The organism is uncultured Pseudoteredinibacter sp., assembly GCF_947502065.1.
GTDB lineage: Bacteria > Pseudomonadota > Gammaproteobacteria > Pseudomonadales > Cellvibrionaceae > Pseudoteredinibacter.
In genome coordinates, this window is record NZ_CANMYE010000007.1 from 115,343 (window position 1) to 163,131 (window position 47,789).

Sequence of the window (47,789 nt, forward strand, 5' to 3'; positions counted from 1 at the left end):
GGAAATGGTGAGGCGTTGGGGCGCAGATTACATTCAAGGTTACTTAATCGATAGGCCAAACCCAATAGATTACTACTATCAGAAATGATAACGACGAGCCATTGCGCATCAGAGTGTAGTTTTTTGAAGATCTAGGTGACAAATTTAGGGTGTGAGTAAGAAATAGCTTACAATGTTAATGATAATCATTATTATTAACTCTAGCTGATAGGTGACTGTCAGCTGGAAGCGGCTTATGCCACTTCTCCTTATCAGGCTAATCACGGTTGTCGGCCATCTTCGGGTGGCCGTTTTTTTGCTCTTCGGCAATTATCTGCTGCTTTAAAATTCAAAGCGCAAATTTTAGGCTGACACGTTTGTCGGTTCTTATGTGCGCTACGTTATAGCGTAGCTGCGAGGGCGAGTGTATCCCAAGCCCTTACCCTTTGTTAATAAAATTCATCGATACCCAGTATTTGTTCTATACATTCGATAGATGATCGAACCTAATGGCGGAAATTTGTACAGAGTGAGCCGCAATCCTATTTAAATAAAAATAATTATCATTAATGCTTGCAATACAAATGAGAATCGTTATTATTGTAACCGTTGTCGCTAAGGCGGCAACTTGAAGCGGCTTTTCGAGTCACTTCTCCTTATCAGGCTAATCACGGTTGTCGGCTACCCTCGGGTAGCCGTTTTTTTTGGGGGTCAGACCCCATTCTTAATTAGAAAGTCTAAACTGAGTAGCTCAGCTTTTTATTTGAAACGGGGTCTGACCCCAATGGCGAGCCCCCCTATTAGGTGCAAGGACTAGTATCTAGGCTATAGCTTACTTGTACTCTAACCCCTTGAGCTGGATTGCTTGTTTCTTTTGTTATTGTCAGAAGCTCACTTGAGCCCCAGCTATCCATATCATTAAAGATATTACAGTATGATTCCCTAATGGCATTTAGCTCTTGATTGCTGAGGCGCTGTTTATTTAAGTGTTCCTTATTGATCTCAAGATGCTCCTGACACGTTTTTGCGTGAGTAAAGGTCATCTCTCCATATGAATTGTTCTCGTAATAAAGCAAAGAGATTTTAGCTTCAGCGTCACCAAATGCTAAACAGAAATTGCTCATCGATTGGACTGGGAGGAGTATTTTTTCCCATGCATTGCCATTTAGCTCACTACTATTGGTTTGATAGCTCAAAAGTAGCGATAAAGATATGAGGATGGTTCTAAGCATTGAGGTGCCAGCTTCGTTTCACTATTGGGGGCTAGTATGGGGTCAGACCCCTTACTAAATAAGAAAGCCTATGTTGATCAAATCGTTTGTTTTTTAAACTGGGATCTGACCCCGTGGTTTGCCCAGGGGTCTCAGCAAGGGTTTTTATCAAATCGAAATGTTATCTTGGTAGCACTGCCATCTTCAGTTTCATGGGAGCTCAGTGTTGAGTAAAAACCATTGTCAGCACCTAAGCCACTGAGTGCGTTGTATAGGTGGCAATAAGCCGCACGCATATCGGCTAGGTTGATCTCTTGTTTCAGCTCATCTTTGGTTTGAGTGGGCTGCATTTTTAGATAGGCTGAGCAGCTGCTCGTGGATTTAGTGCTTTCCCCGTTGTTATTGGTGCGGGCGACTTCGAGTTTAATATCATCGGCAACATCGTCAAAAGCAAGGCAATACCCAAGAATGGATTTTTTAACTTCTTTATCTAGAGCTAATGTGCCTGCGTGGATATTATTTATGCTAACGAAAACGAGCAAGAAAGCGGCTAAATGAGCTAATGATTTTTTCATTTCTTCCCTTAAGTGAAAATAATTTGGGAAGATCATAATGAAAAAGGTCAGAATATAATATGGCTCAAAGGTAGGAATCTTTAGCTTCAGAGTGGTACGGGGTCAGACCCCATCTTAAAAGAGAATCCCTAAACCGAATGAATTGTTTTGCTTATTTGAGGCGGGGTCTGACCCCTTGTCAGCGGTTGAAGCGGGCATTTAAAGCCGCACTTCAACGCCTTGGTCTCGCATAAATTGCTTGGCTTCGGGCACGCTGTATTCACCGAAGTGGAAAATACTGGCGGCGAGTACGGCATCGGCTTTGCCGAGTTTTACGCCGTCTACTAAATGTTGCAAATTACCTACGCCGCCTGATGCGATTACCGGTACGTGAACCGCTTCGCTGATGGCAGAGGTGACGTCAAGATCGAAACCATTTTTCATGCCATCTTGATCCATACTGGTTAATAGAATTTCACCAGCACCAAAGGCAGTCATCTTTCTAGCCCATTCAACCGCATCAATGCCGGTAGGCTTGCGGCCGCCGTGAGTGAAAATTTCCCAGCGCTTGGGCTCGCCTTCAGCGCTGACACATTTTGCATCAATGGCTACAACAATACATTGAGAGCCAAAACGGTCGGCGGCTTCTTTTACAAAGTCGGGATTAAAAATGGCTGCCGAGTTAATGCTGACCTTATCGGCACCGGCGTTAAGCATAGTGCGGATATCATCGACAGTACGAATACCACCACCTACCGTAAGCGGAATGAATACTTCGCTGGCAATCTTCTCTACCGTATGTACAGTAGTGTCACGGCCCTCATGGGTGGCCGTGATGTCTAGAAAAGTGATCTCATCCGCGCCCTGCTCGTTATAGCGCTTGGAAACTTCTACCGGATCGCCAGCATCACGAATGTCCACAAACTGCACGCCTTTTACCACGCGGCCGTTTTCTACATCCAGGCAGGGAATAATGCGTTTTGCTAAAGCCATGGGAAACCTTTTAAATAAATAGCAGCTTATTGATCGCAGTAGTTTTGTGCTTCGGCCATATCCAAAGTGCCTTCATAAATGGCACGCCCGGTAATAGCACCGCAAATACCTTTATCGGCAACTTCTTTTAACGCGCGGATATCATCCATGTTTGTTACACCGCCAGAGGCAATGACTGGAATGCTAGATGCTTGCGCCATGGCTACAGTCGCTTCCACATTAACACCTTGCATCATGCCGTCACGAGCGATGTCGGTATAAACGATTGAGCTTACGCCATCTTGCTCAAAACGCTTAGCCAGCTCGGTGGCTTTAACTTCAGAAACTTCGGCCCAGCCATCGGTGGCCACTAAGCCATCTTTCGCATCTAAGCCAACAATAATATGGCCAGCAAATTGTTTGCACATTTCGCTAACAAACTCTGGCTCTTTCACCGCCTTAGTTCCGATGATGACGTAATTCACCCCGGCATTTAAATAATACTCAATGGTCTCGGCGCTGCGAATGCCACCACCAATTTGAATCGGTAGCTCTGGGTGCGCTTTGGCAATTGCGGTGACTACATCACCATTAATTGGCTTGCCTTCAAAGGCACCGTTTAAATCGACCAAATGCAAACGACGACAGCCCTGCTCTACCCACTGGGTGGCCATGGCTGCTGGATCGTCAGAAAAAACGGTCGAGTCTTCCATCAAGCCCTGGCGTAAACGCACACAGGCGCCATCTTTTAAATCAATTGCTGGAATAATTAACATGCTATGGTTCTCGTATATTTGTTATGCGCCAGTATTCCACTGACTAAAATTCTTTAATAACTGTAAGCCATTGCTGTGGCTTTTTTCTGGGTGAAATTGCACCGCGACTAAATTATCTTTGGCCAATACGACATCAAATTCCAAGCCATATTGGCAGCGGCCAATCACAAGGTCTTTATCTTCACTCTTGGCGTAGTAGCTGTGCACAAAATAAAAATGGGCATTATCTTCAATGCCATGCCAAATAGGGTGGTCAGCTGTCTGGCTGACGGTATTCCAGCCCATATGAGGCACCTTCAAACGTTCACCGTTTTCAGTTAAATCTTCGCCGAAAAATTTTACTTCGCCAGGTAGTTGATTAATGGCTTCTACCCCACCATTCTCTTCACTGTGCGTCATCAAGGCTTGCATGCCAACACAAATGCCCAGTACCGGTTTGCCACTGGCAATTAGCTCAGGCACTAAACGGTGAAAGTTCAAGCGCTTAATTTCTGCCATGCAGTCGCGCATCGCGCCAACGCCCGGAAAAATAATTCGCTCAGCGTTAGCGATCACCTCGGCCTCGCTGCTGATCACAATGTCGTGATTAGGGGCGACATGTTCTAAGGCGCTGGCGACGGAGTGAAGATTACCCATGCCGTAATCAATAACGGCGATTGTTGCTTTGCTCATGGTTTAGATTTCAATACTTTTTGTTCGGCGCAGTGCCGGGGTTTCGGAGTCAGAGCTTATCGCTACGACCCTAATTAGTTCTCTTTACAGGTTGCACGATGTAGAAGGTGTGAGCAGGGCACAGTGGCTAGAGGCGTCTTTCGCAGGGATGCGAAAGGTCGAGCCTACAGGGATGTATTCACGGCGACCTCTAGCCACTGTGTCCTGCTCACGCCCCTGCACTATCTATACCTACGAACCCTAACTATCCAGCTTCAAAGTCTATAAACTACCCTTAGTAGAAGGCATCATTCCCGCCATCCGCGGATCTGTCTCTAAAGCCATGCGCAAGGCACGACCAAAAGCCTTATACACCGTCTCAATCTGGTGATGCGCATTTGCACCGCGCAAACAATCAATATGCAAAGTCACCTGAGCGTGATTCACAAAACCATGGAAGAACTCACTAAACAGCTCAGTATCAAAAGCCCCAACACGCTTTTGCGTAAATGGCACATTCATCACCAAACCTGGGCGACCAGAGAAATCGATAACCACCCGGCTCAAAGCTTCATCCAAAGGCACATAAGCATGGCCATAGCGGCGAATGCCCTTTTTATCGCCCACAGCCTGAGCAATAGCCTGGCCCAAAGTAATACCGATATCCTCAACCGTATGGTGGTCATCAATATGGGTATCACCATCACAAGTGATATCAAGATCGATCAGACCATGGCGGGCAATCTGATCCATCATATGTTCTAAGAAAGGAACCCCAGTATCGAACTGACCCTTGCCAGTCCCGTCGAGGTTGAGGCTTACACTAATCTTGGTTTCTAAGGTGTCGCGCTTAACGCTGGCACAACGATCGGACATCTCGCGATCCTCTTTATCTAAATTGTTCTGTGCTGCTACTTCATTTTGCTATGGCTTTCACCGACTCAAACCCGCCCGAGCCCGCGAAAAGAGGGCGGATTATAGCCTTTCAGCCCCCGTGTACCAAGGAAGATATCTGCGAGCTTATGCTGTGAAATGGTCAAAATACGGGTTTATTGGTGGTTTACCAAACTAATTGAGTTGTTATAACATAACAGAATGAATATCCCTGTGCGTAAAACAATTCCCCAATCGATCTGGCTGCTAGTGCTTGCCAGCGTATTGCTGTGGGGCCAGATTGTTAATGCTCAGCATATTCACCTAGATCATCACGCTCCCCATGAGTGCATGAGCTGCCAACAGCTCAGTGCTTCCGACGCCCTTGCTTCCACAGCCTACTGTCCTCCATTAAGGCCGCTAAGCGACAAGCCACTTGCGACCGAGCTAACGACTGCCAAGCAAGAGCAAGCTCAAAATTTTGCTATTCGCGCCCCGCCAAGAAACTAAAGCTCATCGAGCTCCTATGGCTTAAATAACCATGGCCAAGCCCTGTGCTTGCGGCCATCTAACTACCGTGCGCTCCGCACCTGAACGATATTTGGAAGACCCATGAAAAAGCGTCCACTATGCTCAGCCATCGCCATGGCGAGCACTTTAATGATTGCAAGTGCTAACTTACATGCAGATGCAGCAAAATCAGGCAAACAACATGAGGAGCACAAGAGCACCATTGAAGAAGTGATCGTCAGTGCTTCACCACTTGATAAAAGCCATTCTGACAATACTCGTCCAGCGGCTATTCTCAGTGGTGACGAATTGCGTCGGCAGGCGGCATCAACCTTGGGTGATACCTTAAAAGGGCAGCTAGGTGTGGCAAGCGCATCATTTGGCCCAGGTGTCGGTACGCCAGTTATCCGTGGCCAGCAAGGTAATCGCGTAAAAGTAATGCAGGACAATCTAGATACACTAGATGCTGCAAATTCCTCTTCAGATCACGCCAATGCCGTTGAAGCACTCTTAGCAGAGCGTATTGAAGTGCTGCGCGGCCCGCAAACTTTGCGCTATGGCAGCGGCGCGATTGGTGGTGTGATTAATATCATCGATAACCGAATTCCGTCGACTGTGCCCAATGAAATCAATGGCACCATCGAAACCCGTTACAGCAGCGTTAACGAAGAGAGTGCCACAGTATTTAAACTGGAAGGTGGCTCTGGCAACCTGGCTTGGCACCTCGATGGCTTGTACCGCAGTAGCGATGATGTGGAAATTCCAGGTTTTGCAGATATCCATGGCGATGAGCACCCAGAAGATACAACTAATGGCTTTATCGAAAACAGCGACAGCGAAAGTAAAAACCTTACCGCTGGCCTAAGTTGGGTTGGTGATGATGGCAGCTTTATCGGCTTTAGCGTAAGCCGCTTAGACAACGAATACGGCATACCTGCCGGTGCTCATGCCCATGAAGAAGAGGAAGATCATCATGATGAAGATGAGCATGATCACGAAGAGGATCATGAAAACGAGCATGAGGACGAACACGAAGAAGACGAGCATGGTCACGGTGAAGCTCCAGTACGTATCGACATGGAGCAAACTCGTTACGATATCAAGGGGCAATTTTTAGCGCCAATTACAGGCATAGAAAAAATGACCCTGCGTATGGGCTATGTGGACTATCAGCATAAGGAGTTAGAAGGCGTTGAGGTGGGCACAGTGTTCGATAGCGAGGCCTTTGAAGGTCGAATCGAATTGGTGCATGACCGCTACATGGATGGTAAGGCGCGTGGTGCTTTCGGCTTGCAGTTCTTAGATAAAGACTTTCAGGCGGTGGGCGCCGAAGCTTTTATCCCTGGCAGTGACACGCAAAGTGTCGGTGTCTTCTTAGTTGAAGAGTGGGATTTAGATAGCTGGTTGATCGAAGCGGGTGCCCGCCTAGAGCGCACCGAAGTAGATGCCCAAGGTCACAACAGCGTCGATTTCAATACCCACAGCTTAAGCTTGGCTGGTCAGTACCGTTTTAGTGATCAGCAACAGTTGAACATTGTACTGAGCCGCGCCCAGCGAGCTCCTTCTGTCGAAGAACTTTTTTCAGATGGCGTGCACGTAGCGACTCAAAGCTACGAGCTTGGTGATGCCAATCTTGATGAAGAGACCAGCCAGAATATTGAATTAGGCTACAAATATCATGTGCCTATGGGGAGCGACTATGTAGAAATTGATCTCGGTGTTTTCTACAACGACATTAGCGATTTTATCTACCGTGATAACACAGGTGGTATTCGTGAAGAACAGCCTTTGTTCCAATACCGCCAGCAAGGCGCAGAGTTCTCAGGTGTAGAGGCCAAGGTAACCTTGCCGGTATACCGTAACAACGGGAATAGCTGGGATATTCAATTATTCGCCGATAGTGTTCGCGCAGATCTTGATTCTGGTGAAGACGTGCCGCGCATCACTCCACGCCGTCTAGGTTTGCAATTTGATTACCATGGCGCTATTGCCGGTAACGCTTTTGATGCCAAGTTGCGTTACACCCATGTGGCAGAGCAGGATAAGCCGGGTCGTAATGAAGAGGCGACTGACAGCTACAAGCGTTTGGATGCCAGCATGAATTACCGCGTAGAAAGCGGTATGGGTGAATGGACGGTATTCCTACGTGGCGATAACTTGCTTGACGAAGAAATTCGTAATGCCAGTTCCTTCCTGCGTGAAATCGCACCGGAGCCAGGCCGTGGTGTAACCATTGGCGCGCGCTACGCATTCTAATTTATTCCGATGTGCCTGTCAGAGCCCGCCCTTAGTTAGGTGCGGGCTTTTTTTCCTCAAGTTTATCTTTTCGCTATCCAGCGGCATCTTTAGTAAATCACGTTTCTAATTGTGAATTCTTTGTGAATTTTCGACACTCAAAAAGCAAGCTGAGATTCTGAAACTTGCCTATGGCTTATGGAATTAATGCTAAATGCCCTGTTTAACGGGCTAAACTGCAGCAAAATGGCGTTGAAAAATTCATCTTGTCGAAGTTTTGTAAAGTTAGCCATATCAGCCGATGTCGACTCGCTTTTTTGTGTCGAGCTATTCCTCTAAACTCGCTGCCTATTCCAATACTCAAAACAACAGTGAGCAGCTTAGATGCGCAAAAGAGTTCTTTCTATCGCCATTGTGGCGGTTTTTGCCGTAGCCATTATTCTTGTCAGCATTAATCCGCCTTCCGCTAAACGTCGTGGTGGTAAACCGCCTGCGGATATAGCGGTTGATACGCAGTTGATTCAAGCTGCTCCATATACCATCAAATTAGACAGTTATGGATTGATTCGTCCGCGAACCCAGAGCCAACTGCTGCCGCAAGTTTCGGCTCGGGTAAGCTGGGTTAGCCCGCAATTCCGTGCTGGTGGCTTTTTTGAACAAGGTGAAGAGTTATTGCGCCTGGACGATAGAGACTATCAGGTCGCCTTGATACAGGCTCAAGCAAATTTAGCGTCAGCTCAGCAATTGCTAAATGAAGAGCAGGCCAGAGTAAAACAAGCAAAAGCAGACTGGCGTCGTTCCGGTAAAAATGGCGCTGCTCCTGACATTGTAATTCGCAAGCCCCAGCTGATGGCAGCGCAGGCCAACTTAAAATCTGCACAGGCCAGCCTAGATCAGGCCAGGCTTAATGTGGAGCGCACCCATATTAGAGCACCGTTCGCCGGGCGAGTATTATCCAAGTCAGTAGATTTAGGCCAGTTTGTAAATAGTGGCACCACCCTCGCAACGATATATGGTGTTGATACTATCGAGGTGAGGTTGCCAATAAAAAGTCGTGATCTAGCTTTTGTGGACCTACCCGAACGTTACCGATTTAATCAGAGCCCCCAGGAAAAACCCGCGGTTGAGTTTATCTCAACGTTAATTCGCCCCGAGCACTGGTTCGGGCAGGTGATTGAAACCGAGGGCGCGATTGATTCTGGTAGCCGCCAGTTGTATGTCATTGCCGAGATTAAAGACCCTTATGGGGCAGCTGCTCTCAGTGATGGCGATCGAGCAAAAGCACCGTTAAAAATTGGGCAATATGTACAGGCAAAAATAACCGGACGAACACTTACTGATGCGATAGTGATTCCTAATCGAGTCATTTACCAAGGCAGTTATGTTTATGTAGAACTCGATGGAAAACTGCAGCGCCGAGATATACACATTGCTTGGCAGAATGAAACAGAAGCGCTTATTAGTGAGGGCTTACAGTCTGGCGACAAACTTATCATGACCAGCTTAGGGCAATTGCCATCTGGAACCGCGCTAAGATCGGTGAAGGATAAAGCTGGGCCGAAAAAACAAAATGCAACACGTCGAGTGCCCAATGGCGCTGCTAAGGCAGAGCGAAAAGCCAAAAGCCGAGGTGAATCATGATTGCTTGGTTTACCAAAAACCACGTTGCTGCCAACCTTTTAATGGTCATTATTGTTATTGCTGGCGTGGTTTCCTTAAAGACGCAAATACCCTTGGAGATCTTTCCGAGTGTAGAACCCAATATGATCAATGTGTCGGTCAGTTTGCGAGGTTCAAGCCCAGAAGATGCTGAACAAGGTTTAGCGATGCGGATTGAAAACGCAGTGGCCGATCTAGAGGGTATTAAAGAGCTGAGCAGCCGATCGGTAGAAGGTGGTAGCACCGTTAGCATTGAAGTTGAGGACGATTACGATCCGCGTGAATTGCTGGCAGATGTGAAAGCACGAGTCGATGAAATCAATACCTTTCCAGTTGAAGCGGAGCAGCCGATAGTTGCACTGGCGATTCGTAAGCGAGAAGTTATCACCGTCGCCGTTTCAGGTAAGTTAAGCGAGCAAGAACTGCGTCGTTACGCTGAGAAGGTTCGCGATGATTTATTGCAGATCCCTGGCATTACTCAACTAGAGTTAGTGGGTGTTCGTAATTATGAAATGACCTTAGAGGTCAGCAAAAATACGCTAAGAGAGTTTGATCTTACCTTAAATGATATTGCCGGAAAGGTTGGCGATGACTCATTAGATCTATCGGCAGGCAATGTAAAAACAGATGCAGGCGAGATCTTAGTGCGATCAAAAGGGCAAGCTTATGTGCGTGACGAGTTTGAAGGCATTCCAGTAAAAACCAACAGTGATGGCAGTGTTATTCCATTAGGCAGTGTGGCCAATGTTCGTGATGGCTTCGAAGAGACGCCATTACGCAGCCGTTTTAACGGCGAGCTGGCGGTTATGATTGAAGTCTATCGTGTTGGTGATCAAAGCGCTATTGAAGTCGCCGAGAAAGTACGTGAGTACATAGCAGCCCAGCAAGATCGCTTGCCACATGGTTTAGCACTAAGTTACTGGGATGACGATTCAGAAATCGTAAAAGGCCGCTTAAGTACTTTGCTAAGTAATGCCATGCAAGGTGGCATACTGGTATTGGCATTACTGAGTTTATTCTTGCGCCCTTCAATTGCGTTTTGGGTGTTCCTTGGGATTCCCGTGAGCTTTATGGGCGCATTTATATTAATGCCGTTCTTTGGTGTCACGCTAAATGTAATGTCTTTATTCGGTTTTATTTTGGTGCTGGGTATTGTTGTCGACGATGCGATCGTAACCGGGGAAAATGTGTATAGCCACCTTGAGCGAAGCGACAGTGGCTTAGAGGCTGCTATTCAAGGTACACGTGAAGTGGCCGTGCCGGTGACCTTTGGCATTTTAACTACCGTTGCTGCATTTATGCCGATTGCCTTTATGGAAGGTCGCCGAGGCGCTTTCTTTGCACAGATTCCATTTATTGTGGTTCCGGTTCTTATATTTTCATTAATCGAATCAAAATTTGTATTGCCAGCCCACTTGAAAAATGTTCGTTTTAAAAAAGAGCCGGGTCGTATCTCCCGCTGGCAGCAGAACTTTGCCAAGGGTTTTGAACGCTTTATATTGACTTCCTATAAGCCAATGTTGGCTGTTGCTTTGCGCAACCGTCTAAATACTTTACTGCTGTTCTGTGGAGTATTTGGGCTAATTATGGCCCTGATTATGACAGGCTGGACACGCTTTGTATTTTTCCCAAGAATTCAAAGCGATACCGCCAGAGCGTCGGTGGCAATGCCTGCCGGCACAGCATTCGAAGTTACCGATCAGGTTGTTCTGAAAATGGTGAATGCTGCGATCAGTATTCAAGACCGCTATCGTGATGAGGCTAGCGGTGAAAGTGTGGTGAAGAATATTTACTCCAGCACTGGTCATAGGGGCAGTGCTGAAAATGGCAATGTGCGTTTTGAGTTGGTGCCATCGCAGGAGAGGGGCCCTGATTTAAGTACGGCACGTTTAGTAAGAGAGTGGCGAGCTTTGATTGGAGAAATACCAGGAGCTGAATCACTAACGTTTCGTGCAGAAATCGGGCGCAGTAGTGACCCAGTTGATGTGCGCTTGAGCTCCAACAATGTCGCTGATCTAGAGCAAATGGCTGAGCAGTTAAAGCAACGCCTCGCAACATACCCCACGGTTTTTGATATTTCGGATAACTTATCCGATGGTAAGGAAGAGTTGCGCCTAGAGCTAACTCAACAGGCGAAAACGCTCGGTATCAGCCGCAGCCAAATTATCCGCCAAGTAAGGCAGGGTTTTTTCGGAATCGAAGTGCAGCGTATTCAACGTGGGCGTGACGAGGTTCGTGTTATGGTTCGCCTACCCGCTGATGAGCGGCGCGCAATTAGCGATTTGCGTAATATCGATATTCAAACCCCCGCCGGTTTAGTGCCTTTAGATGAGCTTGCCCGCCTTGTGCCAGATAGAGGGGCATCGGCGATCTATCGTATTAATCAGCATCGCACAGCAAGCGTGATAGCGGATTTCGATAAAAATAATACCAATGCCACGGTGTTATACCGAGATCTAGGCGAGTTTTTAGACGAGCTAAGTGCGCAATACCCTGGGGCCAGTTATAGCTTGGTGGGTGAAGCCCAAGAACAACGCGACTCTTTTTCGTCTCTTGCTATGGGCTTGGCCTTAGTTTTATTTGCTATCTATGCTTTGTTGGCGATTCCCTTTGGTTCCTACTCGCAACCATTTATTGTAATGTCGATTATTCCCTTTGGTGCGATTGGTGCGATTGTTGGCCACTGGATCATGGGCATGGATTTAACCATTATGAGCCTGTTGGGCTTGTTGGCTTTGATCGGTGTTGTGGTGAACGATAGCCTTGTATTGGTGGAGTTTTGCAATCGTCGTAGGCAGGAACTGGCGGCAACTATGCCATCAGCTGAAGCACTTATGGAGTCGGTATTGCAAGCGGGTGCGGCACGCTTTCGCCCAGTGATGTTAACCTCTCTAACCACTTTCTTAGGGCTAATGCCATTGTTGTTTGAAAAGGCGGTGCAAGCTCAGTTCCTAATACCAATGGCGGTTTCTCTGGGCTTTGGAATTTTATTCGCCACCCTGGTGACATTAGTTTTAGTGCCGGTGAATATTCTATTACTTGAAAGTGCCAAGCTGTGGTTTCGTAGTGAACAAAAGGCTCCGGAGGGAGCCTTATAGATCGAGCTGATGTAGGCAATGAGCCGCCGCGATTAGCTTTGCGAGCGGCCACCGTCAACCACTAGGGTGTGGCCAACCACATAACTGGATTGATCTGAGCACAACCAACAGATCGCATTGGCAACTTCGTTACTGCGCGCCATGCGCTTCAAAGGGATTCGAGATTCAATTTCTTTTAAGCGGTTCTCAGGGCTGGGTGCGCCGTCGATCTGTTGTTGAACTCTTGGCGTTAAGGTTGCGCCAGGAGCTACTGAATTGATACGAATACCCTGTTGGATATATTCCAAGGCCAGCGATTTGGTAACACCTTCTAAACCAAATTTTGCCGCGCTAAATGCTGCTGCACCAGGGGTTGCTGATAGCCCATTTACGGAAGAAACATTGACGATCTTGCCGCCACTAGCCATCAAGCCAATCTCTTTTTGCAGGCAAAACATTTGCGACCATAAATCGGCATCAAGAGTTTCCTTAAGCTTGGCAGTTGGCACATTACCAAACAGGCCATGGGAAGCCACAGTGGGTGAGGCGTTATTCACTGCCAAATCCAGACGGCCGTAATTTTGTTCGATTCGCTTAAATAAAATACCGGTTGCGTGTTCGTTATTGAGATCTGTAGCGATAAACTCGACTTTTTCTTTGAGTTCGGGGTTGTCGGCGACCGCCTTGTCCCAGTTCTTCTGGCTGCGGCTACAGCATATGACGGTTGCGCCTTGCCTCGCTAATTGGGTTACCGTTGCTAAACCAATACCTTGGCTGCCACCGGTTACTAGGGCGATCTTGTCTTGAAATTGCATCTCACTTGCATTATTCATAAATGGGTCCGGTTCAAATGGTGGGCCGATCTAGGGGGTTAATACAAATATAGCTCAAGCCTGTGAATTTGCTTGAGCAAGCAAGCCGCTAAAGCCAAGGCTTGGACTTTAGCGGGCTATGCCGCTGTAGATAGTGTTGATAGCTTAGGATTGAAGAAGAGTGCTTAATCGTTTTGCCACTTGATTTGAAACTCGATTTCTTCTTCATTGCCTTCGCGCTCATGCTCAATGTTGTATATTGCGCGAACCGGCACATAGATGCGCTCGCCGGCGATTTGAATCTCGAATTTGTCTCCGCTCTCTAGGGCGTCGGCTAGACGACGTAATTTGGATACAAATTCGGCGGTTGAATAGGCTTTTTCAATATCGCGATCACTTTTGTTACTCATAGTGTTACTCACTGTCTGATGAAGTTGCTTCTTCATTAGACGAGCCTTTTGAGCAAAGGGGAAGTTTTTCTAATACCGGGCGCAATATACTCAATTCTTCTAGGGCTTTGCCGTTTTGCATGATTTCACGGGTAACGATATGCCATTCGCTAGCGGACAGTTGCTCATGGAATGTCGTCATAACACATTGGCAATGCTGCCATGCTTGCAGGAGCGACTGACTATCACGATATTCGGCCTCCATGCAGCCAGCTCGAATGCCCACTTTAAAGGTGAATAGCTGCCAGCTACTTACCGGCTTGGCACTAATATGGTGGCTAAAAAGAGTGCTCATCAGAATGATGAGGCTAAGACATAGCTTCATTGCTCTGCTCAAGGTTGAGTGATTTGAAGGGCATTAAAGCATAGATGTGAGTGGCAAACTACGCATTCATAGAATGGGGGCATAAGCCCCCAGTAAAGCGTTAAGGTTTATTAATTCTCTGCTCTTTTTATTCTCTGTTCTTTGCTGAGATAAATAGCCTCACCATCTACCTCTAAGTGAGCAGAGCTGTGTACAGTGATCTCACCTTGGAAATCTGGATTTAGCTCAAAAGCTTGCCGAAAGCTTTTGGTTTCGTAAGGGGCGATACTAACTTCTTGCGACTTGACGCTATCTAAAACAGCGTGGCTTGGCATAACTTCAATGCGCAATTTACCATGGGTTTTTCCAGAGTAAGGACCGGTGAGTTTGATCAAGTTTTGCAGCTGACCATCGCGCAAATTATTTCGATCGACCAAGCAAACGCCGTCAAAGCCTGGCTTGTCAAAATCTCGTGATAGAGAAAAGGTTTTACCACGCCAATTGATATTTTGCTTTAACTGCAGTTTATCAGCTTTGACGTTATGTAACTCTGATACCGATTGATTGTTGAGCTCTATAGCGAGCTGCTGATCTAAGCTTTTTCCTTGTTGTATCCAGCTTAGTTGGTTCTGTACCTTGGCTTTACCGGAAATGGTACTAAGTAATTGTGGTTTGCCATGGTTGTAACGTAAATGATTTTGAATGCCGGAAAGTTGTTGGAGCGTGCTGTCGCTAGCGCTGTTTAATAAGTTATTCTCGATTGCTAAGAGTTGCTCGGAAGCCTTGCTGTGTTGAGTATCGTCGGCGACTAAAGGATAAACTGCTATCAGGTCTTTGTCGCAAGTTGTTTTGGCGCCTGATTCTTGTTCGGCTAAACAAGCTCTAAACACTCTTTGCAAAAGTGCGATATCAGAAAACTGCCAAGGATTGCTGAGTTGCATCTCAGCCTTGGGGTTTGCCTGCACGTCATTTTTCGGGAACTGTAAATAAGGGGTTAAACGGTGGCTTACATCATTTGCCAACAAGCTAATTCCTTGCTGCTTAATGGATTGATATTCCTGTTCGGTAAGTTGAATTTGTTCTTTTTGGCTAATGACATTGCCGCCCTTTAAACTTCGAAGCTCAATATCAATGGATTTATCGTTAACCGTTACATTGAGCCCAAGCTGTGACCCTTGCCCATTTTGTTGCTGCAAAGCGAATAATAATTCTGAGCTAAAGGCAAAAGCTTGATGGCTTTCGCCTTCAAAAATCAAGTAGCGCCCCTCTTTTATCCATAGTGGCTGATAGCTATCTTTGCTGTAGTCAGGGCGTTTAACTTTGTCGTCTTTTTTGCTGGCTTGATAGTCTTTGCGATAGGCGAGATTTGTTTCGCTCAGCTTTAAACCAAGGGCTAAGCCAACTTGGCCTCGATGCAGTTGGCCTTCTTGGTAATCAACAAGTAGGCCAAATTGAGAACCATTTGGAGGGTCAATTAAGGGGCTCGCCTGCGGGCCGGGAAAGTCCGCGGCATTACTCATTTCACTCAGTAGCTTACCCTGGGGGTTGATACCAATATCTAGACGCGGTTGCTGCTTTTCTTCTTGCACGCGAATCCAATAAGCACTGCCGTCTTGCTCCCAAGGGCCCGAGGCAATATGGAAGCTGCTGTGTTGGCTTTTGACATAGGCTGCAAATTCTTTTTCAAGTGCAGGCCAATCCGGAAAAACTTCTTTCAGTAAACGGTTTGCAGTGGGCAAGGTAGCTTCTGAGTGAGGGTTGGCTGCCATCAATCTATCGCGGAACCAAGCAAAATACTGGGCCCGCTCTGGGTCGCTGAGCAAGAAATGAATGATGAAGAAATTCAACCCTCGCTTAAGTGCTGGGTTGTCATTAATTTCGGCAATGCTGGGTTCGCCGCCTGCATAATATTGTTTTAAACCGCTAATCAAATAGCTCATTGGGGCGCGGTCACGCACCATCACGGCGAGCTGCTGGCGCTCAGGGTAATAGACATGGCTGGCGATGGAATCGGCTAAGCCTTCGGTAATCCAGTTTGGCGCCCAGGTCGAGTGGCCAGTTAAGGCCATATGGAAGGCATGCATGGTTTCATGGATGACGATATAGCGTTGGTGTTGCTCTCGGCTAGACGGGAAACTATATCCGGCGCGGTTGTAAAACATGGTTTCGCCACCCGCGTTCTTGTGCACGCCTCGTCTAAAGCCATCATCCAACATGGTGTTGCGGGTGCTAACACGGCTTTTACCGTAGACAACAGCAATGCGCTGATTTTCGATATTTGCCGGTTCAGCGCCAAACAACTCTACATAATGAGGGTAGGACATCTCCAATAGCTCGAGATAGAGTTTAACTTTTTCCTCGGGCAAATCGCTTTTGATGGCAAAGTGTTTGCTGACCCACCATTCGTAGCCCGGGCTATTGGCTATCTTGCCGGCGCTATAGGTATAGGGGATCTGGCGGCCGACTTTGCGGATGTCCATCTCCAATAAGGTCGATAGACGCCCTTCTACCTTTACCTTGGCGTTCAATTGATCCGGCCTAGGTATGATGGCGCTTACTGAAGGTTGGGCAATCTCTGGGCTTTGACTGCGCTCTTTGGTACTTGATTGCTGAGGGCTGCAGGAGCTTAGGCCAAATGCTGTCAGCAGGCAGGCTGCAGTTAGGCTAAGCCCCTTAAAATAATGACTGGGCTGCAGGTCTATAAGTCGAGGAGTCAACTGCGACTTGGGCTGCACATCAGCTTTCGAAATAGGGGCGTTATTGTCTAGCGGTTTAGGGTTAGAGCTGATCTTATTGTTCTGAGTCGCCATAGCGAAACCTTGCTTGTTGACTGGATTGTATATTTTATACAATATGCCTGTTTGTAGAACAAGGGCTGAAGCTTGGATTTGTGGTCTAGCCGCTGTGTTAGTAAGACATATGTTAGAAAGCCATATATTAGTAAGTGATGTTTAGTAGGAGCTAGCGTAGAAGGGACTCACAGCTTGAGCTTGTTCAGCCTGCAAGCTATGGTCTTCGGGCGAAATCAACAATAACAACAGATGATGGCGGCAATACATGTCAACAACAGTAGCTTCAGTGGCTAAAGCAGGTTTCCCTCGCTCGTTCTATGTCGCAAATGGCATGGAGATTTTCGAGCGATTAGCCTGGTATGGCTTTTTTACAGTGTCTTCCGTATATATGACGACCCCGGTTGATCAGGGCGGTGTGGGATTTACAGAGTCACAGCGTGGGGCCTTACAGGGAATTATTCCTTTCTTTTTATATATCCTCCCTGTGATCACTGGAGCCTTAGCTGATCGCTACGGTTTCAAAAGAATGTTTCTTTTGTCATTCGGGATAATGGCTCCGAGTTACTACCTACTAGGGCAAGCCAGTAGCTTTGGTGGCTTCTTTGTGGCGTTCTTTGCAGTTGCTTTGGGTGCGGCATGTTTTAAGCCGGTGGTGCAAGGCACTATTTCCCTAACTACCAATGCCAGCAATCGGAGTTTGGGCTTTGGTATTTTTTACACCATGGTCAATATTGGTGGATTTGCGGGCCCTTTTATTGCTGGGCATGTACGGGCGATAAGCTGGGATGCCGTGTTTTTAATGTCAACTCTTTGGATTTGTATTAATTTCTTTCCTGCTGCGTTTTTGTATCGTGATCCAAGAGACCAGGTCCACAAAGATAAACAAGCTGAGAAGAGCCTGAAGGAAGTGTTACAAGAGGCTCAGGAAGTTTTGGGAAATGCTCGCTTTGCAATGACGATCTTCCCGTGCATTATTTTATTGATGTGTGCTGGTGCTGATTGGTTGAGTTATCTAATGGCGTTTGGCGGGATCATTGCCTGGCTGTTGTTTAATGTGCTGTGGGATCGTTTCGCCCAAGAAGGGAGTAGTGCCCCTTGGTGGCAGCAAAAAATTCACGTCAGCAATGTTCCTTTTGCAATCTACCTCGGGGTTCTGTCTGGGTTTTGGGCGATTTATAATCAGTTGTTTTATACTCTACCGTTATTCTTGCGGGACTATATTGATACGGCAGACATCATAAGCTTCGTATCGTTTTTTGGTCAGGGGGCTGTGAATTATTTTGCCAGTGTTAATGTCGAGGCGTTGACGACGAAGTTGGAGGCATTGGCGAGCTCTGATGCTACTAGCACTTTGTCGGCATTGCGTCTTGAGCTTGTGCATCTAAAGGTAATGGTACCCGAATCAGAAATAGCCACCTCGCTGGAGGCAATTCGTCAGGGGGCTTCTGCCAATCAAGTTGCTTTGCAATGGCAGCAACAGTATCGCCAAGTTAACCCTGAATACATTATCAATATTGGTTTTGCGATGATTATCCTTGGGCAGATTGCGGTGAGCTATGTTTGTCAAAAATTTAAAGCCATTAACGTCATTATCGCTGGGGTCGTTATTTTTATTCTAGGCCTATTGGTTGCATTGCTGTCAGGTAGCGTTGCACTGGGTGGCAGTGCGATTGTGCTTGCGGTTGTGATGATGTCCTTTGGCGAAATGGTAACCGTACCGAAGAGCCAGGAATATGTCGCCAATATTGCCCCTAAGAATCAAGCAGCGCTTTATATGGGTTATTACTTTGTATCGATGGCTCTGGGCTTCTTATTTGCCGGGCTCTTATCGGGCTGGGGCTACGGTACCGTCGCCAAAGAATGGGGGCAGCCAGAGTTGATGTGGGGTATTTTTGCCGCTATTGGTTTGCTGACCTCAGCAGGGCTGTGGTGGTTTAACCGCCGTTATGTTCGAGTGGCGGATTAATAAAGCTCTGCGCCTACCAGTTCTTAGGTAGGCGCGGATCTTGAATTCGTTGCTGTTTCAAAGTCTTGCTGCGCTCCTGTTGCTCCACCTCTCTACGCCTCTGCTTATTAATCTTTGACCAAGAGGCATCTTCTTTCTTTATAAATAGAGCTTGAAACATATTATAAAGTCCCGTTAGCTCAAGTAGTGGGCGCAGGCCAAGCCCGATTAAAATAAGTGCGGGAAAGTAATATACGAGAACTTTGGGGTTGGTCCATACAAAAAATGGGCAAAACCACCAAGCCGCTATATAGCAGCCCCTAGCAAAGGGGCCCCAGTAAAACTGTGCTTCCTGCATATGCTAATCCTTGTCTAGTTTTAAATATCGATTTTTTGTGCCACAAAGATTATCGATGCAGGCTTGTGTGTTTGTGGGTTAACCGGTTCTTTTATTTGGATTAGCTTAAAGCCTGTGTCGGCAAATAATTTATGCCAGGACTCTAGGGTTCTAAAATACCAAGGCGCGGCTTCCTTGAAGCGCTCGCTGATCCCCGTCCAGCTACCTTCACGCCAGCCGTCTTGGTAAGGTTGCTCGCCACAGCTAGAGTGGGGGTGTAAGGTTTGTACTACAAAATGGCCGCCATAATTCAATAGTGGACGCAGACGTCTAAATGCCAGCTCAACTGATTGTCGCCCGAGTAGAGAAAAATTAGCGACCGCTAAATCGATGGTGCTGCCCACGGTACGGCGGCAAATGTGCTCATACCGACAGAGTTTGAAATCGCCACCACCTTTGGCCTTCGCAGTTTCTAAAAACATAGGCACGGCATCAACACCTGTAACCTCCCTGCCTTCAGCGGCTAGAGCTCGGCTTAGCCAGCCTTCGCCGCAACCAAGATCTAGCACGGTATGGCTGGGAATATCTTGCAAGGTCTCTAAAATAGCTTGATTGGTAACCAGCTCGCGGCTGCTTATCTCGCGGGCCTCTAAGGCTTCAAGCCATGGGGAGGCGTTGTGGTTCCAAGCCTGGAGAATCAGTTGTTCATTGAGCAAAGTCATAATGCATTTATAAGCTAGTCGTGGACTGAGAAGCTGTTAAGCGTTCAAATTGAACTTGAATGCGCTGCTTTTGATAGTCCTCCAAGTATAGATGCCAAACCCCAACGAGCAAAATACTAAAACTAAGTAATATAAAAGATAAATTTTTAAGCAGTTTCATCCTTAACCCCATATGCATTGTGGGATTAAGAGTGCCAGAGAGAGGCTAAAGTTCCTGCTGGGGCTATTAGCTTGTCAGCTGTCCACAAAACTTACGTAATCAAAATGCGGGTTTTTTACTAAGGCTTCAATGCTGTAAATTCTTGCTAGCTCAATATCTTGAGTGACTCTGTTTAAGCCTGCATTCAATTGAAGTCGAATACATTCCTCATTGTTGGCGTTGTTAACAAGGTTAATGGCGACCCCTTGAATAAGCTTACCTGTACTGAGCTGGACTTTTATGGCGAGATTGTAGATGCAGCAAAGCTCTAAAATATCATAGTGTTTACAGGAGAGCATGCTGCTGCCCTCTTGGCTGATGGGCTTTTGCTTGGGGTACTTTGTGAGTGCTTGGGGTGTAGATTATTTCTATAGTATCCATGGTTCTATTTGCGGCTTATCCGTAAGCGTGCCTGGAAGGTTAATTTTCCATTTTTAGAAGCAGGGTCTTGATATCATCTTTAGCGTTTAAAATATGTTGCTGTAAGAATTCGCAAGCCTGCTCACGTTTTCCAGCTCGGCATAACTCTAGAATTTTTCGGTGTTCCTGTGCCGCGGTGGTGAAACCACCTGCTAACATTAAGTGCATCCGAACGTAGCGGTCGGCGCTTTTGTTTAATGTTCTCACCATTTCTTGAGTTTGCGGGCGTTTAGCTTTTTGGTACAAATGTTGGTGAAAATCTAAGTTCAATTCACCGCTGTGACTTTGGGTGTCTTCGTCATCTTGTTTGGCCAACCTGTCAAGAATATGCTCAGCCTTCAAAAAGTCATCTTCACTAAGATTATCAAAAGCATGTTTTAAAAGCTCGGCTTCTAGCATAGCTCGAAGCTCGAAAAGCTCATCTACCTGCTCCGCTGATACTTCGGTAGCTGTCGCACCCTTATGGGGCTCGAAGTGCACTAAGCCTTCCCCTTCAAGCTGCAAAAGAGCTTCTCGAACGGGAATTCGGCTGACATTAAGTTCTTCAGCCAGGGCAGCCTGGCGCAGAGGCTCTCCGGATTTGATTTCACCGTTAAGGATTTTCTCGCGGATGGACTCAACCACCAGCTGGCTACGGGTTTTATGCACTATGGCCATTAGGCTTCTCAGTTGTTATGTGTCGCAATGACTTCCTTATAGTATACCGCTTAACGCTATTGCAAAAAACAGCTCTTCCTGGCTGCATTCGTCGCCGAGCTTATTTAGCTGGCGGCTAAGCGAAAAAAAGGCCAGACAAGCTGGCCAAACACTACAGGAATAAGATGCAGTACAGCCTTAGCTCAATAGGTGCGCTGGGGCGTTTTGATAGCAAATTGGACGCACAAAGCGGTGATAGGCCTCGGTGCCCACAGATGTGCTGCGAACATCTGTCGACGATGGGAAAGGTCCACCGTGGTTCATGGAGTAGCACACTTCCACACCGGTAGGCATTTGATTGAAGATTAAGCGGCCGACCTTATGAGCGATCTGCTGGCTTAGTTCTTGAGCGGAAGCTAAATCCTCTTCTAAGCCATGAATACTGGCCGTTAATTGGCCTTCCAGCGATGAAATAATGGCCTTAAGCTCTTCTTCATCGCGGTAACTCACCATCAATGCTGCAGGGCCGAATACTTCTTCGTGCAGCTCTTGATTCGCTAGGAAAGCGCTGCCACTGGTGCTAAACAGTTTTGCTGCTGAGAAGTGCGGCTGTTCTGGTGTGTTGCTAGCAAGTAACTCAACGTTTTCGGTTTGTGCCAATTTAATGGTGCTCGCGCTATAAGCTGCACTGATGCCCTGAGTTAACAAAGCTGTTGTACTGGCTTTACTGATCGCCTCGCTGGCGATGCTGCGAAATTCCTTTGCCGACTCAGGAACCAACCATAAACCAGGATTAGTACAGAATTGGCCGTTACCCATAACTAAAGAGTCGACTAAGCCTTGTGCAATAGTTTGAGCGTTGTCGCTGGCCATCGCCGGCATAACAACTTGCGGGTTCACCGCGCCGAGCTCACCATAGAACGGAATATTTTGTTGGCGCTCCCAGCAGGCTTTTTGCAGTAACTGGCCAACTTTAATGGAGCCGGTAAATCCAACAGCTTGAATCGCAGGATGCTGTACCAGCTGCACACTCGCTTCGGGTTTGCTGCTTTGAACAAGGGAGAATACGCCACTGTGTAGCTGACATTTGTTGATCGCTTTTTCGATAGCTTGCGCTACTAGCTCTGAAGTACCTGGGTGCGCTGGGTGGCCTTTTACGACTACTGGGCAACCGGCCGCGAGTGCAGAGGCGGTATCGCCCCCGGCAGTAGAAAACGCATAAGGAAAATTTGAAGCGCCGAATACCGCTACTGGGCCCAAGGCAATGTGACGTAGGCGAGTTTCTGGTTTCGGTAAAGGTTCACGATTTGGATCGGCTTGGTCAACAATTTCGCTGCCGCTGCGCTCGCGAATAAATTGTGCAAACATGCGCAATTGGTTTACCGTACGCATGCGCTCACCTTGTAGGCGCATCATAGGTAAGCCGGTCTCTGCAGCAGTAGTGTCGAGCAGCTCATCGCCTAGCTCTAGAATTTCTTCAGCGATAGTTTCGATAAAATCAGCGCGTGTTTCATTGCTTAAGCTGCTATAGCTTGGAAAGGCTGCAGCGGCTTGCAGGGCAGCCTGATCGATATCGGCGCTGCTAGCGTTGAAATAGCTTTGTGAAATATTTTCACCGGCTAAAGGGTTATAGGCCTGAAATTGTCCTTCTGCTTCATTGCCAAGCCATACGCCTGCAACCAAGCTCTTACCAGTAATGCTCATAAATTTTTCCTGTGTCTAACTGTGCTTATACAGCTGTAAAATTTTTAAAAAGGTTTGAATTATTTCACCTGAAAACCGAAGGCATATGGATCGTCGTCATCTACCGTAATACAGTTTTTGCCGAAAACTTTTGCCCAGCCTTTGATACTTGGCATCATTGCAGGCTTTCCGGCAATTTCGGTTGCCGATTCCACTTTGCCAACGAACTGGCTACCAATAATGCTTTCGTGGGTAAATTCTTCACCGACAGATAGCTCGCCGCGGCTAAATAACTGCGCCATTCTCGCGCTGGTACCAGTGCCACAAGGTGAGCGATCAATAGCTTTGTCGCCATAAAAAACCGCGTTAGCGCCATTTGACCCTTCCCGCTGAGGTTTGCCTGTCCACAATAAATGTGAGGCGCCACAAACGCTTGGGTCCTCTGGGTGTATACATTCAACAGTATCGTTGATGATGTCTCGGATAATGGGACTGAATTGCAAGACTTGGGCGGCCGACCAATTCTCTAGGCCTGGATAATTTTCCTGTGGCTCTACAATAATGTAGTAGTTACCACCATAGGATATATCGACTTTAAGGTCGCCCATGCCTGGAACATTAATTTGAATATCTTGGTGCGCTAGATAAGAGGCGATATTATAAATTTTTACCCATTCAACCTTGCCGTCACGTTGTTCGTACTCGACGCGAATTTGGCCTGCGGGAACATCCAGTATCAATTGGCCCGGTGTTTTGGCTTGCAACAATCCGGATTCAAGTGCAGCGGTTACGGTACCAATGGTGCCGTGCCCGCACATAGGTAAGCAGCCAGAGGTTTCAATAAAAAGTATTGAGGCGTCGGCATTGTCGCTGCAAGCTGGGTAAAGAAACGAGCCTGACATCATGTCATGACCGCGTGGCTCAAACATCAATGACTCAAGAATCCAGTAGTGATTGTTCAGGAAATCCTGACGCTTTTCACTCATGGTCTTACCCACCAAATCTGGGTGGCCCGAAGTGACTAGTCGAACCGGGTTGCCGCAGGTGTGGGCATCTATGCAAAAAAACGTACCTTTGCGCATGAAAAGGAGCCTTCTTTCTAAAGCGAGTAAATGCTGGCCCTTGCTACATAACTAACGTAATTAAAGGCCGATATAAGTTTTAGCTCTGCTGGATTTGAGGCAGTAAAAATGCCGGGCAGGAGAAGCCCCCACCAGAGACAATGAATGAATTGAAATATAGTGTATATTGTATACAATAACAATCACTTTTCATTTCTGGCGTTCTTCCTATGAGTTTCAAGCTGTCTCTTAATGACGAGAAAATTAAAGAATTTCAAACTCTTACAACAATTGATGCCCATACTGAGGGTGAGCCACTGCGAATCATTTTAGATGGTTATCCTGAGGTGCCAGGCACCAATATCTTAGCCAAGCGCCGTTGCTTACAATCTGAGTTGGATCACCTTCGCCAAGTCTTGATGTATGAGCCCAGAGGCCATGCCGATATGTATGGTGCTTTGCTTACTGAGCCCACCACGGAAGGCTCGGATTTCGGCATCCTGTTTATGCACAACGAAGGATATTCGAGCATGTGTGGCCACGGTATAATCGCCGCTGTAACCATGGCTGCTGAATACGCCAATCTTGAAGTGCTGGTGGGTCAGCGTCGCACCGTGGGTATCGATGCCCCTGCTGGAAAAATTACCGCTTACGCTGAGCGCAGCGAATCCGGTGAGCTGGCTGTTAGCTTTGATAATGTTGAATCCTTCGTAGAGGTTTGCGACCGCAAGGTGCATGTTCCTGGTTTTGGTGAGCTGCAATACGATATCGCTTATGGCGGTGCTTATTATGCTTATGTGGATGCCGATGCAATTGACGTTGACTGCAGCCCCAACAACTCTGAGCAGCTTATCCAGCTTGGCCGTAGTATTAAACACGCTGTTATGGCCGATTACCCCTTGGTGCACCCTACCGAAGAAGATCTAGGCTTTTTATATGGCACTATCTTCACTTCGAAAAAAACTGACGAAGAAGACAGCCACTCTCGCCATGTATGTATATTTGCCGATGGTGAAGTTGATCGATCTCCTACCGGTACGGGTGTCAGTGCGCGCATTGCTTTATTGCATCATCGCGGTGAAGTGAGCTCTCAAGAACGAATCAAGATTGAAAGCATTATTGGCAGCTCGATGCAGGTTGAGATCGCTAGTCAGTTGGATTTCGAGGGTAAGCCGGCTGTTATTCCCCGCGTCTTCGGAACGGCTTTTATTACCGGAGTAAACCAGTTTTTGATCGATAGTAATGATCCGCTCAAGCATGGCTTCCTGATTCGCTAGTGGTGTTGTAATGGCCGTAAAAAAAGTTGCAGTAGTTGGCGCAGGTATCATTGGAATTTGTTCGGCAATTGAATTGCAGCGCAGGGGTTTTGAGGTCTGCCTGTTAGATCCCAATGGGCTTGCTTCGCAAGCTTCATTTGGCAATGCAGGTCACTTCGCGACGGAGCAGGTTTTTCCATTAGCTGATCCTTCCTTACTTCCTGCATTGCCAAAGATTCTGCTAGACCCAAAGGGCCCTTTTCGGGTGGCGCCAAGCTACTTCTTTAAGGCGCTGCCATGGTTTTTCCGCTTTTTGCATAATATGTTGCCTTCTCGGGCGCAGCAAAATGGCAAGCTAATTCGTCAACTAAATGAGGTGGCCATTTCTGCTTATCAAGAGCTTTTGGCGAGTTGCGACTTAGACGCTGAATTGCAGTTGTCGGGCAGCTTATTAGCCTTTGAAAGCACCAGTGAAGTTGAAATCAAAAAGCAGCAAGCGGCCTATTTAGAGCAAGGTGTGGCCGTTGAATATCTAAACCGAGGCGAGGCTTTAGAGCTTGAACCTACTCTGGCCGACAGTGTAAGCGCTTGCCTGTATTTTACTGAGGTGGGGCACTGCACAGATCCTGCCCGCTTATGCAACAAGCTCGCTGACTATTTTTTGGCCCAAGGCGGTGAGTTTAAAGCACTGCGGGTATTAAACGTTGCAGAGCAAGATAAAGCCGTTAGTTTATTCGTACAGCGAGAGGATGAAAGTAAGGCTGAATCTCAATTGATGTTTGATAGCGTGCTCATCAGTAGTGGTGCCTGGTCAAAGCCCTTCGCAAATCAACTTGGCTATAAAGTGCCCCTTGATACCGAGCGTGGCTATCACCTAATGCTACCAGCGCAAAAGCTATTGAGCCGTCCGGTGGCTTCGGCGGAGCGTAAATTTATCATGACACCGATGTCAGCGGGTTTGCGATTGGCTGGCACTGTAGAGTTTGCCGGCTTAAAGGCCGAGCCAAATTACCAGCGGGCGGAGATGTTGCTACCCCATGCAAAGGCTCTGTTAAACGCTGATGTTGTGCAGAATTTTGAAATTGGAGCAGACACTGTCCGCTGGATGGGCTGCAGACCTTCATTGCCAGATTCCTTACCTGTAATGGGAGTCGCTCCAAAGCACCAGCGAGTATTCTTTAACTTTGGGCACCAGCACCTGGGTTTAACCTGGGGGGCAATCGCAGGGCGCTTAATTGCTCAGCATATGGCCGGAGAAACAACCGACTTAGATTTGACGCCCTATTCCATCTCTCGATTCAATTAAAAGCTTTAAAACTTGGGCTCTCAGCCGTTGTAAGTGTATAGCGGACGCTATAAGCTGGAGAAAAAAAGAGAGCCCAAATATGAGCACAGCTGTCCCCTTACTTAGTCACCTTAAAACCCCATTAGCCTATCAGTTTAATTATCTGATGCTTTGTATTGCTTGGAATGTAGCTGGCTTAATCTTATTAGCTAACGGTGAGCAGGCTTTAGGGCCAACAGCATCGACAAGTACCATTGCTATTTTGGCTGGATTTGGAGTGGCGCTGTTTATTGGTGCTTGGAAACTTCCCTATTTGTATCTATTGGCAAGCGTACTATTGCTGTTAATCGCCAGCTCGGCGGTATTGCCAGCCTATACCAAAGATCCAAGTTTATGGCCTTCTGATTATTGGCGTTATGGTGGCGCCTTGCTCAATGGCCTGGGTGCTTTTGTTTGTGCGCGCGGTATCTTGGCCTTTTGGCAATGGCATAAGCTTAATGGTAAAACGAGTGACTGAATTCTCTAGCAATGAAAAACAGATCATTGAAATTCAGGCCAGTGAGTTAAAGGCCGATCACTGGTCTTTATTGCTGAGCGCTGATCCAGAGCGTGAAAAAATACTGGCTTACTTACCATCCTGTCGTATCTTCTGCATTGAGCGGCAAGCTCAAACCATTGCTATAGCTCTGCTGCAAAATGCTGCTGAGAAAGATGCTGCTGAAGATTCAGCGTCTCCAAAGGAATGTGAATTAATTAATATCGCTGTGGCGGAAGATTTTCAAGGTCAAGGATTAGCCAAGCGTTTGATTCAGCACTGCATAGATATTGCGAAGGACCTTGCCTGCCAGGCGATATGGATTGGTACCGGGAATTCCAGTTTGTCGCAGCTGGCCTTGTATCAAAAAATGGGTTTTCGCCTTGTTGAAATTGTCCCAGATTTCTTTTCGGCTTATAGCCCTAAAATTATCGAGAACGGTATTGTTTGCCAAGATATGCTGCGCTTAAAGCGTAGTCTTCTTTGAGACGTGAGACGTGAGACGTGAGACGTGAGACGTGAGACGTGAGACGTGAGACGTGAGACGTGAGACGTGAGACGTGAGCGGAGAGTGCTGGAGGTGATATATGAGTGAGTTGAAAACCAAGGCCAATCAAATAAGCCTGGCCGAATTTATGGCTCAGGTCCCTGAGAAAAAGCTGGATGATAGCAAGCGACTTATTGCTTTAATGCAGGATATTACCGGTCTTAAACCTGTTGTTTGGGGTTCAGCAATTGTTGGTTTTGGTGCTTACGAATACCAAAATACTGGCGCAGGTGGTCGTTGGTTTAAAACGGGGTTTTCGCCACGCAAACAAAACTTTTCTATCTATATTATGAATGGTTTTTCCGAATACTCTGAGTTATTGGGGAAACTTGGAAAGCATAAGCTGGGAAAATCTTGTTTGTATATCAGCTCGTTAAAGGCCATTGATGAAGTAATACTTGTAGAGCTTATTTCTGCCTCTTTTGAGGCCATGACTAAAAAGTACGGATAAGATATGGCTGAGACAGGGCGCTCCGCAGTGATTATTGGAGCATCAGGGCTGGTTGGTTCAGCATTGTTAACCATGCTGGCCCAAAGTGAGAGTTTTTCCAAGGTAACTGCGATTACCCGGAGAGCTCTTGATCATTGCCCTGAGGGCGTGGTGAACACTGTCATAAATTTTGAGCAACTAGAAGATTATCCAGAGCTCTTTAAAGCCGATTGTTTGTTTAGCTGCTTGGGAACGACACGTAAACAAGCAGGTTCGATTGCGGCGCAACGCAGGGTGGATTTTGATTATCAACTGCAAGCTGCAAAAATGGCTAAGTCCGCGGGCGTTGAGCATATGTTATTAGTGTCTTCTTCGGGCGCCAATGCTGCTAGTGGCAGTGCTTACCTTAAAATGAAAGGTGAGCTAGAGATCGAAGTGAGACAGCTCGAGTTTAATCGCTTAGCGATATTACAGCCCTCGCTGTTGCGTGGATCTCGAAAAGATAAGCGCATGGGTGAGAGTATTGGTGATGTATTCCTGTCAGCACTCAATGGGATTGGCTTGCTAAAGCGCTATAGGCCAATTGAGGGTAAAGAGGTCGCTCAGGCTTTAATTCATTTAGCATTGAATCAAAGCAGCGCTGATGTGGTCTATCGTTTAGATGAACTATTCAATCTGCAATAGAGGATTTCACTATGGCAAATCGTCGCAGTAGTGCGCTAATACTGGGTGCCCTATTATGCTTGGGTTTTGTGGCGCTAGGCTTCTTACTGGGTCAGTCAGCGGTCAAGGTTAAAGAATATGAAAGGGTAGTGAGAGTTAAGGGCTTAGCTGAAAGAGAATTGCCAGCCAATGTTGTTATCTGGCCAATTCAGTATTCTTCGGCGAGTAATAGCCTAGAAGACCTATACCGCAAACTAGAAGCCAATGCAGAAGTAGTACAGAATTTTCTCATTGAAAAAGGCGTTGCCGCCGAAGAGATGAGTATTTCTGCTCCCGCTGTCACTGATAAATCGGCGCAGCAATATGGCAATCAAAGTTCACCGTTTAGATTTGTGGGTTGGCAAACAGTTACCGTTTACAGTGAGCGGGTAAAAAGAGTTCGTTCCATTATGGGTAACATTGGTGAGCTGGGTAAGCAAGGTGTGGTACTAAAGGGTGATAATTATGATGGTCGCCCGGAGTATATTTTTAATCAGCTTAATGAAATTAAGCCGGAAATGGTGGAGGAATCCACCAAAAATGCCCGCCAAGTTGCAGAAAAATTTGCAGCGGATTCCAATAGCCGTTTAGGAAAAATCAAGCGTGCGAGCCAAGGCCAATTCTCTATACAGGATCGTGATCGAAATAATCCACATATTAAAAATGTTCGCGTGGTCTCCACCGTTGAATATTATCTATCAGATTAAAGCTGCCTGTGGCAGCTTTAAGTTTTTACAGCTCAAGCCTGCTAGGCTTTGAGCTGCTGTTTCAATATGTCATGAAACACCTGTAAACCAGCCTCGTGACCACCTACTAGAAAGGTGTCGTTGGCACCAGTCAGCATGCCTTTTTGAGCTTGCTCACAGACAAAGAAATCTTCAGCTTCAAATACGCCATTTTCAATAATATTAAAGGCACGCTCATAGTGTGCCAGCTCGGCCTCATCCTTGGGCTCATTTGGCGTAAGGCAGATATGGCTAACGAGTGTTTCGTCGGGCGCTACTGGATAGACAGAAAGTATGCTGCTGTAATCGGGATGAAAGATCAATATAGTATTAGGGAAGATAAGATAGGCAAAGGTACAGTGATGACGATAATCCCACTTCTCGCGTTCAAGCTCAAATGCCTCAGCCAATTCATTTCGACCGACTACTGAGCGTATATGAACACCGCAACCCTTGGTGACAGCGGCGCAATCGATAAAGAATGGCCCGACAGTATTTTTATGCAATCTCTTAACGTGATAACCATCCAGAAATGCATCGATAATGAGTTTCCAGTTGGTTTTTTTCTGTTTTAACGATTGCTTGAAAAATACTTCGTTCTCTATTCCAAAAGCTTCAAGGTCTTGGCTTATCTCGCCAAGGTAAGAATCAAGATCCAGTTCGCCTTCAGGATTAGGGTTTACCCAAATAAAGCCGTGGCGTACCTCGCAAGGTAGCGACTTTAAACTGCGACAGCTTTTGTCCAAATTTGGAAAGGACTCCTCGAGTGGTACGGCGATCAACTTGCCATCCATACCATAAGCCCAATTGTGATATGGGCAAACCATGCTGGGACGGCGCTTTACCTCATGGCCATCCACTAAGCGGACGCCTCGGTGGCGGCATGCATTTAAAAAAGCCCGAATTTTTCCATCTTTTGCGCGGGTTAAAATAATGGGCTGACCAAGGTGGTCAAAGGCCATATGATCGCCGGACTGTTTCAGCATGGTCTCATGCCCAACGATAAATGCGCTATCGCGAAATATATTTTCTTGCTCTTCTTTCAAGACATCATCGCAGTGATAAATTTTTGTTTCGATTTCACCGCATTCCTCAATAATTCCAAGGTCACCTTCCTTGGTTTTTACAATCAATTCAGCAAAAATTTCTTCTCTGGGGTCTGTCATCGTGGGCTCCCTTGTCAGGCATCGAGCTTTTTAATTATTTTATCTAGTTTATGTTCAATACTATTTTTTTTAATCGCGCTAGACTCTCGGCTAAGAATTCCTTGAAATAGCAATTGCCATAGTTGATCTAAGAATTGTTGGCTGTCGTGGCTTTTTCCGGTATTAAAATTAGCAATGGCAAAATGTTCGATGCCTCCGAACAAGGCGTCTCTGAATACCTGGCTTGGAATATCGCAGTCGACTTCTTGCTGTTTTATTTCGTCTAGGGCATCAAGAAAGAATTGGGTATAGCGCCGGTTGTGACAGCGTAGGGATTGTTGAGTGAGTTCGTCGCCATAGCGGGCATGACTACTAACCACCAGCCTTGCTAATGGCCATTGTGCTTCCAGTTGCTCAATATAATCTTGCGCCATTGCCTTTAAACGCTCTTTAGGGCATGAGTGGGCTTGATGTATCTCTGAAATATTGCAGTGCATGGTGACAAAGAAGTCGTCCACCAGGGCTCTTAGTAGACCTTGTTTGTTTTCAAAATGGAGAAAGACAGTACCTTCGGCCACGCCTGCCCGTTTAGCGATAGTGCCGGTTTTGCTATTAATGAAGTCTTCCTCGGCCATAATTTCCTTACAGGCCTGCAATATAGCCCCGCGTGTGGCTTCCCGGCGTTGGGATTGGCTGCGTTTTTCAGACTGAGCTGTACTCATATTGTTTGGCCGATATTCAGTAAGTTGGCGCCATAATGGGCTAATTAACAGGTATTTAATGAGTATTGCTCATTAAGGTGGTGGCTGCAAGCAGAGTTGTTGCCATATATCGGTCTATTTATGACATTTAATGAAGTTGGACTCAGTTTTTACATCGAGTGGCCGTTATGCTTGATGGGGCAATAGGGAGCCCTGTTAGGCTGATTAGCACAGGCGCCGAATGGGAAGTGGAATATGAACTACAAACTAAGACTACTGCTTTTACTGACCTTGTTGGTTTTGGCCGCTGTTAGTTTAATGTTGGGTTTTCGCCAAGGCTTGCTGTTACTGCTGATGATTGGTCTTGTGGTGGAACTGTTGACCTGGTTGGGGCGAGTTGAATCTGACTATGAGCCAAATGTTAGCTCTAACTCAGCTAACCGCTAAAGGCTGATATTTTGTCTTTAGCGGTCTTTGCGTTTGTAACCGGATCCTCTCAGTAGCCAGCTAAATCTCTTTTAAGAAGCCATCCAAGCTTCAATTTCTTCGATAGTTCGCGGTGCGCCCGCCGATAGATTTTCGTGACCATCTTGGGTGACTAGAATGTCATCTTCAATCCGAATTCCCATGCCACGAAACTCCGGTGCCACACTTTCATCATTCGCTTCAAAATATAAACCAGGCTCGATGGTGAACACCATATTGGGCTCAAGGGTTTTCCATTCTTGGTCATTTTTATAACGCCCCACATCGTGCACATCTAGGCCGAGCCAATGGCCTGTTTTGTGAACGCTGTAGCGTTTATAAAGCTCTTTTTCCATAGCTTCTTGATGGCTGCACTGGAGGATTCCTAGATCAATTAGGCCTTGCGCTAGGGTGCTCATGGCGGTTTCATAGAGCTGGTTCCAGGGAGTGCCTGGTTTAACCAGTGCAATAGCATTATCTAAAGCGGCGAGTACAACTTCATAAACGGCTTTTTGAGTGTCGCTAAACTTACCATTTACCGGGAAGCTACGGGTTATGTCGGCGGTATAGTATTGGTAGTCGCCACCGGCATCAATCAGGAGAATTTGCCCGTCCTGCAAATCGTCATTGTTCTCGGTGTAGTGTAGACAAATTGCATTATTGCCGCTAGCCATAATGGTTGGATAGCCGACATCTTGACAGCCAAACTCTGATACCTTGCCAAAAAAAGCGCCCGTTAACTGCTGCTCGTTAATCCCAGCTGCGGCGGTTTTCATAACAGTTTTATGGCCTTCTACCGATGCGTTAACTGCTTTGCGGATGCGCCCAAGCTCATCCTCATCCTTAACAATTCGTCGCTCGTGAATGAAAGGTAAAACTGAATGCAAGCTGCGAAATATTTTCGCCTCATCGAATTTGGCGCTACGACGCTGCTGGTGCAGCCAATCGAAAATACGATGGGAAAAGCGATCCTGTTCGTCGGATAGATAAATATGTTGACGCTGTTCTAATAGCGCAGGCAAACGCTCCTCTAGCTCTGCAATGTCGTAGGCTGCATCACAGCCTAATAATTCGCCTGCCATTTTTTGACCACAGCGATGACCAAAACTAACTTCTGCGGCCTCATCCTTTGGGAGATTAAACAGTACGAATGGCTGATCTGAATTTGGTCGTAAAACGGCAACAGCATCAGGCTCAGAAAATCCACTCAGATAGTAAAAGTCATTATCTTGGCGAAAATTGTAGGTGATATTTTTATTGCGAACTTTTTCGGTGTTACCCACTAAAATTACAGCGGAGTCTTGCTCTAACTCTTGTAGTAAGCGCTCGCGGCGTAGTTGGTAATTCATTTTTACTTACCTTTTTTATTTACCTTTTAAGCTAAACGTTCTACTACCAATTGGGCGGCTGCTAAATCTTCTAGCGCATGTCCAACCGATTTAAATAGAGTGATGTCTTCTGCTGAGCGAGCAAAATATTTTTCTTTGCGGCATAATTCAAAGAGATCCGCACATAGATCTTCTTTTTGCAAAATGCCGTCGGCAATCGGCGTTGCAATATCGCCCGTTTCTTTGCAGGCGCCAGTATAGTTATCAACAACTATACGACTGCGACGGATGCATTCATCATCAGCTTCACGCATATCAGGGCGATAAGCACCAACAAGATCTAAGTGTTGGCCTGATTTTAGCCAATCGCCCATAATCAAAGGTTCTTTGCTCATCGTGGCCACAGAAATAATATCGACTTCAGCTACCGCTTCGGCAAGATCTTCAGTCACGCTAATATTAAATTCCGCCAAGCTTTCCAGTTCGGCTATCGCTTGGGCTTTGTCTGGACTACGTCCCCAAATAATCACCTCTTCAATAGGGCGCACACTGGCGTGAGCTCTGATTAATTGGCTGGATAGGGTTCCGGTACCCACCATCAATAATTTACGGCTATCTGGACGCGACATAAAACGACTTGCCAATGCCGAGGCGGCCGCTGTACGTTTGGCAGTCAAAGCTGGTGCATCCATGGTGGCTTTCACGCAGCCACGCACAGCATCAAAAAGCACATAGGTCCCTTGAATCGAGGGTAAATCGTATTTGTAGCTCTCGGGGGTTACGGTGACCAACTTAATACCAATATCACTGCCGGCCTGCCAGGAGGGCATCATTAGCAGGGTCGTTTCGCGGCTGCTTTGGGGGTTGGGGATATCGTAATGGTTACGCAGAGGGGTTTCGATATCACTGGCAAAGGCCTGCTGCAGGGCGTCGACTAAATCGGCAAAAGGCAGGGCGCGATCGATGGTCTGCTGATCGATAAAATCCATGAGTAACTCTCGTACAGGTAAAATTGTATACAGTATACAAGAATTGTCATTAGAGGGGCTAGAGCTTGGCAGTGAATGCTTCTAAGAGCTGGCAAAGTGAGGCTATTACAGTCTCGTTTCACACTTGGGGCCTCAGCTATGGCCCCAAAATGCTCTGATTTAGGTTTTGGTCCAAATCGCAAATTCACTGCCCGCGGGCTCAAGGAAATGGAAGCGACGCCCGCCTGGAAATTCAAATGTTGCTTTACTGATTTCGCCACCCGCTGCCAAAACAGCGGCTTCACTGGCCGCAAGATCATTGCTGTATAGCACCACCAAGGCACTACCTTGGCTTTGGTTCATGGTAGCATCAACTCGGTAGAAGCCCCCTGCTATGCCGTCGTGTTGAAAGTCACAATAGTCTGGGCCGTAGTCGGTAAAGCTCCAGCCAAAGGCATCTTGAAAGAAAGCCTTGCTTTGCTCTAAATCGCGGCTGGGCATTTCGATATAGTTTATTTGATGATGCGTATCCATGCTTATCCCTTAGCTATCTCTAAACAAAAGTCTAAGGGCCATGATAACGAGAAGGGTAGCTTGCTAATAGCTATTTAGCGGAAGAAATCCAAGTCTACTGACAGTGCTTGTCGCACAAGATTAGCCTTACTAAAGTTACCGCGGCTAATTTTATCCATCATTTCCGGTCTGCCTAATAAAGCGGTGGTGTTTTCTTCGATAGATAGGCCTTGTTGTTCATTGGCCCTGGCCTTTTCGCATAGCCCAATCAGGTAATTAAGCTTGTCCTGCATGCCTGCCTTACCATTTTCATCGATACCTCGGTGTGGGCAGAACACTACCTCAATATCGAGCTCCAAGACTGTCTTTAAGCTTTGCATGAGCTCCATGAGATTCTCATCGGCGCGCATATACTTTAAGGCACGAGCTAGGTAAAGATCACCGCTAAAGAACCACTTCTGTTTGGGCAGATAAAAACAGGTGAGATCTTTGGCATGACCTGGGGTATGGATGCTGCTTGCCTTATCGCCGTTTTCCAGAAGCATGGTTTTAGCAAGCGGCTTAGTGATAACACGCTGGGGCTTACCCCAAGTCATTTGTTGTATGGCGGGAATCCGAAAGCCCTTGGCAAGTTTTTCTTGGGCCTGAATGGGAGCATTAGGTGTGAGTTTATATTTGCGAGCCACCCGCGATGCATTGCCACTGTGATCTTCATGGTGGTGAGTTAGCCAAAGTTGTTTGATCTCTGGCCCAGACTCTAAAAACGTTTTAACGTGCCGCCATTGGTTGCTAGGGCCGCAATCGATAAGCACGCTGCCAATGCGATAGACGATAAAGTTTGAGGTGATACCACCATTTAAGCGGCCGACTTTAACCCCTTCTACTTTGGTTCCGTCTTGGTGCTGATGTTGATATTGCTGGCGAATTGGCATTACGTGACCTCTTGTATAAGCAAGTTCATTGTAATCATTGCTAGCAATTACCAAAGTGTGAAATCAGCCCATTTTATAGGCAGAAACTTACAGCTTTTTAATCCCGGCTTCTCTTAACAGCACAAACAGCACTTTTACTCTATTTTTTTATTGGGCGAAAGAATTTTTTATTATATTGCTGTAGACGGTTGGCGAATTGGCTGCGCCTTATTCAGTCATTCCTCTTTGTGCAAAAAAGTTGGGCGGCTAATGGTTAGTCATTTTTACGAATTGACTCTAGAATAGCTAGCTGTTTCTGAAAGGGTTTACTAAATTTTTTATAGCGCCTAAATCGTCGAAGGCAAAATGGTTCTATATAAATTGTATCGAATCTGCGTACGTGCAGTTCGACGGCGCCATAATTATCAATATCCATCACTTGATAGTTTCTTCCGATGGCACTTGAAAAAACGATAAGTGATTCATTGGGCATTCCAAGAATTGATATGGGGGCAATGACTACTGTTACCCAGTCCCCAAGTTTGAGCTCATTACCTTCAATGTCGATGGCTTTTTCGCGTAGCACTGTCATTTCCTAAATGGCTGCTTAAAATAAAAAATCCCGGCATTGCGGGATTTTTTACTGCCTCTTGGGAATTTTTAGAATTAATCCAGCTGCGACAAATCCCTAACCGCACCTTTATCGGCACTAGTTGCCAACATGGCATAGGCTTTCAATGCAGCGCTCACTTTACGTGGGCGAGCTTCAACAGGCTTCCAACCTTTTTCATCTTGTACCTTGCGGCGTTCCGCTAACTCTTCATCGCTTAGCAATACATCAATCGAGCGATTAGGTATGTCGATCTTAATGCGATCGCCATTTTGAACGAGGCCAATGGCACCGCCGGCAGCAGCTTCCGGGGAAACGTGACCGATACTTAAACCTGAGGTGCCACCAGAGAAGCGGCCATCGGTTAGTAGTGCGCAATCTTTGCCCAAACCTTTGGACTTAATGTAAGAGGTCGGATAAAGCATTTCTTGCATGCCGGGGCCGCCGCGTGGGCCTTCGTAACGTACGATAACCACATCACCGGCTTTCACTTTATCCGCTAGGATATCGGCTACTGCTTGGTCTTGTGATTCTGTAACATAAGCGTTGCCCTCAAAAACTAGAATAGAGTCATCTACTCCGGCGGTTTTAACCACACAGCCATCTTCAGCAATATTTCCGGTTAGTACTGCTAGGCCACCTTCCAAGCTAAAAGCGTTTTCTAGTGAACGGATACAACCATTAGCACGATCGGCATCGAGTGTTGGCCAGCGTGTGCTTTGGCTAAAGGCTTGCTGGGTTGGAATGCCAGCGGGGCCGGCTTTATAAAACTCCATTACTTTGCTGCTGGGGCTGCGCATGATGTCCCACTTATCTAAAGCTTCTTTCATGCTGCTACTGTGCACAGTCGGTAAATCGCTATGTAAGACGCCGGCACGATCCAGCTCGCCTAAGATTGCCATAATCCCGCCTGCACGGTGCACATCTTCGATGTGATACTCGGGCGTGTTTGGAGCTACCTTACAAAGCTGCGGAACGGTTTTGGAAAGACGGTTAATGTCTTCCATGGTGAAATCGACTTCGGCTTCTTGGGCAATTGCCAACAAATGCAAAATGGTATTGGTGGAACCGCCCATCGCGATATCTAAAGTGATGCAGTTTTCGAAGGCTTTAAAGCTGCCGATGCTACGGGGTAACACATTGAAGTCATCAGTTTCATAATGACGCTTGGTGATCTCCACAATTTTGCGGCCGGCTTCTAAAAATAACTCTTCGCGATCGGCGTGGGTGGCCACCACGGTGCCATTGCCAGGCAAGCTTAGGCCCAAGGCTTCGGTTAAGCAGTTCATGGAGTTGGCAGTAAACATGCCAGAGCAAGAGCCGCAAGTTGGGCAGGCGCTACGTTCAATTTCGGCGACATGCTCATCGCTTACTGTGTCATCAGCGGCAATCACCATGGCATCAACCAAGTCTAGCTTATGCTCGCTTAGCTTGGTTTTGCCAGCTTCCATTGGGCCGCCGGAAACAAAGATTACTGGAATGTTCAGGCGCATGGCTGCCATTAGCATTCCTGGTGTAATTTTGTCGCAGTTGGAAATACACACCAGTGCATCGGCACAGTGAGCATTGACCATATATTCCACACTGTCAGCGATGATGTCGCGGCTAGGCAGACTGTACAGCATGCCATCATGGCCCATGGCGATGCCATCATCCACAGCAATGGTATTAAACTCTTTTGCTACGCCGCCGGCTTTTTCAATTTCACGGGCGACCAGTTGACCCATATCTTTAAGGTGAACATGGCCAGGTACAAATTGAGTGAATGAGTTGGCGACAGCGATAATGGGCTTGTGAAAGTCTTCATCTTTCATACCAGTTGCACGCCATAGCGCGCGAGCGCCAGCCATATTGCGGCCAGCGGTAGAGGTTTTAGAGCGATACTCGGGCATAACTTCCTCGATTGTACTATTGCTTGGTTTGCGAATGGGCTCGAAGCCCTGCTGCGCTTGTGGGATCTTCTTTGAGATCAGGGTTGCTCGCGAACGGTGAGCGAGCCTTTATGTTGGGCAGCATGCCACCTTTTGGGTGTCAGGGGGAGAATTGTAACAGATGATGGGGCGCCGCTATACGCTACAAGCAAGAGGGTTTTAGCCTTACAACTCGATGTCGTAGTCCATAATCAATGGCAGGTGACTGGAAAACAGCTTTTGCTTATTGATGGCGCCATATTCGATGCGGTGCTTAAGATCATCGGAAATAACCTGCAAATCAGTTCGCCAACCATCGCCCTCACCTACAGTGCCTGATGGCCACCAGCTGTATTCATCGGCATCGGCATTCACTCGGCGGAAAGCGTCTACGTAATCCAGTTCGTCGACCAGCTGGCGCATCCATTGCTGCTCATGGGGGCGGAAACCGTCGTCATCTTCGTGATTCTGCCAATTTTGTACATCGGCGCGATCGCGAGCCATGGCCCAGTTACCGCAAAAGATAAAGTCACGACGCTTGTTAGAAATCTTGTGCAAATGCGATTGTAAATCGTCAAAAAAGCCGACTTTCTCTTCCAGTTGCTGCTCATTCCCCGCTTCGGCTTGGGGGGCTAAAAGCGATCCAATGCTGAGCTTTTCAAAATCCAACTGCAGATAGCGGCCTTGCATGTCTAAACCGCTGGCAAAGCCGAAGCCATAAATAAGCGCTTTGGGCATATGGCGGGTGTAGATTGCAACACCATTGGTATGGGCGATACCTGAATCGAAGAAGTAGGAAAAATAGCCTTCAGGGTGAAAGGTGTCGTGATCCAGCTCGTATTCTTGCGCGCGTAGGTCTTGTAAGCAGACGATATCGGCGTCCTGCTCGGCTAGCCAATCATACAATCCACGCTGAGCTGCTTGGTGGATGCCGTCGACACTTAAACTGATAATGCGCATTAATAGCCCCTTGATACTGGACTGTGTATGATACCGAGCTTTGCAAATATTGGTAGTTTATTTGGCCCCAATGGACGCTGTAACGGCTGATCTGGCCAAACTTTGAGCGTAACGGTACCAAGGTGCCGCTTCTCTTTGAAATAGAGTGGGGCTAAAAATGATGTGGAGAAAACTATGAAAGACTTTCAGCGTGAATTCATCAAGCTTGCGATACAACATGATGTACTGTGTTTCGGTGAGTTTACCTTGAAGTCAGGGCGCGTCAGCCCCTACTTTTTTAATGCCGGTCGCTTCCAAACGGGTGCGGCTTTGGCTGCCCTTGGGCGATTCTATGCAGAGGCGATTGTTGATGCAGGCTTGGACTTCGATGTTTTGTTTGGTCCTGCATACAAAGGAATTCCATTGGCCGCTACCACCGCGGTGGCACTAGCCGATGTGCACCATAGAGATGTGCCTTATTGCTTTAATCGCAAAGAAGCGAAGTCTCACGGTGAAGGCGGCACCTTGGTTGGTGCGCCATTAAGTGGCAAGATTGCCATTGTTGATGATGTGATTACGGCGGGTACCGCAGTGCGTGAAGTCATGGATATCATTGATCAACAGCAAGCGGTTCCAGCGGCTGTCATCATTGGCTTAAACCGCCAAGAGCGCGGTAAGGGTGAGTTATCTGCCATTGGTGAGGTAGAGCAGCAGTTCAATATTCCCGTGATTAGTATCGTTAATCTCGAAGATATTGTGACTTATCTTGAAGAAACTGGCGGTATGCCCGAAACAGTGGCTAAAATAGAGGAATATCGTAAACAGTATGGGGTCTAATAGAGCACCCCTTTTACTATTTATCGAAGCCGCCTAAGAAAAGGAAGAAACGGTGTTGATAACAGCCCTAATTGCAAGATTGTCTCGAGCATCGATTGCCAGTTTGGCCTTGGTGATGGTGTCTCCTGTTGCCCTCGGGGAGACCGTGTTTTATCGCTATATCGATAAAAACGGCGTTCCGGTAATCAATTCCACTGTCCCTCCTGAATATGCCCAAAATGGTTATGAGGTGGTTAGCCCTAGCGGAAGGGTGATTAGGGTCGTTAAACCCGCCCCTTCCGATGCTGAGAAAGCGAATATGAAATCTAAAGCCGAGCTGGCTAAATGGGATGCTGAATTGCGTCGCCGTTACAGCTCGGTGAAAGAAATTGAGCGCGCCAAGAAGCGCAAATTAGAAAGTATTGATGGCAATATTCAAATATTGAAAGGGAATATTGGCGGAATCGATACTCGTATTCACCAAAAGCGTATGGAGGCCGCCAACTTGGAGCGTGCCGGCCGTACAGTCGGAGATGCGCTATTGGAGCAGCTTAATGAGTTAAAGCTAAAGCGTGAGGTAACAGAGGCGCGCATTGAAAAGCGCCAAAAAGAGCGTAAAGCGCTTATAGCGAAGTTCGATGAAGATATTGCGCGTTTTAGTGAAATAACTGGAAAAGGGAGCTGAGCCAGCTTTACCTGAAGAAGCCCTGAGTTAGCACCATCCACTGATCCTGCCAGTTCTCGGTGGGCGAACGCTTGAATTCACTTCGTACAAATTGCGCAATACGCCCTTCTGCTGTGGCCATTAGCAAATTGGCCGCCGCCCCAACGCTAATGCTTGGGCGAAGCCCTTCGCGAACTTCAGCTTCCCGTAACACTTGCTTGAGTTGAGTCTCTAGGCGGTCATAGAGCTGCGCTACACGGGCTCTCAGGCGGTCTGTCTCGCCCGCTAGGGCATCTCCAGTAAGAATGCGAGTTATGCCAGGGTTGCGCTCGGTAAATGTCAGCAGAAGATACAGAATCTTGTCGCAGGCTGCCAAGGCATTGGGCTGCTCGCTTAGAATCAAGTTGATCCGGCTAAACAAGGTTTCTTCGATGAATTCTATTAAGCCTTCGAACATCTTCGATTTGCTTGGAAAGTGCCTATACAGGGCCGCTTCGGAAACACCCACCTCGCGAGCTAAGGCGGCGGTAGTGATTCTGGCTCCCGGGCTGGCTTCAAGCATATGTGCTAAAGCTTGCAGGATTTGTTGGCGACGAGATGTTTTATTGTTGCTTTTAGTCATAGATGCAATTGAGGCAAATCCAATATTTGCGCTAGGTTCCAAAGTCAGTGGAGAAAATACATCAGTTCACGCTGCTGAAGCGATTGTCATCCTAACGGCAACCGCAGTAAGCTGCAATTGTTCTGGCGCAATATTTGCCAAATTGTTTACAAAGTAGACAGCTTCGGCGGCATGCATTGATGTGCATCATTTGGCCATCAAACTGCCGAACCCTTGCTATTGTATGGGCTAATTATGGCGGTTTAATGGCACTGCTGTCGAACTATTGCGCCGTTTGTTTAGTCTTTCTGATTGGTAATCAGTGTGCCAACGCCGGTGTCGGTAAAGATCTCCAGCAATACCGCGTGGGCTACTCGTCCATCAATAATGTGAGCGCTGGTAACGCCGGCTTTAACGGCATCTAGTGCGCAATTAATTTTGGGTAACATGCCGCCATAAATGGTACCGTCTTCTATCAGTGCATCTACTTGTTCGGTGCTAAGGCCGGTCAATACTTCCCCTTCTTTGTCCTGTAAGCCGGATACATTGGTCAGCAACATAAGTTTTTCAGCTCGCATTACTTCGGCAAGTTTCCCTGCGACTAAGTCAGCATTGATATTGTGACTCTGGCCATCTTCGCCCACGCCTATTGGTGCGATAACTGGAATAAAGTTACTGTCGATCAGCATATCAATAACGTCTGTATTGATGCTTTTCACTTCACCGACATGGCCGATGTCAATAATTTCAGAAGCTTTCATCGCTGGGTTATAGCGGCTGACAGAAAGCTTTTTAGAGTTTATTAAATGGCCATCTTTACCGGTGATGCCAATTGCCTGGCCACCATTGCGATTGATTAGGCTGACGATTTGTTTGTTTACTGTGCCCCCTAAAACCATTTCGACAACATCCATGGTGGCGCTGTCGGTGACTCGCATGCCATCAATAAATTCGCTGTGAATACTGAGCTTTTCGAGTAGTTTACCAATTTGTGGGCCGCCGCCATGGACCACAATAGGGTTCATGCCAACTAACTTCATTAGCACGATATCGCGGGCGAAACTATTTTGTAATTCTTCGTCTACCATGGCGTTGCCGCCAAATTTTACGACCACGGTTCTACTGGTAAAGCGTTGGATATAAGGGAGTGCTTCGGTAAGCACTTGAGCGATTTTCATCGCCTTCTTTTGTGATAATGACATAGGAACACCTGTGCACGTAGGCCTCAATGCTATGGTGAGATACGCCTACGATGCTGTTTAAAAGCTTATGGAAGGTGCTATTTTAGCGATTTCCGCCCTAAAATGCTCCTGAATCTCTTCTAATTGCTCTTCGCTATTGGCTTCAAAGCGCAAAGTTAATGCAGGTGAGGTGTTAGAGGCGCGCACTAGGCCCCAGCCGTGTGCGAAATCTACCCTTAAACCATCGATAGTTGTCAGGCGGCCATCTTCAAAGTGCCCGTGAGAAATCAAGTCTTCGATGATTTGGAACTTCTCACTTTCATCTACCGCTATTTTGATTTCTGGCGTGGCAGGCAATTCTGGGAAACTAGAGAAGATGGTGTCTAAGTCTTGATCTCGTAAGCTCATAATCTCCATCAGACGAGCTGCGGAATACATGCCGTCATCAAAGCCAAACCAACGTTCTTTAAAGAAGATATGACCAGATAACTCGCCGCCCAATAACGCACCCGTTTCGGCCATTTTAGCTTTCATCAGTGAGTGCCCTGTTTTCCACATGATTGGGCGGCCGCCGTAACTGCTTACTAAGCTGTTTAATTGGCGGGTACATTTCACATCGAACAATACGTCGGTACCTGGGTTGCGTGAAACAATATCCTTCGCGAACAACATTAATTGGCGATCTGGCCAGATAATTTTTCCTTGTGGTGTAACGACCCCTAAACGATCACCGTCACCATCAAATGCGATGCCTAAGTCGGCGCGGTGTTTTTTCACGGCCTTAATTAGATCTCGCATATTGCGCTCGCGGCTAGGGTCGGCGGCATGGTTGGGGAAGCGGCCATCAAATTCGCAGTGTAGCGGGATAACTTTGCAGCCCAGCTCTTCAAATAGCCTTGGCGCAACCTCAGCGGTTGCGCCATTGCCCGCATCGATAACCACAGTAATATCGCCAGCCAATGCAATATCCGAGAAAATCTGCTCGATGTACTCTGCGCTGATATCTTGCTGGCTAACTGAGCCTGGTTTATCTGAGCTGGCAAAGGCCTCTTGTTGCATTCTTTGCTTAATGTACTGAATGCCTTGATCACTAATGGTGTTGCGATTGAACACCATTTTGAAACCGTTGTATTTTGGCCCGTTGTGGCTAGCCGTAACCACAACACCGCTGTTGCTGTTTGAAATCATATGGCAGGCAAAGTACAGCATTGGGGTTGGCACTATGCCGAGATCCAAAACATGGCAGCCAGTACTGGTAATGCCAGCAATCAATTGCTCGCAAATCTCTGGACTGTGAGTGCGACAGTCGCGAGCGACGATTAATGTATCTTCCCCTTGATCAATGGCTTCGCTGCCAAGTGCTTTTCCAAGCCGGTCAACAAATTCTGGGCGTAAATACGGATCGGCTAAGCCTCTGATGTCATAGGCGCGAAACACTTCGGCGGGAATAAGCTCATCGCTTAGCGCCACTGCGGGCTCTTCATCATCCCCTTCAAGTTGATCAAGCTCTGGCGCTGCACCTGCAGCTTGTTGGAAACCGCCACCGAGCAAATCTTCGTCATCTTCATTCACTTCGATGTCGAGAATATCCTCCATATGCCGGCCATTGCTGAGTTGATGCTCTCGCACCTTCTGATCAAATTCTCGTACCGTCCTGGTGCCACCGGTGCTAACAGAGAGTTGGCGACGACATAGTTGAAAAGCACCGCTTAAAACAAGAGCCGTCGCTAATAGCCAAATACTCAAAAATGGCAGTAGGCTAGTGTTCGCTGCATCTACAGTGCTCTGTGAGGGCGAGAAGCGAAGCTTCCATAAAGTGTTAGGAATTTCCTTGGTCAAGCTTTCTTGGCTGCTGGCCTCACCTTTAGATAAGATAAGTTGTGCTGGATGGCGGCCAAATTGTTGTAAGAGTTCAAACTTACCGCTGTCCGGGCTGGCATCTCGTAACAGCTCTGCAATCGCATTTTGATTGAGGGTGACCATCAATGTTGCTACTGGAGTTTGATTGGTATCCTGAGGTATTGGTGAGAGCAAATTAAATTGCCAGCGGGTTTTTATTTTTGCGGCTTCTACGGTAATTGGCTGATGGTTTTCTGCACGCGTGATCATGTCGAGTTCGGCAAAACGGATAGGTGCGTCATGCTCGCGGTCGATCTCTGCGGTTCCTCGAGGAATAATGCGTATCGCGATAGCCTTGGGAAAAGCCTTTTCCAAGCTAGACATAAAGCTGCGAATGGTCACGGGCTCTTGCTGTTTAATAGCTTTGCTTAAGGCGTCCCTGCTGGTGAAGCGCTGTAAATCTTGGTTGAGCGAGCCAATATAGTGTCCGATTGCATCAACTTGGGTACTGGCCATGCTATCAATGGCCTGGCTTAATGCTAGCTCGGATTGGCTTACTACGTAGCGTTGGTAGTACCAAGCTCCCGCCCCTAAGCAGAGGATTAACAACCCGCAGAGGATTCCCGCGGTTTGCTTTTCTGCTTTACCCCAGTTCTTAATATTGGCTATTCGCATATAAAGTCGGACTTAATATTGAGTTTTCCAATCTTAACAATAGCTTAGGGAGAGCCCAAGCGTAAATTCCTTATTCAATGAAACCCTTTTTCAGGGCGTTGTGTCGCTAAGATGCTAGCTTGTTATAGCGCTTACTGATTTCTTCCACCAGGCGGCGAGCGAGGGCTGTTTTGCTAAGCTTTTCGATGGCCTTGCTACCCTCATGGTCGACAACAAGTACCTGGTTGTCATCGCTATTAAAGCCAATCCCTTGTTGCGAGACGTCATTGGCAATAACCATGGCCAGATTCTTCTTTTTCAGTTTGCTACGAGCATAGTGTTCTACGTCCTGAGTTTCGGCGGCGAAGCCGACGCAAAACGGTGCGTTGTCTGAATTTGCGACGTCGGCAAGAATATCGGGATTCTTCACCATCTCTATAATCATAGTATCGCTATCGGCCTGTTTTTTAATTTTTTGATCCGCTGAGTGTGCGGGGCGAAAATCAGCCACTGCGGCGGTAGCGATGAAGATATCGCAATTGCTCGCGCAACTCAGCGCGGCCGTATGCATCTGGAGTGCACTTTCAACATCATGTCGCTGACAGTGAGGCGGCGCTTCGAGCTGTGTCGGTCCGCTAATCAGCTCGCAAACTGCACCCGCTTCGATACAAGCTTGCGCCAAGGCATAGCCCATTTTCCCAGAGGAGTGGTTGCTGATATAGCGTACTGGGTCAATGGCCTCTCTGGTGGGGCCGGCCGTAATAACAACTCGTTTACCGGCCAATAGGCCAGACTGAAATTGCGCTGCTGCCTTATCGACCAGCTCATCGACTTCTAGCATGCGTCCTGGCCCCACATCACCACAGGCCTGTGAGCCGGTAGCGGGGCCCCATATGGCAATGTCGCGTTGCGCTAGCAGGCTAAGATTGTCTTGCGTGCTGCTATTGGCATACATGGCTTGATTCATAGCTGGCGCAACGGCCAGTTTGCTGCGGCGGGCAAGGCACAGTGTGCTTAAGAGATCGTTTCCCTGTCCTTGTGCTAAGCGTGCGATAAAGTCGGCACTTGCTGGGGCGACAATAAGTAAATCCCCCCAGCGTGCTAACTCAATATGCCCCATGCCGGCCTCGGCTTCAGGGTCTAAAAGCTCAGTGTGGACTGGGTTGCCCGATAGCGCCTGCAATGTCAGTGGAGTAATGAACTCCATTGCGGCTTTGGTCATTACTACACGAACTGTGGCTCCCTGATCTTGCAGGCGGCGCACTAACTCTGCGCTCTTGTAGGCAGCAATTCCGCCAGTAATACCCAATAGAATCTGTTTGTTTTGTAAGGAGCTCATTCATACAGCCTTATGCCCGCACGGCAAATTTGGGATCTTTGGCCGACTTAGGGCCATAAACAAAAGCGCTAAGATAACCTTTCTTGTGAGCCGGCGGCAATGACTGCCGTATTTTTTGCATGTGTTATGAAGGTTGTGCAATAAGATGAGTATTAGAGATTGGCCAGAATCGGAACGACCTAGAGAAAAAATGAGGTTGCGAGGCCCGGGAGCGCTTTCGGATGCCGAGCTATTAGCCTTGTTCTTACGGACGGGTACGGCTGGAGCCACTGCGGTTGATCTTGCTCGAGGGGTGCTGCAGCATTTTGGCGGGTGGCGTGCAGTATTGGAAAGCCGGGAGGAAGATTTCTGCGCCTTGCCGGGTTTGGGGCTAGCTTCGTTTAGCTTGCTGCAAGCTGGCCAAGAGATCAATCGTCGTCACCTGCGCGAAACCCTAGAACGTGAGCAGGTATTCTCAAACCCTGAAGCCGTACGATCTTTTTTGCGGGCCAATCTAAGGCATCGCGATAGGGAGGTCTTTGTGGCCTTGCTAATGGATAGTCAGCATCGCTTGATTCACTATGACGAGCTATTCTTGGGCACGGTAGATAGCGCCAGTGTTTTCCCTAGAGAGCTTGTGAAAATCGTATTACAGCATAATGCAGCAGCTATCATTGTTGCTCATAATCACCCCTCTGGTATCAACGAGCCAAGCCAGGCAGATTGCCTTATCACCGAGCGTATACAGCAAGCTTTGGCCTTGATTGGTGTGCGCCTGCTCGACCACTTGATTGTGGGAAGTGGTGAAGAGGTTTCCCTAGCAGAACGAGGTTTGCTGAAGGGCGCATAGCTTGGGTGTGTGTCTGCACGTATGAGGCTACACAATTTCTGGCTCTAGTGCTTATTGCTACCCTCTGGCACTAAATGTCCATGAGATACACCTTTTTGAATAAAAAATGGCCGCAAAAGTTGAATGTGGGAGGCTGTTCTGGTATAAAACGCCGCTCTCTGCGGCCGGGGTCTGCCCCGCCTGATGTAAATTAAGGTCAAATAGACCGATGTCGGGCTCCCGCAGGCCCAAAATGAGTCGAATTTTTTAAGTAGCGATTCGCTGTATTTCCAGCTATCTGCCAGTTAGGCATAAGCGGTTATGGCAGTGATGATACAAGGTAGAGGCCACAAGATGTCTAAGGTATGTCAGGTTACCGGTAAGCGCCCAGTAACTGGTAATAATGTTTCTCACGCAAAAAACCACACTAAGCGTCGTTTTTTGCCTAACTTGCACACCCACCGTTTCTGGGTTGAGTCTGAAAAGCGTTTCGTAAAGCTACGCGTTTCTGCTAAGGGTATGCGTATCATTGATAAGAAAGGCATCGAGACGGTTTTAGCCGAAGTTCGTGCCAATGGCGTTAAAGTTTAATCGCTTAAGCAAAGAACAGGAGAAATCTCATGCGCGATAAGATTCGTTTGAATTCAAGTGCTGGTACTGGTCATTTCTACACGACTGACAAGAACAAGCGTACCATGCCTGAAAAAATGGAAATCAAAAAGTACGATCCCGTTGTTCGTAAGCACGTGATGTACAAAGAAGGCAAAATCAAGTAATTCTTGATTGTCTCTTTGATTTCTAAAAACCCGGCTTAGGCCGGGTTTTTGCTTTTTACCTACTGCCATACTCAAAACTCCTGTTTTGAGTATGGCGTCGCCCGTTCGGGCTGGCGCCGTTTGCGAAACGGCTTGCCCTCGCGGGCTCGCACAACAGCGAACGCTTAGGCATTCTCAGTTGTGCCGTGCTCCTGCACTCTTTACCTGCTGTCATACTCAAAACTCCTGTTTTGAGTATGACGTCGCCCGTTCGGGCTGGCGCCGTTTGCGAAACGGCTTGCTCT

Annotated in this window: 48 protein-coding genes (1 of these 48 cut by a window edge); 19 read left to right on the forward strand and 29 right to left on the reverse strand. The window is 47.3% G+C overall.

The window, feature by feature from the left end; all coding sequences use genetic code 11:
- A protein-coding gene (locus Q1A41_RS16505) for a bifunctional diguanylate cyclase/phosphodiesterase (RefSeq protein ID WP_299981214.1) crosses the window boundary here: on the forward strand, positions 1-88 show its 3' portion. It extends 1,847 nt beyond the left edge of the window; 88 of the gene's 1,935 nt are visible here — the last part of the coding sequence; its start codon lies beyond the left edge, outside the window; the stop codon is at positions 86-88.
- Between the two features lie 691 nt (positions 89-779).
- On the opposite strand, the gene Q1A41_RS16510 is transcribed toward Q1A41_RS16505, so the two are convergent.
- The 6 genes from Q1A41_RS16510 to hisB all read right to left on the reverse strand — a co-directional run bounded on the left by Q1A41_RS16510 (position 780) and on the right by hisB (position 5,019).
- Positions 780-1,211, reverse strand: coding sequence for a hypothetical protein (locus tag Q1A41_RS16510; protein ID WP_299981216.1), 432 nt, complete (start codon positions 1,209-1,211; stop codon positions 780-782).
- A 131-nt stretch (positions 1,212-1,342) separates the two neighbouring features.
- On the reverse strand, positions 1,343-1,765 hold the full coding sequence (locus Q1A41_RS16515) for a hypothetical protein (protein WP_299981218.1): 423 nt from the start codon (positions 1,763-1,765) through the stop codon (positions 1,343-1,345).
- Between the two features lie 198 nt (positions 1,766-1,963).
- Entirely contained in the window at positions 1,964-2,737 is a 774-nt protein-coding gene (gene hisF / locus Q1A41_RS16520) for an imidazole glycerol phosphate synthase subunit HisF (RefSeq protein WP_299981220.1), read from the reverse strand.
- A 26-nt stretch (positions 2,738-2,763) separates the two neighbouring features.
- Complete coding sequence (gene hisA, locus Q1A41_RS16525) at positions 2,764-3,492, reverse strand: 1-(5-phosphoribosyl)-5-[(5-phosphoribosylamino)methylideneamino]imidazole-4-carboxamide isomerase (RefSeq protein ID WP_299981222.1); 729 nt, start codon at positions 3,490-3,492, stop codon at positions 2,764-2,766.
- A 21-nt stretch (positions 3,493-3,513) separates the two neighbouring features.
- Positions 3,514-4,164: an imidazole glycerol phosphate synthase subunit HisH gene (gene hisH, locus Q1A41_RS16530; protein WP_299981224.1), complete on the reverse strand. Its 651-nt coding sequence runs from the start codon at positions 4,162-4,164 to the stop codon at positions 3,514-3,516.
- Positions 4,165-4,425: 261 nt separating this feature from the next.
- A complete protein-coding gene (gene hisB, locus Q1A41_RS16535; protein WP_299770358.1) occupies positions 4,426-5,019 on the reverse strand; it encodes an imidazoleglycerol-phosphate dehydratase HisB in 594 nt (197 codons plus the stop codon).
- A gap of 219 nt (positions 5,020-5,238) precedes the next feature.
- Here hisB and Q1A41_RS16540 point away from each other — a divergent pair, with 219 nt between their 5' ends.
- The 4 genes from Q1A41_RS16540 (at position 5,239) to Q1A41_RS16555 (ending at position 12,518) form a co-directional block, all read left to right on the forward strand.
- The gene (locus Q1A41_RS16540; protein ID WP_299981226.1) at positions 5,239-5,526 is read left to right on the forward strand and encodes a hypothetical protein; all 288 of its coding nucleotides are present in this window, start codon (positions 5,239-5,241) and stop codon (positions 5,524-5,526) included.
- Between the two features lie 102 nt (positions 5,527-5,628).
- Entirely contained in the window at positions 5,629-7,782 is a 2,154-nt protein-coding gene (locus Q1A41_RS16545) for a TonB-dependent receptor (protein WP_299981228.1), read from the forward strand.
- 363 nt (positions 7,783-8,145) lie between these two features.
- Positions 8,146-9,402 carry an efflux RND transporter periplasmic adaptor subunit gene (locus tag Q1A41_RS16550; protein WP_299981230.1) on the forward strand — a complete coding sequence of 419 codons (1,257 nt, stop codon included), beginning with the start codon at positions 8,146-8,148 and terminating at the stop codon, positions 9,400-9,402.
- Complete coding sequence (locus Q1A41_RS16555) at positions 9,399-12,518, forward strand: efflux RND transporter permease subunit (RefSeq protein ID WP_299981232.1); 3,120 nt, start codon at positions 9,399-9,401, stop codon at positions 12,516-12,518. The genes Q1A41_RS16550 and Q1A41_RS16555 overlap by 4 nt, the downstream gene beginning before the upstream one ends.
- 32 nt (positions 12,519-12,550) lie before the next feature.
- Here the strand turns inward: Q1A41_RS16555 and Q1A41_RS16560 are convergent, their stop codons facing one another.
- From Q1A41_RS16560 to Q1A41_RS16575, 4 genes are all read right to left on the reverse strand, one after another.
- Positions 12,551-13,330: an SDR family NAD(P)-dependent oxidoreductase gene (locus Q1A41_RS16560; RefSeq protein WP_299981234.1), complete on the reverse strand. Its 780-nt coding sequence runs from the start codon at positions 13,328-13,330 to the stop codon at positions 12,551-12,553.
- 164 nt (positions 13,331-13,494) lie between these two features.
- Entirely contained in the window at positions 13,495-13,755 is a 261-nt protein-coding gene (locus tag Q1A41_RS16565) for an amphi-Trp domain-containing protein (RefSeq protein WP_299981236.1), read from the reverse strand.
- Complete coding sequence (locus Q1A41_RS16570; RefSeq protein ID WP_299981238.1) at positions 13,724-14,083, reverse strand: hypothetical protein; 360 nt, start codon at positions 14,081-14,083, stop codon at positions 13,724-13,726. The genes Q1A41_RS16565 and Q1A41_RS16570 overlap by 32 nt, the downstream gene beginning before the upstream one ends.
- 110 nt (positions 14,084-14,193) lie before the next feature.
- Positions 14,194-16,872 (reverse strand): hypothetical protein, encoded by a 2,679-nt coding sequence (locus Q1A41_RS16575; protein ID WP_299981240.1) that lies wholly within the window; start codon positions 16,870-16,872, stop codon positions 14,194-14,196.
- A 247-nt stretch (positions 16,873-17,119) separates the two neighbouring features.
- Between Q1A41_RS16575 and Q1A41_RS16580 the strand changes: the two genes are divergently transcribed.
- Positions 17,120-18,820 (forward strand): MFS transporter, encoded by a 1,701-nt coding sequence (locus Q1A41_RS16580; protein ID WP_299981243.1) that lies wholly within the window; start codon positions 17,120-17,122, stop codon positions 18,818-18,820.
- Between the two features lie 13 nt (positions 18,821-18,833).
- Here the strand turns inward: Q1A41_RS16580 and Q1A41_RS16585 are convergent, their stop codons facing one another.
- The 6 genes from Q1A41_RS16585 to Q1A41_RS16610 form a co-directional block, all read right to left on the reverse strand.
- Positions 18,834-19,157 (reverse strand): hypothetical protein, encoded by a 324-nt coding sequence (locus tag Q1A41_RS16585; RefSeq protein WP_299981245.1) that lies wholly within the window; start codon positions 19,155-19,157, stop codon positions 18,834-18,836.
- Positions 19,158-19,177: 20 nt separating this feature from the next.
- Complete coding sequence (locus Q1A41_RS16590; protein ID WP_299981247.1) at positions 19,178-19,858, reverse strand: class I SAM-dependent methyltransferase; 681 nt, start codon at positions 19,856-19,858, stop codon at positions 19,178-19,180.
- A 234-nt stretch (positions 19,859-20,092) separates the two neighbouring features.
- On the reverse strand, positions 20,093-20,356 hold the full coding sequence (locus tag Q1A41_RS16595; protein WP_299981249.1) for a Rho-binding antiterminator: 264 nt from the start codon (positions 20,354-20,356) through the stop codon (positions 20,093-20,095).
- A 121-nt stretch (positions 20,357-20,477) separates the two neighbouring features.
- The gene (locus Q1A41_RS16600) at positions 20,478-21,134 is read right to left on the reverse strand and encodes a GntR family transcriptional regulator (protein WP_299981251.1); all 657 of its coding nucleotides are present in this window, start codon (positions 21,132-21,134) and stop codon (positions 20,478-20,480) included.
- A gap of 177 nt (positions 21,135-21,311) precedes the next feature.
- Positions 21,312-22,817, reverse strand: coding sequence for an aldehyde dehydrogenase (NADP(+)) (locus Q1A41_RS16605; RefSeq protein ID WP_299981253.1), 1,506 nt, complete (start codon positions 22,815-22,817; stop codon positions 21,312-21,314).
- Between the two features lie 59 nt (positions 22,818-22,876).
- Entirely contained in the window at positions 22,877-23,878 is a 1,002-nt protein-coding gene (locus Q1A41_RS16610) for a 4-hydroxyproline epimerase (protein WP_299981255.1), read from the reverse strand.
- 209 nt (positions 23,879-24,087) lie between these two features.
- Between Q1A41_RS16610 and Q1A41_RS16615 the strand changes: the two genes are divergently transcribed.
- From Q1A41_RS16615 to Q1A41_RS16645, 7 genes are all read left to right on the forward strand, one after another.
- Positions 24,088-25,134 carry a proline racemase family protein gene (locus Q1A41_RS16615; RefSeq protein ID WP_299981257.1) on the forward strand — a complete coding sequence of 349 codons (1,047 nt, stop codon included), beginning with the start codon at positions 24,088-24,090 and terminating at the stop codon, positions 25,132-25,134.
- Positions 25,135-25,144: 10 nt separating this feature from the next.
- Positions 25,145-26,419 (forward strand): FAD-dependent oxidoreductase, encoded by a 1,275-nt coding sequence (locus tag Q1A41_RS16620; RefSeq protein ID WP_299981258.1) that lies wholly within the window; start codon positions 25,145-25,147, stop codon positions 26,417-26,419.
- A gap of 79 nt (positions 26,420-26,498) precedes the next feature.
- Positions 26,499-26,915 (forward strand): hypothetical protein, encoded by a 417-nt coding sequence (locus Q1A41_RS16625; RefSeq protein ID WP_299981260.1) that lies wholly within the window; start codon positions 26,499-26,501, stop codon positions 26,913-26,915.
- On the forward strand, positions 26,908-27,420 hold the full coding sequence (locus Q1A41_RS16630) for a GNAT family N-acetyltransferase (RefSeq protein WP_299981262.1): 513 nt from the start codon (positions 26,908-26,910) through the stop codon (positions 27,418-27,420). Before Q1A41_RS16625 ends, Q1A41_RS16630 begins: the two co-directional genes overlap by 8 nt.
- 100 nt (positions 27,421-27,520) lie before the next feature.
- A complete protein-coding gene (locus tag Q1A41_RS16635) occupies positions 27,521-27,931 on the forward strand; it encodes a DUF1801 domain-containing protein (RefSeq protein ID WP_299981264.1) in 411 nt (136 codons plus the stop codon).
- A 3-nt stretch (positions 27,932-27,934) separates the two neighbouring features.
- Entirely contained in the window at positions 27,935-28,594 is a 660-nt protein-coding gene (locus Q1A41_RS16640) for an NAD-dependent epimerase/dehydratase family protein (protein ID WP_299981266.1), read from the forward strand.
- An 11-nt stretch (positions 28,595-28,605) separates the two neighbouring features.
- On the forward strand, positions 28,606-29,319 hold the full coding sequence (locus Q1A41_RS16645; protein WP_299981268.1) for an SIMPL domain-containing protein: 714 nt from the start codon (positions 28,606-28,608) through the stop codon (positions 29,317-29,319).
- Positions 29,320-29,360: 41 nt separating this feature from the next.
- Here the strand turns inward: Q1A41_RS16645 and Q1A41_RS16650 are convergent, their stop codons facing one another.
- Positions 29,361-30,503, reverse strand: coding sequence for an SRPBCC family protein (locus Q1A41_RS16650; RefSeq protein WP_299981270.1), 1,143 nt, complete (start codon positions 30,501-30,503; stop codon positions 29,361-29,363).
- A 14-nt stretch (positions 30,504-30,517) separates the two neighbouring features.
- The gene (locus Q1A41_RS16655; RefSeq protein ID WP_299981272.1) at positions 30,518-31,204 is read right to left on the reverse strand and encodes a TetR/AcrR family transcriptional regulator; all 687 of its coding nucleotides are present in this window, start codon (positions 31,202-31,204) and stop codon (positions 30,518-30,520) included.
- 234 nt (positions 31,205-31,438) lie between these two features.
- Here Q1A41_RS16655 and Q1A41_RS16660 point away from each other — a divergent pair, with 234 nt between their 5' ends.
- Positions 31,439-31,630, forward strand: coding sequence for a hypothetical protein (locus Q1A41_RS16660; RefSeq protein WP_299981274.1), 192 nt, complete (start codon positions 31,439-31,441; stop codon positions 31,628-31,630).
- Positions 31,631-31,701: 71 nt separating this feature from the next.
- Here Q1A41_RS16660 and Q1A41_RS16665 read toward each other — a convergent pair whose 3' ends face one another.
- From Q1A41_RS16665 to Q1A41_RS16695, 7 genes are all read right to left on the reverse strand, one after another.
- The gene (locus Q1A41_RS16665; protein WP_299981276.1) at positions 31,702-32,997 is read right to left on the reverse strand and encodes an aminopeptidase P N-terminal domain-containing protein; all 1,296 of its coding nucleotides are present in this window, start codon (positions 32,995-32,997) and stop codon (positions 31,702-31,704) included.
- Positions 32,998-33,023: 26 nt separating this feature from the next.
- The gene (locus tag Q1A41_RS16670) at positions 33,024-33,965 is read right to left on the reverse strand and encodes an ornithine cyclodeaminase family protein (protein WP_299981278.1); all 942 of its coding nucleotides are present in this window, start codon (positions 33,963-33,965) and stop codon (positions 33,024-33,026) included.
- 159 nt (positions 33,966-34,124) lie between these two features.
- On the reverse strand, positions 34,125-34,478 hold the full coding sequence (locus Q1A41_RS16675) for a VOC family protein (protein WP_299981280.1): 354 nt from the start codon (positions 34,476-34,478) through the stop codon (positions 34,125-34,127).
- Between the two features lie 74 nt (positions 34,479-34,552).
- Positions 34,553-35,389 carry an MBL fold metallo-hydrolase gene (locus Q1A41_RS16680; RefSeq protein WP_299981282.1) on the reverse strand — a complete coding sequence of 279 codons (837 nt, stop codon included), beginning with the start codon at positions 35,387-35,389 and terminating at the stop codon, positions 34,553-34,555.
- Positions 35,390-35,642: 253 nt separating this feature from the next.
- Positions 35,643-35,954: a hypothetical protein gene (locus Q1A41_RS16685; RefSeq protein WP_299981284.1), complete on the reverse strand. Its 312-nt coding sequence runs from the start codon at positions 35,952-35,954 to the stop codon at positions 35,643-35,645.
- 80 nt (positions 35,955-36,034) lie between these two features.
- Positions 36,035-37,870, reverse strand: coding sequence for a dihydroxy-acid dehydratase (gene ilvD / locus Q1A41_RS16690; RefSeq protein WP_299981286.1), 1,836 nt, complete (start codon positions 37,868-37,870; stop codon positions 36,035-36,037).
- Positions 37,871-38,074: 204 nt separating this feature from the next.
- The gene (locus tag Q1A41_RS16695) at positions 38,075-38,848 is read right to left on the reverse strand and encodes an exodeoxyribonuclease III (RefSeq protein ID WP_299981288.1); all 774 of its coding nucleotides are present in this window, start codon (positions 38,846-38,848) and stop codon (positions 38,075-38,077) included.
- Positions 38,849-39,022: 174 nt separating this feature from the next.
- Here Q1A41_RS16695 and pyrE point away from each other — a divergent pair, with 174 nt between their 5' ends.
- Both pyrE and Q1A41_RS16705 read left to right on the forward strand, forming a co-directional pair.
- Positions 39,023-39,664 carry an orotate phosphoribosyltransferase gene (gene pyrE, locus Q1A41_RS16700; RefSeq protein ID WP_299981290.1) on the forward strand — a complete coding sequence of 214 codons (642 nt, stop codon included), beginning with the start codon at positions 39,023-39,025 and terminating at the stop codon, positions 39,662-39,664.
- A 52-nt stretch (positions 39,665-39,716) separates the two neighbouring features.
- Positions 39,717-40,328 (forward strand): hypothetical protein, encoded by a 612-nt coding sequence (locus tag Q1A41_RS16705; RefSeq protein ID WP_299981292.1) that lies wholly within the window; start codon positions 39,717-39,719, stop codon positions 40,326-40,328.
- Positions 40,329-40,335: 7 nt separating this feature from the next.
- Here Q1A41_RS16705 and slmA read toward each other — a convergent pair whose 3' ends face one another.
- From slmA to coaBC, 4 genes are all read right to left on the reverse strand, one after another.
- A complete protein-coding gene (slmA, locus tag Q1A41_RS16710) occupies positions 40,336-40,929 on the reverse strand; it encodes a nucleoid occlusion factor SlmA (protein ID WP_299981294.1) in 594 nt (197 codons plus the stop codon).
- A gap of 278 nt (positions 40,930-41,207) precedes the next feature.
- The gene (gene argB / locus Q1A41_RS16715; protein WP_299981297.1) at positions 41,208-42,110 is read right to left on the reverse strand and encodes an acetylglutamate kinase; all 903 of its coding nucleotides are present in this window, start codon (positions 42,108-42,110) and stop codon (positions 41,208-41,210) included.
- Positions 42,111-42,167: 57 nt separating this feature from the next.
- Positions 42,168-44,603: a phosphomannomutase/phosphoglucomutase gene (locus Q1A41_RS16720; RefSeq protein WP_299981298.1), complete on the reverse strand. Its 2,436-nt coding sequence runs from the start codon at positions 44,601-44,603 to the stop codon at positions 42,168-42,170.
- Positions 44,604-44,709: 106 nt separating this feature from the next.
- Complete coding sequence (gene coaBC, locus Q1A41_RS16725; protein WP_299981300.1) at positions 44,710-45,921, reverse strand: bifunctional phosphopantothenoylcysteine decarboxylase/phosphopantothenate--cysteine ligase CoaBC; 1,212 nt, start codon at positions 45,919-45,921, stop codon at positions 44,710-44,712.
- 145 nt (positions 45,922-46,066) lie between these two features.
- Here coaBC and radC point away from each other — a divergent pair, with 145 nt between their 5' ends.
- The 3 genes from radC (at position 46,067) to rpmG (ending at position 47,505) form a co-directional block, all read left to right on the forward strand.
- Positions 46,067-46,750 carry a DNA repair protein RadC gene (gene radC / locus Q1A41_RS16730; RefSeq protein WP_299981303.1) on the forward strand — a complete coding sequence of 228 codons (684 nt, stop codon included), beginning with the start codon at positions 46,067-46,069 and terminating at the stop codon, positions 46,748-46,750.
- 333 nt (positions 46,751-47,083) lie between these two features.
- Positions 47,084-47,320 (forward strand): 50S ribosomal protein L28, encoded by a 237-nt coding sequence (rpmB, locus tag Q1A41_RS16735; RefSeq protein WP_299770294.1) that lies wholly within the window; start codon positions 47,084-47,086, stop codon positions 47,318-47,320.
- A 29-nt stretch (positions 47,321-47,349) separates the two neighbouring features.
- A complete protein-coding gene (gene rpmG, locus Q1A41_RS16740) occupies positions 47,350-47,505 on the forward strand; it encodes a 50S ribosomal protein L33 (RefSeq protein WP_299770293.1) in 156 nt (51 codons plus the stop codon).
- Positions 47,506-47,789: the final 284 nt, after the last annotated feature.

Bases quoted from the DNA above. Each gene is read 5' to 3' on its own strand.
- Q1A41_RS16510 (WP_299981216.1), bottom strand. From the start codon at position 1,211: ATGCTTAGAACCATCCTCATATCTTTATCGCTACTTTTGAGCTATCAA.
- Q1A41_RS16515 (WP_299981218.1), bottom strand. From the start codon at position 1,765: ATGAAAAAATCATTAGCTCATTTAGCCGCTTTCTTGCTCGTTTTCGTT.
- hisF (WP_299981220.1), bottom strand. From the start codon at position 2,737: ATGGCTTTAGCAAAACGCATTATTCCCTGCCTGGATGTAGAAAACGGC.
- hisA (WP_299981222.1), bottom strand. From the start codon at position 3,492: ATGTTAATTATTCCAGCAATTGATTTAAAAGATGGCGCCTGTGTGCGT.
- hisH (WP_299981224.1), bottom strand. From the start codon at position 4,164: ATGAGCAAAGCAACAATCGCCGTTATTGATTACGGCATGGGTAATCTT.
- hisB (WP_299770358.1), bottom strand. From the start codon at position 5,019: ATGTCCGATCGTTGTGCCAGCGTTAAGCGCGACACCTTAGAAACCAAG.
- Q1A41_RS16540 (WP_299981226.1), top strand. From the start codon at position 5,239: ATGAATATCCCTGTGCGTAAAACAATTCCCCAATCGATCTGGCTGCTA.
- Q1A41_RS16545 (WP_299981228.1), top strand. From the start codon at position 5,629: ATGAAAAAGCGTCCACTATGCTCAGCCATCGCCATGGCGAGCACTTTA.
- Q1A41_RS16550 (WP_299981230.1), top strand. From the start codon at position 8,146: ATGCGCAAAAGAGTTCTTTCTATCGCCATTGTGGCGGTTTTTGCCGTA.
- Q1A41_RS16555 (WP_299981232.1), top strand. From the start codon at position 9,399: ATGATTGCTTGGTTTACCAAAAACCACGTTGCTGCCAACCTTTTAATG.
- Q1A41_RS16560 (WP_299981234.1), bottom strand. From the start codon at position 13,330: ATGAATAATGCAAGTGAGATGCAATTTCAAGACAAGATCGCCCTAGTA.
- Q1A41_RS16565 (WP_299981236.1), bottom strand. From the start codon at position 13,755: ATGAAGAAGCAACTTCATCAGACAGTGAGTAACACTATGAGTAACAAA.
- Q1A41_RS16570 (WP_299981238.1), bottom strand. From the start codon at position 14,083: ATGAAGCTATGTCTTAGCCTCATCATTCTGATGAGCACTCTTTTTAGC.
- Q1A41_RS16575 (WP_299981240.1), bottom strand. From the start codon at position 16,872: ATGGCGACTCAGAACAATAAGATCAGCTCTAACCCTAAACCGCTAGAC.
- Q1A41_RS16580 (WP_299981243.1), top strand. From the start codon at position 17,120: ATGTCAACAACAGTAGCTTCAGTGGCTAAAGCAGGTTTCCCTCGCTCG.
- Q1A41_RS16585 (WP_299981245.1), bottom strand. From the start codon at position 19,157: ATGCAGGAAGCACAGTTTTACTGGGGCCCCTTTGCTAGGGGCTGCTAT.
- Q1A41_RS16590 (WP_299981247.1), bottom strand. From the start codon at position 19,858: ATGACTTTGCTCAATGAACAACTGATTCTCCAGGCTTGGAACCACAAC.
- Q1A41_RS16595 (WP_299981249.1), bottom strand. From the start codon at position 20,356: ATGCTCTCCTGTAAACACTATGATATTTTAGAGCTTTGCTGCATCTAC.
- Q1A41_RS16600 (WP_299981251.1), bottom strand. From the start codon at position 21,134: ATGGCCATAGTGCATAAAACCCGTAGCCAGCTGGTGGTTGAGTCCATC.
- Q1A41_RS16605 (WP_299981253.1), bottom strand. From the start codon at position 22,817: ATGAGCATTACTGGTAAGAGCTTGGTTGCAGGCGTATGGCTTGGCAAT.
- Q1A41_RS16610 (WP_299981255.1), bottom strand. From the start codon at position 23,878: ATGCGCAAAGGTACGTTTTTTTGCATAGATGCCCACACCTGCGGCAAC.
- Q1A41_RS16615 (WP_299981257.1), top strand. From the start codon at position 24,088: ATGAGTTTCAAGCTGTCTCTTAATGACGAGAAAATTAAAGAATTTCAA.
- Q1A41_RS16620 (WP_299981258.1), top strand. From the start codon at position 25,145: ATGGCCGTAAAAAAAGTTGCAGTAGTTGGCGCAGGTATCATTGGAATT.
- Q1A41_RS16625 (WP_299981260.1), top strand. From the start codon at position 26,499: ATGAGCACAGCTGTCCCCTTACTTAGTCACCTTAAAACCCCATTAGCC.
- Q1A41_RS16635 (WP_299981264.1), top strand. From the start codon at position 27,521: ATGAGTGAGTTGAAAACCAAGGCCAATCAAATAAGCCTGGCCGAATTT.
- Q1A41_RS16640 (WP_299981266.1), top strand. From the start codon at position 27,935: ATGGCTGAGACAGGGCGCTCCGCAGTGATTATTGGAGCATCAGGGCTG.
- Q1A41_RS16645 (WP_299981268.1), top strand. From the start codon at position 28,606: ATGGCAAATCGTCGCAGTAGTGCGCTAATACTGGGTGCCCTATTATGC.
- Q1A41_RS16650 (WP_299981270.1), bottom strand. From the start codon at position 30,503: ATGACAGACCCCAGAGAAGAAATTTTTGCTGAATTGATTGTAAAAACC.
- Q1A41_RS16655 (WP_299981272.1), bottom strand. From the start codon at position 31,204: ATGAGTACAGCTCAGTCTGAAAAACGCAGCCAATCCCAACGCCGGGAA.
- Q1A41_RS16660 (WP_299981274.1), top strand. From the start codon at position 31,439: ATGAACTACAAACTAAGACTACTGCTTTTACTGACCTTGTTGGTTTTG.
- Q1A41_RS16665 (WP_299981276.1), bottom strand. From the start codon at position 32,997: ATGAATTACCAACTACGCCGCGAGCGCTTACTACAAGAGTTAGAGCAA.
- Q1A41_RS16670 (WP_299981278.1), bottom strand. From the start codon at position 33,965: ATGGATTTTATCGATCAGCAGACCATCGATCGCGCCCTGCCTTTTGCC.
- Q1A41_RS16675 (WP_299981280.1), bottom strand. From the start codon at position 34,478: ATGGATACGCATCATCAAATAAACTATATCGAAATGCCCAGCCGCGAT.
- Q1A41_RS16680 (WP_299981282.1), bottom strand. From the start codon at position 35,389: ATGCCAATTCGCCAGCAATATCAACATCAGCACCAAGACGGAACCAAA.
- ilvD (WP_299981286.1), bottom strand. From the start codon at position 37,870: ATGCCCGAGTATCGCTCTAAAACCTCTACCGCTGGCCGCAATATGGCT.
- Q1A41_RS16695 (WP_299981288.1), bottom strand. From the start codon at position 38,848: ATGCGCATTATCAGTTTAAGTGTCGACGGCATCCACCAAGCAGCTCAG.
- pyrE (WP_299981290.1), top strand. From the start codon at position 39,023: ATGAAAGACTTTCAGCGTGAATTCATCAAGCTTGCGATACAACATGAT.
- slmA (WP_299981294.1), bottom strand. From the start codon at position 40,929: ATGACTAAAAGCAACAATAAAACATCTCGTCGCCAACAAATCCTGCAA.
- argB (WP_299981297.1), bottom strand. From the start codon at position 42,110: ATGTCATTATCACAAAAGAAGGCGATGAAAATCGCTCAAGTGCTTACC.
- Q1A41_RS16720 (WP_299981298.1), bottom strand. From the start codon at position 44,603: ATGCGAATAGCCAATATTAAGAACTGGGGTAAAGCAGAAAAGCAAACC.
- coaBC (WP_299981300.1), bottom strand. From the start codon at position 45,921: ATGAGCTCCTTACAAAACAAACAGATTCTATTGGGTATTACTGGCGGA.
- radC (WP_299981303.1), top strand. From the start codon at position 46,067: ATGAGTATTAGAGATTGGCCAGAATCGGAACGACCTAGAGAAAAAATG.
- rpmB (WP_299770294.1), top strand. From the start codon at position 47,084: ATGTCTAAGGTATGTCAGGTTACCGGTAAGCGCCCAGTAACTGGTAAT.
- rpmG (WP_299770293.1), top strand. From the start codon at position 47,350: ATGCGCGATAAGATTCGTTTGAATTCAAGTGCTGGTACTGGTCATTTC.